This is a genomic window from Sphaerochaeta halotolerans (genome assembly GCF_003429665.1).
Lineage (GTDB): Bacteria > Spirochaetota > Spirochaetia > Sphaerochaetales > Sphaerochaetaceae > Sphaerochaeta > Sphaerochaeta halotolerans.
The window spans coordinates 1-57,671 of sequence record NZ_QUWK01000010.1 but is presented as its reverse complement, the minus strand read 5'-3'; the positions used below and the strand labels follow the sequence as shown (position 1 = coordinate 57,671).

General features: G+C 45.2%; 53 protein-coding genes and 1 pseudogene (1 of these 54 running past the window's edge). 33 read left to right on the top strand and 21 right to left on the bottom strand.

The window, feature by feature from the left end; genetic code table 11:
- The 7 genes from DYP60_RS10180 to DYP60_RS10150 form a co-directional block, all read left to right on the top strand.
- Nucleotides 1-537 carry the 3' end of a BMP family lipoprotein gene (locus tag DYP60_RS10180; RefSeq protein WP_117330904.1) on the top strand. Its footprint begins 585 nt before the window's first position, so the window shows 537 of its 1,122 coding nt (coding positions 586-1,122); its start codon lies beyond the left edge, outside the window; the stop codon is at nt 535-537.
- 67 nt (nt 538-604) lie between these two features.
- Nucleotides 605-2,143 (top strand): ABC transporter ATP-binding protein, encoded by a 1,539-nt coding sequence (locus DYP60_RS10175; protein ID WP_117330903.1) that lies wholly within the window; start codon nt 605-607, stop codon nt 2,141-2,143.
- Nucleotides 2,127-3,257, top strand: coding sequence for an ABC transporter permease (locus DYP60_RS10170; RefSeq protein ID WP_117330902.1), 1,131 nt, complete (start codon nt 2,127-2,129; stop codon nt 3,255-3,257). Before DYP60_RS10175 ends, DYP60_RS10170 begins: the two co-directional genes overlap by 17 nt.
- 2 nt (nt 3,258-3,259) lie before the next feature.
- Entirely contained in the window at nt 3,260-4,207 is a 948-nt protein-coding gene (locus tag DYP60_RS10165) for an ABC transporter permease (RefSeq protein WP_117330901.1), read from the top strand.
- Between the two features lie 214 nt (nt 4,208-4,421).
- A complete protein-coding gene (locus tag DYP60_RS10160; protein ID WP_117330900.1) occupies nt 4,422-4,604 on the top strand; it encodes a hypothetical protein in 183 nt (60 codons plus the stop codon).
- Nucleotides 4,601-5,086: a hypothetical protein gene (locus tag DYP60_RS10155; protein WP_117330899.1), complete on the top strand. Its 486-nt coding sequence runs from the start codon at nt 4,601-4,603 to the stop codon at nt 5,084-5,086. The genes DYP60_RS10160 and DYP60_RS10155 overlap by 4 nt, the downstream gene beginning before the upstream one ends.
- Nucleotides 5,087-5,415: 329 nt before the next feature.
- Nucleotides 5,416-5,838 (top strand): hypothetical protein, encoded by a 423-nt coding sequence (locus DYP60_RS10150; protein ID WP_206363133.1) that lies wholly within the window; start codon nt 5,416-5,418, stop codon nt 5,836-5,838.
- Here DYP60_RS10150 and lipA read toward each other — a convergent pair.
- The 4 genes from lipA to DYP60_RS14295 all read right to left on the bottom strand — a co-directional run bounded on the left by lipA (nt 5,825) and on the right by DYP60_RS14295 (nt 10,100).
- Nucleotides 5,825-6,688 carry a lipoyl synthase gene (lipA, locus tag DYP60_RS10145; protein WP_117330897.1) on the bottom strand — a complete coding sequence of 288 codons (864 nt, stop codon included), beginning with the start codon at nt 6,686-6,688 and terminating at the stop codon, nt 5,825-5,827. The genes DYP60_RS10150 and lipA overlap by 14 nt on opposite strands.
- The gene (lipB, locus tag DYP60_RS10140; protein ID WP_165849555.1) at nt 6,685-7,347 is read right to left on the bottom strand and encodes a lipoyl(octanoyl) transferase LipB; all 663 of its coding nucleotides are present in this window, start codon (nt 7,345-7,347) and stop codon (nt 6,685-6,687) included. The genes lipA and lipB overlap by 4 nt, the downstream gene beginning before the upstream one ends.
- A gap of 376 nt (nt 7,348-7,723) precedes the next feature.
- Nucleotides 7,724-9,727, bottom strand: coding sequence for an FAD-dependent oxidoreductase (locus DYP60_RS10135; RefSeq protein ID WP_117330895.1), 2,004 nt, complete (start codon nt 9,725-9,727; stop codon nt 7,724-7,726).
- A 199-nt stretch (nt 9,728-9,926) separates the two neighbouring features.
- Nucleotides 9,927-10,100 (bottom strand): hypothetical protein, encoded by a 174-nt coding sequence (locus DYP60_RS14295; protein ID WP_160525593.1) that lies wholly within the window; start codon nt 10,098-10,100, stop codon nt 9,927-9,929.
- 109 nt (nt 10,101-10,209) lie between these two features.
- On the opposite strand from DYP60_RS14295, the gene DYP60_RS10130 reads away from it, so the two are divergent.
- Entirely contained in the window at nt 10,210-10,959 is a 750-nt protein-coding gene (locus DYP60_RS10130; protein WP_117330894.1) for a SatD family protein, read from the top strand.
- Complete coding sequence (locus DYP60_RS10125; RefSeq protein ID WP_117330893.1) at nt 10,956-11,678, top strand: DUF3307 domain-containing protein; 723 nt, start codon at nt 10,956-10,958, stop codon at nt 11,676-11,678. The genes DYP60_RS10130 and DYP60_RS10125 overlap by 4 nt, the downstream gene beginning before the upstream one ends.
- 18 nt (nt 11,679-11,696) lie before the next feature.
- On the opposite strand, the gene DYP60_RS10120 is transcribed toward DYP60_RS10125, so the two are convergent.
- The 3 genes from DYP60_RS10120 to DYP60_RS10110 are packed head-to-tail and all read right to left on the bottom strand — an operon-like array spanning nt 11,697 to nt 14,744.
- A complete protein-coding gene (locus DYP60_RS10120; protein WP_206363132.1) occupies nt 11,697-12,404 on the bottom strand; it encodes an ABC transporter permease in 708 nt (235 codons plus the stop codon).
- Between the two features lie 49 nt (nt 12,405-12,453).
- The gene (locus DYP60_RS10115) at nt 12,454-13,563 is read right to left on the bottom strand and encodes an ABC transporter ATP-binding protein (protein ID WP_117330891.1); all 1,110 of its coding nucleotides are present in this window, start codon (nt 13,561-13,563) and stop codon (nt 12,454-12,456) included.
- Complete coding sequence (locus DYP60_RS10110; RefSeq protein ID WP_117330890.1) at nt 13,563-14,744, bottom strand: ABC transporter permease; 1,182 nt, start codon at nt 14,742-14,744, stop codon at nt 13,563-13,565. The genes DYP60_RS10115 and DYP60_RS10110 overlap by 1 nt, the downstream gene beginning before the upstream one ends.
- Before the next feature lie 192 nt (nt 14,745-14,936).
- Between DYP60_RS10110 and DYP60_RS10105 the strand changes: the two genes are divergently transcribed.
- Nucleotides 14,937-16,292, top strand: a complete 1,356-nt coding sequence (locus DYP60_RS10105) for a mercuric reductase (RefSeq protein ID WP_165849553.1) — start codon at nt 14,937-14,939, stop codon at nt 16,290-16,292.
- 2 nt (nt 16,293-16,294) lie between these two features.
- On the top strand, nt 16,295-17,242 hold the full coding sequence (gene osmF / locus DYP60_RS10100) for a glycine betaine ABC transporter substrate-binding protein OsmF (RefSeq protein ID WP_117330888.1): 948 nt from the start codon (nt 16,295-16,297) through the stop codon (nt 17,240-17,242).
- Nucleotides 17,243-17,319: 77 nt separating this feature from the next.
- On the opposite strand, the gene selD is transcribed toward osmF, so the two are convergent.
- Together selD and DYP60_RS10090 are read right to left on the bottom strand one after the other, a co-directional pair.
- Nucleotides 17,320-18,348: a selenide, water dikinase SelD gene (gene selD, locus DYP60_RS10095; RefSeq protein WP_117330887.1), complete on the bottom strand. Its 1,029-nt coding sequence runs from the start codon at nt 18,346-18,348 to the stop codon at nt 17,320-17,322.
- Between the two features lie 27 nt (nt 18,349-18,375).
- Complete coding sequence (locus DYP60_RS10090; protein ID WP_165849552.1) at nt 18,376-19,551, bottom strand: aminotransferase class V-fold PLP-dependent enzyme; 1,176 nt, start codon at nt 19,549-19,551, stop codon at nt 18,376-18,378.
- Between the two features lie 85 nt (nt 19,552-19,636).
- On the opposite strand from DYP60_RS10090, the gene yedE reads away from it, so the two are divergent.
- From yedE to DYP60_RS10055, 7 genes are all read left to right on the top strand, one after another.
- Nucleotides 19,637-20,719, top strand: a complete 1,083-nt coding sequence (yedE, locus tag DYP60_RS10085) for a YedE family putative selenium transporter (RefSeq protein ID WP_117330944.1) — start codon at nt 19,637-19,639, stop codon at nt 20,717-20,719.
- The gene (locus tag DYP60_RS10080) at nt 20,709-20,912 is read left to right on the top strand and encodes a sulfurtransferase TusA family protein (protein WP_117330885.1); all 204 of its coding nucleotides are present in this window, start codon (nt 20,709-20,711) and stop codon (nt 20,910-20,912) included. Before yedE ends, DYP60_RS10080 begins: the two co-directional genes overlap by 11 nt.
- Nucleotides 20,912-21,160, top strand: a complete 249-nt coding sequence (locus tag DYP60_RS10075; protein ID WP_117330884.1) for a putative Se/S carrier protein — start codon at nt 20,912-20,914, stop codon at nt 21,158-21,160. The genes DYP60_RS10080 and DYP60_RS10075 overlap by 1 nt, the downstream gene beginning before the upstream one ends.
- Nucleotides 21,161-21,413: 253 nt before the next feature.
- Nucleotides 21,414-22,910: a sugar ABC transporter ATP-binding protein gene (locus tag DYP60_RS10070; RefSeq protein WP_117330943.1), complete on the top strand. Its 1,497-nt coding sequence runs from the start codon at nt 21,414-21,416 to the stop codon at nt 22,908-22,910.
- 12 nt (nt 22,911-22,922) lie between these two features.
- The gene (locus DYP60_RS10065) at nt 22,923-24,143 is read left to right on the top strand and encodes an ABC transporter permease subunit (protein WP_117330883.1); all 1,221 of its coding nucleotides are present in this window, start codon (nt 22,923-22,925) and stop codon (nt 24,141-24,143) included.
- Between the two features lie 65 nt (nt 24,144-24,208).
- Nucleotides 24,209-25,300, top strand: a complete 1,092-nt coding sequence (locus tag DYP60_RS10060; protein ID WP_117330882.1) for an ABC transporter substrate-binding protein — start codon at nt 24,209-24,211, stop codon at nt 25,298-25,300.
- 88 nt (nt 25,301-25,388) lie between these two features.
- Nucleotides 25,389-26,444: a LacI family DNA-binding transcriptional regulator gene (locus tag DYP60_RS10055; RefSeq protein ID WP_117330881.1), complete on the top strand. Its 1,056-nt coding sequence runs from the start codon at nt 25,389-25,391 to the stop codon at nt 26,442-26,444.
- A 608-nt stretch (nt 26,445-27,052) separates the two neighbouring features.
- On the opposite strand, the gene DYP60_RS10050 is transcribed toward DYP60_RS10055, so the two are convergent.
- A complete protein-coding gene (locus DYP60_RS10050; RefSeq protein WP_117330880.1) occupies nt 27,053-27,502 on the bottom strand; it encodes a GtrA family protein in 450 nt (149 codons plus the stop codon).
- 292 nt (nt 27,503-27,794) lie between these two features.
- Nucleotides 27,795-28,094 (bottom strand): FGGY family carbohydrate kinase, encoded by a 300-nt coding sequence (locus DYP60_RS10045; RefSeq protein ID WP_240622869.1) that lies wholly within the window; start codon nt 28,092-28,094, stop codon nt 27,795-27,797.
- A gap of 263 nt (nt 28,095-28,357) precedes the next feature.
- On the opposite strand from DYP60_RS10045, the gene DYP60_RS14290 reads away from it, so the two are divergent.
- The 3 genes from DYP60_RS14290 to DYP60_RS10030 all read left to right on the top strand — a co-directional run bounded on the left by DYP60_RS14290 (nt 28,358) and on the right by DYP60_RS10030 (nt 30,885).
- Nucleotides 28,358-28,522, top strand: coding sequence for a hypothetical protein (locus DYP60_RS14290; protein ID WP_160525613.1), 165 nt, complete (start codon nt 28,358-28,360; stop codon nt 28,520-28,522).
- Nucleotides 28,523-28,652: 130 nt separating this feature from the next.
- Nucleotides 28,653-29,084 (top strand): hypothetical protein, encoded by a 432-nt coding sequence (locus DYP60_RS10035; RefSeq protein ID WP_117330877.1) that lies wholly within the window; start codon nt 28,653-28,655, stop codon nt 29,082-29,084.
- A 652-nt stretch (nt 29,085-29,736) separates the two neighbouring features.
- Nucleotides 29,737-30,885 (top strand): baeRF3 domain-containing protein, encoded by a 1,149-nt coding sequence (locus DYP60_RS10030; protein ID WP_117330876.1) that lies wholly within the window; start codon nt 29,737-29,739, stop codon nt 30,883-30,885.
- A gap of 171 nt (nt 30,886-31,056) precedes the next feature.
- Here the strand turns inward: DYP60_RS10030 and DYP60_RS10025 are convergent, their stop codons facing one another.
- Together DYP60_RS10025 and DYP60_RS10020 are read right to left on the bottom strand one after the other, a co-directional pair.
- Complete coding sequence (locus tag DYP60_RS10025) at nt 31,057-31,776, bottom strand: CPBP family intramembrane glutamic endopeptidase (RefSeq protein WP_160525617.1); 720 nt, start codon at nt 31,774-31,776, stop codon at nt 31,057-31,059.
- On the bottom strand, nt 31,763-32,350 hold the full coding sequence (locus DYP60_RS10020; RefSeq protein WP_117330874.1) for a TetR/AcrR family transcriptional regulator: 588 nt from the start codon (nt 32,348-32,350) through the stop codon (nt 31,763-31,765). The genes DYP60_RS10025 and DYP60_RS10020 overlap by 14 nt, the downstream gene beginning before the upstream one ends.
- 164 nt (nt 32,351-32,514) lie before the next feature.
- On the opposite strand from DYP60_RS10020, the gene DYP60_RS14285 reads away from it, so the two are divergent.
- Nucleotides 32,515-32,691, top strand: coding sequence for a hypothetical protein (locus DYP60_RS14285; protein ID WP_160525619.1), 177 nt, complete (start codon nt 32,515-32,517; stop codon nt 32,689-32,691).
- 39 nt (nt 32,692-32,730) lie between these two features.
- Here the strand turns inward: DYP60_RS14285 and DYP60_RS10015 are convergent, their stop codons facing one another.
- The 6 genes from DYP60_RS10015 to DYP60_RS09990 all read right to left on the bottom strand — a co-directional run bounded on the left by DYP60_RS10015 (nt 32,731) and on the right by DYP60_RS09990 (nt 39,906).
- Nucleotides 32,731-33,333 (bottom strand): hypothetical protein, encoded by a 603-nt coding sequence (locus tag DYP60_RS10015; RefSeq protein WP_117330873.1) that lies wholly within the window; start codon nt 33,331-33,333, stop codon nt 32,731-32,733.
- Nucleotides 33,334-34,012: 679 nt separating this feature from the next.
- Complete coding sequence (locus tag DYP60_RS10010; RefSeq protein WP_117330872.1) at nt 34,013-34,900, bottom strand: fructose bisphosphate aldolase; 888 nt, start codon at nt 34,898-34,900, stop codon at nt 34,013-34,015.
- 636 nt (nt 34,901-35,536) lie between these two features.
- Entirely contained in the window at nt 35,537-36,535 is a 999-nt protein-coding gene (locus tag DYP60_RS10005; RefSeq protein ID WP_117330871.1) for a TRAP transporter substrate-binding protein, read from the bottom strand.
- 41 nt (nt 36,536-36,576) lie between these two features.
- Nucleotides 36,577-37,860, bottom strand: a complete 1,284-nt coding sequence (locus DYP60_RS10000) for a TRAP transporter large permease (RefSeq protein ID WP_117330870.1) — start codon at nt 37,858-37,860, stop codon at nt 36,577-36,579.
- On the bottom strand, nt 37,857-38,423 hold the full coding sequence (locus DYP60_RS09995; protein ID WP_117330869.1) for a TRAP transporter small permease: 567 nt from the start codon (nt 38,421-38,423) through the stop codon (nt 37,857-37,859). The genes DYP60_RS10000 and DYP60_RS09995 overlap by 4 nt, the downstream gene beginning before the upstream one ends.
- A 28-nt stretch (nt 38,424-38,451) precedes the next feature.
- On the bottom strand, nt 38,452-39,906 hold the full coding sequence (locus DYP60_RS09990) for an L-fucose/L-arabinose isomerase family protein (protein ID WP_202384372.1): 1,455 nt from the start codon (nt 39,904-39,906) through the stop codon (nt 38,452-38,454).
- 226 nt (nt 39,907-40,132) lie between these two features.
- On the opposite strand from DYP60_RS09990, the gene DYP60_RS09985 reads away from it, so the two are divergent.
- The 11 genes from DYP60_RS09985 to DYP60_RS09935 all read left to right on the top strand — a co-directional run bounded on the left by DYP60_RS09985 (nt 40,133) and on the right by DYP60_RS09935 (nt 56,151).
- Nucleotides 40,133-42,007, top strand: coding sequence for a DeoR family transcriptional regulator (locus DYP60_RS09985; protein ID WP_117330868.1), 1,875 nt, complete (start codon nt 40,133-40,135; stop codon nt 42,005-42,007).
- 594 nt (nt 42,008-42,601) lie between these two features.
- A complete protein-coding gene (gene aceE, locus DYP60_RS09980; RefSeq protein WP_117330867.1) occupies nt 42,602-45,268 on the top strand; it encodes a pyruvate dehydrogenase (acetyl-transferring), homodimeric type in 2,667 nt (888 codons plus the stop codon).
- A 13-nt stretch (nt 45,269-45,281) separates the two neighbouring features.
- Nucleotides 45,282-46,586 (top strand): 2-oxo acid dehydrogenase subunit E2, encoded by a 1,305-nt coding sequence (locus DYP60_RS09975; RefSeq protein ID WP_117330866.1) that lies wholly within the window; start codon nt 45,282-45,284, stop codon nt 46,584-46,586.
- A gap of 14 nt (nt 46,587-46,600) precedes the next feature.
- A complete protein-coding gene (gene lpdA / locus DYP60_RS09970) occupies nt 46,601-48,007 on the top strand; it encodes a dihydrolipoyl dehydrogenase (protein ID WP_117330865.1) in 1,407 nt (468 codons plus the stop codon).
- 286 nt (nt 48,008-48,293) lie between these two features.
- Nucleotides 48,294-48,758 (top strand): FKBP-type peptidyl-prolyl cis-trans isomerase, encoded by a 465-nt coding sequence (locus DYP60_RS09965; protein WP_117330864.1) that lies wholly within the window; start codon nt 48,294-48,296, stop codon nt 48,756-48,758.
- 282 nt (nt 48,759-49,040) lie between these two features.
- Nucleotides 49,041-49,694: a DUF4143 domain-containing protein gene (locus DYP60_RS14770; RefSeq protein ID WP_117330863.1), complete on the top strand. Its 654-nt coding sequence runs from the start codon at nt 49,041-49,043 to the stop codon at nt 49,692-49,694.
- Between the two features lie 50 nt (nt 49,695-49,744).
- Nucleotides 49,745-51,388 carry an AAA family ATPase gene (locus DYP60_RS09955; RefSeq protein ID WP_117330862.1) on the top strand — a complete coding sequence of 548 codons (1,644 nt, stop codon included), beginning with the start codon at nt 49,745-49,747 and terminating at the stop codon, nt 51,386-51,388.
- A gap of 223 nt (nt 51,389-51,611) precedes the next feature.
- Nucleotides 51,612-53,762, top strand: a complete 2,151-nt coding sequence (locus DYP60_RS09950) for a sodium-translocating pyrophosphatase (protein ID WP_117330861.1) — start codon at nt 51,612-51,614, stop codon at nt 53,760-53,762.
- 19 nt (nt 53,763-53,781) lie between these two features.
- The gene (locus tag DYP60_RS09945) at nt 53,782-54,552 is read left to right on the top strand and encodes a hypothetical protein (RefSeq protein ID WP_117330860.1); all 771 of its coding nucleotides are present in this window, start codon (nt 53,782-53,784) and stop codon (nt 54,550-54,552) included.
- Between the two features lie 92 nt (nt 54,553-54,644).
- Nucleotides 54,645-55,355 carry a hypothetical protein gene (locus tag DYP60_RS09940; RefSeq protein WP_117330859.1) on the top strand — a complete coding sequence of 237 codons (711 nt, stop codon included), beginning with the start codon at nt 54,645-54,647 and terminating at the stop codon, nt 55,353-55,355.
- A complete protein-coding gene (locus tag DYP60_RS09935) occupies nt 55,240-56,151 on the top strand; it encodes an IS3 family transposase (protein ID WP_117330858.1) in 912 nt (303 codons plus the stop codon). The genes DYP60_RS09940 and DYP60_RS09935 overlap by 116 nt, the downstream gene beginning before the upstream one ends.
- Before the next feature lie 261 nt (nt 56,152-56,412).
- Here DYP60_RS09935 and DYP60_RS09930 read toward each other — a convergent pair whose 3' ends face one another.
- On the bottom strand, nt 56,413-56,730 hold the full coding sequence (locus DYP60_RS09930) for a hypothetical protein (protein WP_117330857.1): 318 nt from the start codon (nt 56,728-56,730) through the stop codon (nt 56,413-56,415).
- A 209-nt stretch (nt 56,731-56,939) separates the two neighbouring features.
- Nucleotides 56,940-57,671: pseudogene (locus tag DYP60_RS14280) on the bottom strand (hypothetical protein); the annotation flags it as partial.

Here is a 57,671-nt window from a genome sequence, read left to right as displayed (position 1 = left end):
AATGCAAAACTCGTTGAACTTGCTTCACGGGCTGGAACTGATGTAACCGGTGCGAATGTAGGCGGCAACTATGTTGGCTCGTTCGCAGATGAAGCCACCGGCAAAGTCATCGGGCAACAACTACTCGACCAAGGCGTAGACACCATCTTTGTTGCAGCTGGAGCAAGCGGAAACGGGGTCTTCACTGCTGCAAAGGAGAGTAATGGAAAGCTCCACGTCATAGGTTGCGATGTCGACCAGTGGGATGACGGCCAGGTCGGAAACAATAATATCATTCTCACCAGTGTACTGAAGGTAATGAGTTTGAATGTGCATCGTGCCCTCTCCAGAATTCAGGATGGGACCTTTGAAGGAGCCAATGTATTGCTGAAGGCTGACACTGATTCTACGGGATTTGTAAAAGAAAGCGGTCGCCACCAGCTCAGCGCATCCACTATAGAGAAACTTGAGGAGGCTTATAAACTTGTCCAGGACGGAACAATCGTCCCTGCCTCTAACTTTGGCGGATTCACTCCTGAGGAATTCAAGGTAAACTGATTTTATGTTCAATAGGTACTGGTATCAAAACGATACCAGTGCCTTTTCTTAGAAGGGGCGAAACGACGTGGACACTTTGGTTGAATTCAGGCATATCACCAAACGATTTCCTGGTATTGTTGCGAACAATGACATCTCACTTTCTATCCAGAAAGGGGAAATCTTGGCTATTCTCGGCGAGAATGGTGCAGGTAAGTCGACATTGATGAGCATGCTCTTTGGCATGCAAATCCCTGATGAGGGGGACATACTCATACGAGGAAAGAAGGAGCATATCTCTAGTCCTCTTGTTGCGAATGACCTAAACATCGGAATGGTGCATCAGCATTTTATGTTGGTGGAGAACCAGAGCATTACAGAGAACATCATTATGGGAATCGAACCAAAGAAACGCTACTTTGGGCTCTTTCCCTATGTGGATATACAATCTTCAAAAGAGAAAGTACGGGAGCTCTCCAAACAGTATCAGTTGGAAGTGGACCCAGAGAGTATCATTGAGGATATCCCGGTCTCAACACGCCAACGTGTTGAAATTTTAAAAATGCTCTATCGGAATGCCGAGATACTTATTTTTGACGAACCCACTGCAGTATTGACCCCACAAGAAATTGAATCCCTGTTGGGTATCATCAAAAACCTTAGGGATAGCGGGAAAACCATCATCCTCATTACCCATAAATTGGATGAGATCAAGAAGATTGCTGACCGTTGTGCCATTCTCTGCAAAGGAAAAATGGTTGGGGTGTTTGATGTCGCTTCCACCACCACACAAGAAATGAGTGCATTGATGGTGGGAAGAGAAGTATCTCTCACCCTTTCATCAACAGAGCATAAGCGGGGTACAGAAGTACTGAGGGTAGAGGGGCTTTCTGTTGAGACAAATGAGCATATACGTAAGGTTGACAAGGTAAGTTTTACACTCCACAGAGGAGAGGTCCTCTCTATTGCAGGTGTTGCAGGCAATGGACAGGTTGAGATTGCCGATGCCATTGCAGGGTTGCTCCCGGTCAAGGAAGGAGCAATTTTTCTTGCAGGTAAAGACATCAGTGGCTGTACGGTACGTGAGCGTATTGAATCAGGGGTTGCCTACATACCGGAAGACAGGCAATCAGTGGGTTTAATACTCGATTTTCCGCTTCGTGAGAATCTATGTTTGAAGCAGTACTATCAGGATCCGTACAGTAATTCCCGTGGAGTTCTACAGAAGCAAGAGATGGAATCGCTCGCCAAGCAACTTATCTCCACCTACGATATTCGCAGCGGTTCAGGGGTAAACACACTTGCAAGAAGCATGAGCGGAGGTAACCAACAGAAGGCCATCATTGCACGTGAGATCAATCTTCAGGCAGACCTCCTGATCTTCGTGCAACCTACTCGAGGTTTGGATGTAGGGGCGATAGAAACAATCCATAAGAAGATTGATGAGCTTAGAGCGCAAGGAAAGGCAATCCTGCTCATATCTTTGGAATTGGATGAAATCATGGAGCTTGCAGACTCGATTCTGGTTCTCTACAACGGGAAAGTGCAGACTATCAAGCAGGCATCAGAGATGACAAAGCTCGAAGTTGGCGAGTATATGATGGGGGTTCATGTTGAAAAAGCCTAATCTTTTTAAACGCATATTCATGATCTGTTGTGGCCCAGGCAAGCACCAGCTACTGAGAGTAAGTCTATTCTGTATCTTTCTTAGTCTCCTAGCAGGCAGTGTATTGTTGTTATTATTGGGAAAGAATCCTTTTGAGGCGTACCGTAGTATACTACAAGGTGCTGGCATTCTTCCTAAAACACGATATGCAGGAAAGAAGAGTCAACTGACTGACTTCATGAGTCTGCTTAATTACACTACCCCAATGATATTTGCAGCGCTTTCTGTTGCAGTAGCCCTGAAAAGCGGTATTTTCAATATCTGCGTCTCAGGTATCATGGTCTTCTCGGGATTTATTGCAACGATCCTCGTAGGATACTCTTCCCTTGCTCCTATTATTGCTAAACCCTTGGTTGTCTTGATCGGGGTTGTCGCAGGAGGCTTGATCGGGGTATTGATCGGATATCTCAGACACCGCTTTAATATGAACGAGGTGGTGGTAGCGATTATGCTCAACTACATCATCAGTTATGTGGTCAGCTTCTTCATCCAAACCAGGTTTGTCGATCCCATCACCCGTCAGTCGGTCGAGGTAGGACAGAATGCCCGTTTGACATTGTTCGACTACCCCATCATGAATTTGAAGATGGAGATCAACTTGGTATTTCCGCTTGCCTTGATCACCGTTTTCCTGATTCGTTACTTCATAACCCGTACTCGGTTTGGGTTTGAACTGCAAGCAGTGGGACTGAATAGCAAGGCAAGCAACTATGCGGGCATCAATGTGGGAAAAACCGTGATTACCACGATGTTAATCAGTGGTTCGCTTGCTGGTTTGGCTGGCGTTTCCTACTACCTTGGCAGCAATGCATCGATTCAACCGAGAGTGCTTCCCGCTCTTGGATTTGACTCCATTGCGGTCGCGCTTCTCGGAAACACATCCGCCATCGGGAGCTTCTTTGCTTCTCTGCTTGTTATGATCTTCGACTCAGGTACAACCTATATGTCTTCAAGGATGCAGGTACTCCGTGAGATCGCTGCACTGATTACCAGTATTTTGTTGCTGTTCAGTGCAATCGGTATTTTCTTCAGGGCTCTTGCAAATCGATATGCCCGCGAAGTTGAGGAGGTCTAAGTATGGATAGCATTATCATCGAGGGAATTGCCTTTTCCATTCCACTCTTCATTATCGCAATCGGAGGCATCTACAGTGAGGGTAGCGGTGTCATCAACCTGGCCTTGGAAGGATTGCTTGGCTTTGGCGCATTTGCAGGGGGACTGAGTTATGCATTATTGAGCAGTGTGATTACGGGAAATCCTCTACTGCTTATTTATGCATCATTGGCATTTGCCATGGTCGGAGGAGCATTGCTTGCTTCACTGCATGCACTGATGTGCATAAAATTCAAGGCTAATCAGGTTATCAGCGGTGTGGTGATAAACATGCTCAGCGTTGCCTTGACGGCCTTTTTAGCAAACCAGATCAATGCATCAGTATTCGGGCAACCCTCGAACAAGTTCCTTCTGGAGATCTTTCCAAAGGTCACAGTTCCTCTGCTTTCCAAGATTCCTATCCTCGGTGCTTTGTTTACAGATTTGTACACCTTTGTCCCGATTATTGTTGTGATTGCCTTGATCATGGCATATATCCTCTACAAGACACCGTTTGGCATGCATATTCGTGCGTGCGGAGACAATCCCCATGCAGTCGCTGCCGCTGGCGGAAACGTAATGAAGATCCGATTCATATCGGTTCTTGTAAGTGGAGCGTTAGCTGGTCTTGGTGGTATGTGTTTTGCCTACTCTATTTCGACTACTTTCTCCCCAAATATCTACATGGGCTTTGGTTATCTTGCGATTGCTGCCTACATCTTCGGTTCCTGGAAGATCAGCAGGACATTCCTTGCTTGCATTCTTTTCGGGTTTGCACGTAGCGCTGGCTATGTTCTGGTACAGAAGTTGGAACTACCCTCTTCCTATGGTGACCTTGTACTTACACTCCCCTATATCGTTACCCTGGTCCTGCTGCTCTTTTTCTCTTCCAAGACAAAGGCACCAAGAGCCCTTGGGGATGTGTATGAATAGTATGAAGGGAGTCATTTGGCTCCCTATATTGCTTTCTGTATCCAGAATACCGTCTCTATGAGTCACATCATATGAACTTCCTGACTTTTTATTACTCAAGTGCAGTAACCGGCTCTCAGAGCTTCCCATTCTTGATGAATTTCAGCACATCTTCATCCTCCCCATTCGCTCAAGCTTGGTTTCCAAGCACCCCGTATAGGAAGAAGAAACAGGAATGAAAGACATCTGCAAACACTATCCAAATTCACAGGGATGTTCACTGGGTGGAGGCTTTACCCTAATCACTGTCGATGATACGCTGGATTATGCCCTGCAACGGGCAGATTCCCTGCTCTTCCAAGCCAAGGAAGCAGGACGTAACTGTATTATTGGCAACCTGGGAGGAGATTCAGAATGACAGATGACGATACACTTGCAATGTGTTACCAAGCCATAGGGGATACTGCGACCGAAATTTCACAAGCGTATTCAGATTTTGGAGATCTTGTAGGGTATTACATGGGCCAAACTTCAACTACATTACAGCTCAGACTTTTCAGGCCTTTGACTCTGGAGACCTCTCTCTATCTGCTTTCCTTACTCGATACTACCAGTGAAATCTATGCTGATATCTATCAGGAAACAAAAAAGCTTGCAAAAGAATTGGAGGTTTCTTCTCTTGAAGAATGTCTAACAGCATACAAACAGGAACCTGATAGGGTCGCCCACTTCGTCACCTCTTGCCAGCAGGTTGTAGGGAGTGATGCTCTCTGGCTCAGTATGAGGAGAAAGGACGCACCTCCCCAGGAGACCATCAGCGACAGGGGCTATGTGGTGATCAAGAGAGCGGCAGAGAAGATTGAAGAGGTGGTGGCGAACGTAACTGCTGCCGATTTGTGAATTCATATAAAACTGACAAATTACATTAGTCTGCTCTGTATCCTTGTAGGACCCATCGCAGGATTGGGTGCTGCTGGATTCAAGTATCTAATCGAGTTCTTCCATAATCTCTTTTTTCAGGACAACTTTCATTCCAACACAATCGATGCGGCAAGAACAGTTCCTGCTGATCGTTTGTCATTGTAGTTCCCGCCGTGACCTAGGATTCTGACGGCCTGCGGGAGCGTGCTAAAATCAGCATTCTTTGGCCATGCCTTCTCCGGCCTGCATGACACACACGATTTAGTACAACGCAAGAAATACGAAATTTCCTATTTTCCACTGAACAATTGACCCGCCCATTTTCAATGGGTGCGTCCAACTGGTTTTTTTCCAATACTGATAGCGGGGCAAAGGTTTCCAGTGTGATGCATACGCTTGCCCAGAACGCGAAGCTTACCAAGATTAATGAGATGGATTACCTTTGGGCTCTTCTGGACAGGGGCCCCTACTGCCCCACTGAAAAGGATTGTCAGAAACTTCTGCCCTGGAACATCGATCTTTCGGACAACTGCTTTGACCCGATTACTACCCAGATGGGAAGGAAGATGTTCCTAATCAGCTACATGCGCATCACATTGAACAGGTCTCTCTTGAATATTCTCGACGTCTTCCAAAAACCTTGCCCAATCGTGTGTCCTTTCATTCGCCTTCTGATCATAGGGGAAGCCAGATTTGAAATGGCCTCCTCCTTAGCGATTAAAAGTGACTAGGCTCCTCGGCATGATAACTGCTCCGAGCGAATGGTTCGGAAAGTATCCAATTGAACCCCATAGCCTTTGCCTCATCGCGCCACTTGGCGAAATCATCAGGATGGATGAATTTCTTGACTGGAAGGGAATGCTTAGTGGGTTTGAGGTATTGTCCCAAGCATAAGCGGTCGCACCCTATGGTTCGTAAATCAATGAGAACCTGTCTTACTTGGTCCTCAGTTTCTCCTAGGCCAAGCATCAAGGATGTTTTTATCGGAATTTCCGGCCAACGCTTTCTGGCCATGGAGAGCAACCGAAGCGACCTGGCATACTCCCCGCCGGGACGAGCCACAGCATATAACTCAGGTACCGTCTCCAAGTTGTGCCCGAAAATGAAAGGGCGTACCGGATCAAGGATTTCAAGGGCTTCTTCCTGAATATTCCTGAAGTCGGGTACCAACAGTTCAAAACGCATCGAGGGATTTGTCTTCCTGCAAGCAGCGACTACATCCCTGAACTGCGAAGCCCCTCCGTCGGGAAGATCGTCCCGGTCGACGCTGGTGATCACGAGATATTGCAATCCCAGTTCTCTTGACAATTCTGCGATTCTTCTCGGTTCATCGCTGTCAGGATGCTCAGGTATGCCATGGGAGACAGAACAGAAGGGGCAATTCCTGGTGCAAAGGGTGCCGAGAATCAAAACGGTAGCGGTTCCTTTTGTCCAGCACTCACTTTGGTTGGGACAATTGGCCTGCCTGCAGATGGTGTCAATTTCCATTCTCCCGAGAAGGTCCTCCGTTTTGTGATATTGCACCCCAGTGGACAAACCCTTTCTGATCCAGGGAGGGAAAGGAACATGATCGGATTTCATCGTATTGCCCCCAGTTTCGCACCATACTCAAAGAGAAGATCGATTCGTCTGGATTGAACCACATCCTTCAGGTGTTGCATCGGGACTTTGAGCCCTCCCTCCCTTTCAGAACTGGTCATCTCCACCCCAGCGATCCCACATGGCACAATGTGGTCAAAGATGCCAAGATCATTGTATAGATTGATTGCTATGCCGTGCATACTGGTCTTTTTGCTTATCTGGAGGCCGACCGAGGCGATTTTTCTCCCATGCACCCAGAGTCCGGGATATCGGTTTCTTCTCTCTGCTTGTATTCCAGTCTTGGCAAGGACGTCCATGGCGAGATGCTCCAAGTAGTGGACGAATGGTGCTACATGGAAACCAAATTTTTCAACATCCACTATCGGATACACTACCAATTGTCCTGGATTGTGAGCGGTGGTTCCACCACCTCTTCGTATCTGTACTACATCGATGCCCATGTCGGATACCTGTTTCTCCGTTCGGCGCAACTGATTGTGGTCTTTGTGTAAGCCAAGTGTGATGACCGGGGGATGTTCGACTAACAGTATCACCGATGGTAAAGCTCCTGATGATACTTTCTCATGAAGTTTGACCTGCAGGTCCAATGATTCGCGATACGGCATCAGGGCACAATCGATACACTGCAAAGGTTCCATCTGGTTTCTTGGTATTTCAAGATCATCTATTGGAAAACCATGGAAATGAATCATGATGTATGGTGTCAGATTGGACCGCTTTTGTCAATGAAATGACAGGGAAAACCACACTACCCGTGGAAGTAAACTACAAGTTTCTTGCCTCAATGAAATACGTATTTGGAGCATCAATGTGTAGTTGGATATCTTTTGGAAGCAAATGCACAATCCCGTCGTATGTCATGTTGAGAAAATTGCAATTGGAATCCCCTGTTGATCTCCTGGGTGATGTACGTAGTATAAGTTTTGTCTGTATGTAAGAATCAGTACCTAAGACACTATATAGTACACTTGATGGAATATACTTACATCAAGTGTACGATACAGTGAGAGCGTATTATCCCCTGGCCATCATGGTATGGAGGCCACCACCATTTTCCACGTTGGTGAATCCCATCTGGTTCAGAATACGCATGCCATAGCTGGAACGCGCTCCCGAGGCACAATAGATGATGATCTCACGATCCTTGTCTTCAATGCCTTCAGCCCACTCTTGCAGGGAATCGAGTCCAACATTGATTGCTCCTGGGTATGCTCCCATTTCAAACTCCATAGGAGTACGAACATCCAGGATGATGGGTCCATCTGAGTCAAGCGTTTCCGTTTCATCAGCTTTCTCTTCTGCCTTTGTCTGCTTTGAATCTTCTACTGACTTTTTTACGATCGGAAACTTTCCTACCTGAAGATACTGGAAGCCTATAGCACGTGCATGTCGCTCTAGGCTTATATAACCGCCACTCACGTAGAACACACGGTCAAAGCCCGCACCCTTGAGCATTCTGAGTACTACATGGCCTTTCTGTCCATCATCACTGATGAGAATGATAGGGTTCTCCCTGGGGATCTTGTCCAGATTCTCTCTGATCATATCCTGACTCAAGTTGTTCGTTCCACGCAAATTGGCTTTTCCATAGCTAATCGGATCACGCAAGTCGATGGCAATAGGCTGCATTTCCATGACAAAATGCTCAAAGTCCTGTGCTAACACTGATGGACTGAAACCACTGTCATGATTTATTGCAGTGAACGCTGCCATATTGACAGGACCGTTGGGAGAGTTGAACGGAGGAGCGTAGGCCAAGTCCAGTTCAGCGAGGTCTTCAAGCGTCAATTCTCCTGCAATTGCAGTGGCAATAACATCAATCCTCTTGTCAACACCAACACGACCAGCAACCTGGGCTCCAAGGACTTTCTTGCTCTTCTTGTCAAAGATCAACATCAAGCTTACTTTCTCAGAACCAGGGAAATATGCGGTATGGCTTGCTTTGTGTACGACAACTGCATCGGCGTCGATGCCTGCATCCCTACTCGCCTTCAGGCTCAAGCCGGTAGAACCTGCTACAGCTTCGAATACTTTAACCACGGATGTACCTGAAACACCTTTATAGGTACGGGATCCTCCAAGCGCATTCTCTCCAACAATTCTTCCTTGTCTGTTTGCCGGCCCTGCAAGTGGCATCCTTACGTTCTTGCCAAGTACGTTGTGAGAAATTTCTACCATATCCCCAGCAGCAAAGATGGAAGGATCACTGGTACACATCTGATCATTGACCTTGAGGCCACCGGAAGAGCCCATATCAAGGCCAGCATCTTTTGCAAGTTGTAGTGTTGGACGTACACCCACTGAGAGCAAGACAAAATCGGTATCAATAGTTGAACCGTCATTCAAGATTACCTTGGTATCTTCAATGACTTCAACTGATTTCCCGAGCTTGAGTTTCACTCCATAGTCAAGCAGTTCTTTCGTGATGAAACCGGCAAACTCCCCTTCCAGATTAGGCATCACCTGTGGTGCCATTTCTACGAGGGTGACTGCAATTCCACGCTTGGTAAGAGCCTCCACCATTTCTAGACCAATGAAACCACCACCAACTACTACTGCCTTCTTGGGTTCTTTTTCACTGATGTAGTGGTCGATCCTATCCATGTCTGCAAGGGTCCAGAGCTGGAACACATGTTCTTTGTTGACACCCGGCAATGGCGGTACAACCGGCTTGCCCCCCTGTGCAAGAATAAGCGAGTCATAGGGGAAAACAAACTCTTCTCCAGTACCTGTATTCAATGCCTTGACCTGCTTTTTTTCTCGATCAATAGCAATCGCTTCTGTATGGGTATGGACCTTTACACGATACTGTTCATGAAACGTCTCTTCACTTGCAAGAATCAAGGAAGAACGGTATTCAATATCTCGTCCAAGAAAGTAAGGAAGCCCACAGTTTGCAAATGAAACGTCTGCCCCTGCCTCCAAGAGTGTGATATTCACATCATTATCTAGTCTGCGTGCTCTTGCCGCTGCAGTTGCTCCAGCTGCAACACCACCTATGATCAATACATTCTTCATTAGCAACTCCTCAAGTAACGAACGATGAAAAAGTAATATTATTAGTTGCTAGTGTCAAGTATTAACACTAGCAATCGTTATTTTTTTCTTGATAGAGATATCATTTCACCTAATGGCATATATTCATTTCTATAGGTACATATTTTATACGTTGGAAGTGTTGTAGAAACACCTTCTATTGAATAAAAGTCTCGATCTATCAGCTTTGCACTGCAATATAGAAAGAATCATTTCCCAACGGAGTGAGAGGAAAGGAATCAGCATGATGGTTCCTCTTTCGAGCGAGTTCCTGGAAAGTAAAGTGAGACACCCCGTCCCTTGAGTGAAAAAGGAGGCAACGCCTCCTGAGTCCAAGGGTATTGATACCTTTCATTGACTTTATTTACTATATTTTGATATATAGTTAAATAATACTATAATTATCAATTATAGCTATATATATCAATATTGACAGATTATAGTATCAGATGTAATCTTGATCCATGGATAATAGACAACACTATGCCGCTATCATCGCTGATATCATTGGCTCACGTACACTCACAAACCGAAGACAAGTTCAGACAAAGCTGCAGATGGTCTTGCAGAATATTAACAACTATTCCTTTTTGGGTACCTATGAGCAACTTATTCAAACCGCACCCTTCTCCTACACGTTTCCTAAGCCCAAACAAAGCAATTTTATCAAGGATTCAATTGCATCATCATTCACGATTACGCTTGGAGATGAGTTCCAGGGTTTGCTGAGCGATTGTTCTCTTGCAGTTCCAATCGTTGATTACATAGAACACCATATGTGGCCGGTGCGCATCCGTTTTGGTATCGGTATTGGAGAAATTCACACTGAAATCATCAAGGATTCTCCTTTTGGCATGGATGGACCTGCATACCACATTGCCCGTGATATGCTCATGCAGCTCAAGCAAAGCGAGAAAAAACACAAAGAACCCTATACGACCATACGAATTGGTATTGCTGATAATGAGAAGCTTTCACTCATGCTCAATATGACCTTTTCTCTCCTCTCTACGTTGAAAGCAGGCTGGACAGACAAACAGCAGAAAACATTGCACACGTTCATGGAAGCAGGCCAATACAACCAAATGCAAACTGCTGCACTGCTCGGCATCACCCAACCAACGGTGAACAACGCATTGGCCTCAGCACAATTTTATACCTACCTGCATACATTAGCTGGAATCACGAGCATCCTCAGTGAGGAGTGTGTATGAATACCGTTGTTTTCCAATTGTATCTCCTGCTACATATATTGGGTGATTTCTACCTCCAAAGCGAAAAAATGGCAGGGTCTAAAAAAACAAAACACCGAGCTGTATTGCTTCATGGTTTTGTATATGCACTACCATTTTTGGTCTCCCTTGTGTTTATTCAGCCTTCCATGGCCTTGATCAATTCCCTCATTTTCCTCATCATTCTTCACATTTGTATCGACACGATCAAATTCCTTTTTTACAACCATGGAAAATACAAGGAATCTACACTGTATTTGGTGGATCAGGGTGTCCATCTCATCTCATTAGCAGCAGTGGCAATATTCATCAAACCAGTGCCATTACAACCGGCGTCATGGATTACCAAGTCTCTGGGACCAAGTACTTTCCCCTATGCTACCTTACTTGTTTGGACTCTCTGCATCCTGATTCTAGCCAAACCTTCCAATATAACCATTAGACACATTATATCAAGGCTAGGAAGCAAAGAGGAGACACCCCGTAATAACGCTGGGGCTATGATCGGAACCATTGAACGCTATATCATGATAATACTGTTGAGTCTTGGACAGTTTGGTGCCCTGGCTTTGGTGATGGCAGCCAAGTCTATTTCTCGCTATGAAATGCTTAAAGATAAGGACTTTGCAGAATATTACCTTCTGGGAACCCTCTTGAGCATTCTCATTGTTCTGATAGTCTGGCTACTCCTATTTCTCTAGCTACTACAAACTCCAGAATTAATCATGAATGTGAGTAGAACCATCATGGTTTGTTTGTTTCCAGGAGAGGAGTTGAAATAACTGCTCCCCAATGAAGGCAAGCATGCTGATCACGATGGTTCCAGAGAGCACAAGGGCGGAGTTACGCAGGGTAAGCCCACTTATGATGATTGTCCCGAGGCCTTCCCCTCCTATAACCGCCGCAATGGCAGCCGTACCCAGATTGAGGATGTAGCTGTGTCGAATTCCAGTAATAATCATAGGTAAAGCCTGGGGAAGCTCAGCAATATGCAGTTGTTGGAACCACGTCATTCCCATTCCCTTTGCAGCATCAATTGCTGCTGGACTCACTGAGTTGAACCCTATTACTGTATTCCCTAGAACAGGGAAAAGTGAGTAGAGAAACAAAGCCAGAAGCGCTGGCTTCCACCCAAATCCCAACACAGGAAAAGCCAAGATGATCACTGCAGACGGTGGGAATGTCTGGATGAATGCATTCAGTTTGAGTACCAGCTGTTGGAACTCCCTTCCAGCTTTTCTGGTGACCAAGATTCCAATAAAAATACCGAACACACTCGAAAGCAGCGTTGCTGCAATCGTCAACGTAATATGTGCTCCAGTCATCTGGAGAATTGTCTTTCTTGCATGCGTGAATTGTGTCTCATGGGGAAACACAAGAGAGAGAATTGCACTTTGCAACGTGGGAGAAGTGATATACAGAATCAAACCGATTGTTAGCAATAGAAGAGGAATCCATTGTGTTAGTACATGCCTACTAGGAGATGCTGATCGTTTGGATTGTCTCAAAACGCACCTCCCCAAACAAGCGACCTTCATCATCCACAACGGCAGCAGCAGGTAAACCGAGGCTCAAGATTGTTGCCATGCACTCCCTCAGGGATGAGTATGTTTGTACTGTGTGGCTTGCGCTATTCACCACACGGGAAACGAGACGGCCATTCACCCACATGAAACCTTTTATAGGATGCCCCATTGCATCTACTTGCCAATAACAACTTGTCGAATCTTCAGGTAATACTGATTTGGTTGGTTCTTCCAGCCCCGAAGGTACTTTCTGGATACAACAGTGGTCGGCGGTGAAGAGAGAGAGCCGTTTGAGAGATCTGTCAGGGCCGAGAAAACGCTCAACAAACTCATCTTTTGGGGAAGCGAGAATATTAGCTGGTGTATCAGCTTGCACTACCTCTCCTTCCCTCATGATCACCAGATAGTCAGCAAGGCGGATTGCCTCATCAATATCGTGAGTGACAAAAATAACCGTTTTCTTCAATTGTCGTTGAATGTGGATAAACTCATCCTGAAGCTGTTCACGAGTCAGGGGATCCACCGCCCCAAAGGGTTCATCCATCAGCAATACAGGAGGGTCTGCACCAAGGGCACGGGCAACCCCTACCCGTTGGGCTTCCCCACCCGAGAGTTCATGGGGATACTTATTTCTGTAGACCTCAGGGTTGAGTCTCACTAGGTTGAGTAATCGTTTTACCCGTTCAGCTCGTCCTGAACGTTCCCACCCGAGTAACCGAGGAACCAGATCGACATTTTCCTCCACACTAAGATGAGGCATCAATCCAACTGATTGAATGGCATACCCCATGGCTCTTCGCAGCTCCGTCTCATTCATGTTCTGAATGGATTCATCACCATAGGTAATAACGCCAGAAGAGAGTTTCACCAGTGCATTGATGCACCTGAGGGTTGTGGATTTCCCACACCCACTGGGACCGATCAACACTGTTACCCTATTGGTTGGTATTTGCAAGCTAACGTCTTTGAGTGCCCTGGTCTCTCCATACTGCACAGAAATACGTTCCGCTTGCAGAAAAATGGAGGTTTCAGAAAGGATAGGATGTGGAGGCAAATGCATCAGTGTTCCTCTCTTTTTAAAAATGTTGGAGAAAAGAAATTGATTAGGATCTGAAAAAGTTGGTCACAGACGACAGTAAGAATGATAATAAGCAACATGCCAAGCAAAACCATATCAACCGAAGCTTGCCCCAGCCCCTCAAAGACCAAGACACCGAGCCCATCCCCTCCGATCAACTTGGCGAGGGTGGCGTTCCCTATGGTCTGTACCAAGGCTACTCGCACTCCATGGAGAATCCCTACGGTTGCCAAAGGCAGACGTACAATCTTCCACAATTGGGATGAGTTCATACCCATTCCCTTTGCAGCTTGGATGACTTGTTCATCAATTCCATCAAGCGAGGTAAAGGTATACCTGATGATGGGATAGAGTGCATACATACTGAGCGCAATAATCGCTGGTGTATTGCCGATTCCTTGGATTCCCCACTCACGAAGAATGGGGAAAGCCCGGGAAAGCGCCGCAAGTGGAGCAATCAACAATCCAAAAAGCGCTATACCGGGGATGGTCTGCAACACATTGAGGATGGGAAACACGATGTTTCTAACCGTCCGATTCGAAAAGGCAAGGAAGGCAATGGGAATACCGATGACCATGCTGATAAGCAGGCTGATTCCAGTAATCCTGATATGTGCCAGGATTTCTCTCCCCAAGCGGGGTCCGAGGTTCTTTGCTTCAAGGAGAATACCGAACCGGTCAAACAGTCCGATAAAGCCCATGCCAATTACAAGCAATACCACCAAAAAGAGAGCAATCTTATCACTGGTTTGCAACTTTGGTTTCATCAAGTAGAGAATGGAAACAGCTGCCAGATACACATACATTCCTGAGGCTGGACTATATCGGGCAAACGCCCCAAGGTCTGCAACCAATGCATTCCCCACGATTGTCAATACCAAAAGTGGACTGAACACTCCCATAGCTGTAGCAACAGTGGCTATCAGTGAGGCATGCATCCTCTCTGTGATGCATGCACTTACCAGTACCATGAGTGGGGGAATGAGCAAAAGCAGGATAGGCCCAATACCGAGAGAGAACAGCCTTACCGTAAATTCTTCAGCAATTCTGTTTTCTCGTGATTGCAAAAAAGGAAGGGTCAAGCTCAAGAGAAAAAGAAACAGAGCAAATGCCACCTGTTTATCAAGGGCTTTCAACGTTAGTGTGTTCCGATTCAATGCCATTCCTTTGTTAGGCGTATCGCCTGTTTGGTCACTATCTACACCTCGCAACAAAGGCAAAAAAACCCTTGTTCGTTTGAGAATAACAGGAGAGGGATGAGGAATCAAGGTATCCAGAGGGGTTTTTCCTTGTGCAATGGTGCAATCACCTTTATAGTGCAGAGTATATCAACAACCTACCAGGAGGGAATCACGATGAAACGTTACGATGTAATCATCATTGGAACAGGGCAAGCAACCGGAACTATCCTTGGTAATCTCCTGGAAGAAAAGAAATCTGTAGCCATTGTTGAAGCGGATCGCGTAGGTGGAAGTTGTGTCAATTGGGGCTGTACCCCTACAAAAACACTTATTGCAAGTGCCCGAACAGCCCATATGATTAAACGAGGCAGTGATTTTGGGATTGAAGTAGATTCCTACCATACAAATTTTTCCAAGGTAATGGATCGGGTTAATGCTATCCGCAATGAATCCAACAAAGGCTTTACGGCATGGCTTGAAGAAACCGTTGACTTCTATCCTGGCTTTGGTACGTTTGTAGATGCCCATACGATAGCAATAGAAGGAACTCATATTTATGGTGGATTAATTGTCATACATACAGGAACCAGGGCAAGGGTTCCTAGTATACCGGGTATTGAATCTGTTCCTTGGTTGGACAACAAGGGAATCCTTGCTTTGAATGAGCTTCCCTCGCATCTTTTAATCATTGGAGGGTCCTACATTGGGTTGGAATTCGCGCAGGCTTTCAGACGACTCGGCTCAGAGGTAACACTCTTTGAATCGTCTCCTCAGATAATCTCTAAAGAGGATGAAGATATCAGTGAAATTGCCCGGTCCGTCCTGGAGGATGAAGGGATTGAGATCTTTACCTCTGCCTCAATCAGCTCAGTCTCCCAGAAAGCTGATCAGCAAATCTCAGTAGAATACCAGGGAGGCACCATAACCGGTAGTCATCTGCTTGTTGGTGCCGGTAGAATACCCAACAGTGATGGATTGAACCTGAGCAATGCCGGCGTCGAGATCGACGAGAGAGGGTTCATTATTGTTGACGATACATGCCGTACATCTGTGCCGCATATCTATGCCCTTGGGGATGTAAACGGGAGAGGTGCTTTCACACATACCTCTGTGCATGACGGGCAGGTGTTTCTCTCGGCACTCTCAGGTGGTTCCAAGAAAATCTCTGACCGAACTCTTACCTACTCGCTCTTCATCGATCCCCCACTGGCCAGGGTAGGCATGAATGAGAAACAAGCAAAGCAACATAATATTCCCTACTTGGTGGCTACCAAAGAGATGGCATCGGTAAGTCGTGCCAAGGAGAAGGATGAAACAAAAGGGCGTATAAAGATTTTGGTAAACAAGGACGATGATACAATCATTGGAGCCGCTGTATTCGGTGTGGGTGGGGATGAAGTAATCGGTATGATTGCACTCGCCATGCAGGCAGGACTTCGCTATCAGACATTCCAGGAAACCGTCATCCCCCATCCTACCGTTTCGGAATTGATCCCCTGGGTATTCTCATCTCTTCAATCGGAGGCATAATCATGAAACAATTCACGAAAAAGGTACTCTTTGCACTCTTGGCTCTTGCACTGCTAACCACTCCTGCTTTCACTACAGGGACAAAGGAAAGTACTGGCAAACCTACGATTACCGTTGGTTCAAAAATAGATACAGAAGGTGCCTTGCTAGGAAACATGATTGTACTGATGCTGGAAAACAATGGCTTCCGTGTGGTTGATAAAACTCAGACGGGGTCTACCCCCATCGTTCGTTCTGCTATCACCGCCGGGGAAATTGATATCTACCCAGAGTATACAGGCAATGCTTACTACTTCTTCTCTGGAGAGAGCGAAGCAGATCTTTGGAAGGATTTCCAAGCCGGCTACAAAAAGGCGGCTGAGCTTGACTTGAACGCTAACAATATTGTCTGGCTTACGCCTGCTCCAGCCAACAACACCTGGGCAATTGCAGTACGAGGGGACCTTGCTGAAAGGGAATCCTTGGAAACCCTGGAGGACCTTGCTGCCTATGTGAATGCAGGAGGCCATTTCAAGCTTGCGGCGAGCGAAGAGTTTGTTTCCAGTGAGGCTGCACTCCCCGCCTTTGAAAAAGGGTACGGATTCTCTCTGCGTGAGAACCAGCTTTTGGTTTTCGCTGGTGGAAACACCACCCTTACAGAACAAGCAGCAGCCTCTGGACAGGAACAGGTCAATGCAGCGATGGCTTACGGTACCGATGGACAGCTTGCTGCATTGGGCTTGCAGGTCCTCACTGACACGAAGAACATACAACCGGTCTATGCTCCCTCCCCAATCATCCGAAAGTCAGCACTCGAGCAGAGCCCTGAGATTGCCACGATTCTTGAACCGGTGTTCAAGAGTCTTGATCTTGAAACCCTGCAACTGCTGAATAGTAGGATTGCAGTTGAGGGCCAGTCTCCCCGAATGGTTGCTGAGAACTATCTGAAAGAGATTGGGGAAGTTCAGTAATCATCTTCCATTGCTGTAAAAGCAATGCGTAATCAAAGTCATATTGCCCTTCAGCAGTTACCTTGGATAGTTTGTCCTTATTGGTGAATGCTGATGGGCGTGTTTCCTTCAGGTCCAACTGAGCCAATAATTGGGTATCCAGTATTGCGACTGTAGGCAACAGCATCCTTCTCCTTCATGCTGAGCAAGAGTCCTCCCGAGGTCTGGGGATCATACAACACATCAAGCATTTCTTGTGCGAAGGAGTCCCGCAAAGAAACCTTCTGTTCCAGATATTCTCGATTTTTGTACATCCCTCCCGGGTTCAATCCCATCTGTGCATATACAAGTGCTTCTTGGAATAGGGGAACTTTGGATGCATATAAGGTAATGCCAACCTTTGAAGCGACAGCCATTTCAGTTGCATGTCCAATCAGGGAAAACCCTGTGATATCAGTCGCTGCGTGAACTGTGAAAGCAGAGGCTTCATCTCGTGCCTGCTTGTTCAACATGGTCATACTTTCGATTGCCTTTTTTGTTGCGACTTCACTGGCCTGACCAGCCTTGACAGCAGTATTGATGATTCCTACACCAAGCGGCTTGGTAAGTACCAGTAAATCACCCACTTCTGCCCCACTATTCGCCCAAATACTTTTCTTGGATGCAAATCCAGTTACGCACAACCCATATTTTGGGGTAGGATCACTGATGGTGTGTCCCCCGGCAATAACCGCACCTGCCTCTCCTACCTTGCTCTGACCTCCTAGGAGAATCTCTCGCAGAACCGAAAGATCAAGGCAGGAGGGAAAGCACACCAAATTCAAGGCAACCTTGGGTTCCCCTCCCATCGCATAGATATCGCTGAGCGCGTTTGCAGCTGCAACCTGCCCAAACAGGTAGGGATCATCCACCATAGGTGGGAAAAAATCTACTGTTTGGAGCATCACGGTATCATCCGCTGAAGGTAATGTATGGACAAAGGCATCATCACTCCCTTCATACCCTTCCAAAAGATCAGGGCTGTGCATCACCGGTAGGCTATCCAAGACTTGATGCAAGGTGCCTGGAGCTAACTTTGCTGCACAACCACTTGTCTCGACCATCTGCGTAAGTTTTACTTCTTGCATACGTTCATCCTTATAATTTAGTTAGTTTCATTCCGAAGCAATTGTATGGAATTGCTTGGAATGCATATCATCCAATACCTGGGAGCATGCTTCAATTGTCTTCTGGATCTCTTCCTCTGTCGTTGCATACCCGAGACTGAAACGTACGGTTCCGCTGGGAAACGTCCCTATGCTCCTATGGGCGATGGGGGCACAATGCAACCCTACCCTTGTCTCAATACCAGCGCGGAGAAACAGCATGTCTGCAACCTTTGCATTGTCCAGACCAGGAAAATCAACGCTGATAACGCTGGTACGATTACACATGTCCTTCGGGCCTATTACCCTGAGGCGATCATCTGTTAAAAATGCAGAGAGCAGAATCTCTGTGAGTTTCTGTTCATGTCCAATGATGTCTGTTTTGTTCTCATTAATGTAATCCAATGCAGCTGATAGCCCAATTATCCCAGGGAGATTCTGTGTTCCCGCTTCGAATTTATCGGGAAGAAAGTCCGGCATCTGCAGCAGGGCACTCTTGCTTCCGGTACCACCTGCGGCCCAAGGTTTGACAAGGTTTGCCAACTGATCGGATACAATTAATCCCCCGACGCCCTGTGGACCCAACAGACTTTTGTGTCCAGTAAAGGCAATAGCATCTATTCCATCAGCAATCAGGGAAAGGTTTGAAGAAAGAGGTAGCTGGGCAGCATCAATGAGAAGCATAAGACCATATGTTTTTGCGATGGCGGCAACGTCCCTGACAGGTTGGATGCTACCAGTGACATTTGATGCTTGCGTCATGATGATTGCTTTTGTGTGTTCTGTAACAAGTTGAGGTATTTGTTCAATTTGCAAAAAACCTTCAGCGTTGCAAGGAATGATGGAATAGGGGATTCCAAACTGCGACAATGGACGCATAACAGCATTGTGTTCCATTCCACTGACCAGCACATGGTCCTCAGCTGTAAAGAGTCCTGCAATCAATGTGTTCAGCGCATGGGTTACGTTGAGACTGAAGGTTACATTTCTGCTGTCGCTGGCTCCAAAGAATTTTCCCAGTTTGTCTCTGCATGCTTGTATTTCCAAAGCGGTTTCATAAGCCCGATTATAGCTGCCTCTCCCTATGTTCACCGCACGTTCACGTATGAACGAAGCAACTGCTGTTGCAACTGTGGGTGCTTTGGGCCAAGAGGTAGCACCATTATCGAGGTAGATGGTTTTCATGGAGCAAGCGTAGCATAATACACTAAAAATTACCATTGTTTTTTTATTAATATAAAGGTTACAATAGGGTTTATATGGAGGTAATATGGTTGTCTCAAGAGAAAAAAAATCGCTTATGGTTGCAGGAATAATCATAGGCATCATCTCTGTGGTGCTTGTACTGCTCGGCAATCCCAGAAACATGGGATTTTGTATTGCTTGTTTCTATCGCGACATTGCAGGTTCTTTGTCTTTGCATCAAGCCTCTGTAGCTCAGTATGCTCGGCCGGAGATCATAGGATTGCTCTTGGGCTCGATGCTTATCAGCATTTTCAAAAAAGAGTTCAAACCAAGAGGTGGCTCAAGCCCGGTATTTCGTTTCATCATCTCTTTTTTTGTTATGATTGGAGCATTGGTGTTCCTTGGATGTCCCTTCAGGATGATCCTAAGGCTGGCCGGAGGGGATTTAAACGCAGTGGTGGGGCTCTTTGGTTTCATTTCCGGAATTATTGCTGGTTCGGTGTTACTGAACAAAGGATTTACCCTTGGACGAAGTTACAGACAATCCAATGTGGAAGGTGGTGCCATTGGCGGTATTTTTGCATTCCTTCTTCTCATTCTTTTGTTTGTTCCATCACTTCTTTCATTCAGCACTTCAGGGCCAGGTAGCTTGCATGCTCCCATCATTTTCTCCCTCCTAGGAGGGCTTGTTGTGGGGTCTCTGGCACAACGGAACCGGTTTTGCATGGCAGGAGGCATCCGGGATATTTTCCTTTTCAGAGATTTCACCTTGCTTTCAGGTTTGGTCATGGTATTCGTGGCAGCGTTAGGTATGAATTTGGTGACCGGAAACTTCATGCTTGGATTCGAAGGACAGAGCGTTGCACATACCAATGTGTTGTGGAACTTTCTGGGCATGGCTTTGGTCGGGTATGGTTCCGTGCTACTTGGAGGTTGTCCTCTCAGGCAGACCATCTTAGCAGGAGAAGGGAACAGTGATAGTGCAATCAGCGTGCTGGGCATGCTCGCAGGAGCTGCATTCGCCCACAACTTTTCCTTGGCTTCCTCTCCCCAGGGACCTACTGTTGGAGGCAAGGTTGCAACCATCCTTGGTTTTGTACTGCTCACAACGATTGCTCTGACGATTATCTATGGCAACAAGAAAAAGGAGGCTACAAATGGAAATTGATGCTCGCGGGCTGTCTTGCCCACAACCAGTAATTGAGACAAAGAAAGCAGTTGACAAAAAAATCATGCATCTTAAGGTGCTTGTTGACACCATAGCGGCAAAGGAAAATGTAAGTCGTTTTGCAAAGGTAATGAAATACCATGTAGATGTCGTTGAAACCGACTATGGATGGATGTTGGAATTGGAGAAATAATGAACCAATTCATCGCAACATTTCACAGCCAATATGGAGCGGTACAATTTCTCAAGCATGCAAGAGACTATCATATTGATTGCAGGCTGGCACCGGTACCAAGGATACTTTCATCTTCATGTGGAACCTGTGCCTATTATACGTATAAGGATTGGAATCCTGGATTCGTCATGAAGGATCTGGAATCAATTTACAAAGCATCTGATACTTCATATGAATTGGTATTCTCAAACGAAGACACACTCTAGTTGCATGGTACTTGCTCCTGTGCTCTTCTGTATTGTATGGGATATAAAGGTATCATCATCATTTCTAATACTGAGCATTGTTCTAGTAAATTCACACGCTACGAGTGCCAATCATTTTCATAAACTTTTATAGGTAACGCGCTAAGACCACTTTATTTTACTATGACTAATATTCTTGTAAACGTTTACAAATTTTCCCTTGACAGTTAGGAATAGTCATGTGAATAATACAATTGTACAAGGAGATGCGGCTGTGAGTAATGTAATCCTGTCGATGAAAGCTATTGACAAGCGATTTGCCGGCGTACATGCACTCAAGGGTGTAGACTTCGATTTGTATGAAGGCGAAATTCATGCAATTGTCGGTGAAAATGGGGCTGGCAAATCAACGCTGATGAAGGCCCTTACCGGTATATTTCCAAAAGACTCAGGCGAAATCTATTACATGGGAAAGTTGTTCAATCCTCAAGGTCCGAAGGAAGCATTGGATGCAGGAATTGCAATCGTGCACCAAGAGTTGAACATGATGGAACATCTTACTGTTGCCCAAAATCTATTCATAGGTCGCGAGTCTACTAAACTTGGTGGTTGGTTCTTGGATGAAAAAGAACAGAACAAGAAAGCTAGAGAATTGTTCGCCCGGTTGAATATGTCCATTGATCCAGAAGAAACGGTAAGTAATCTTACCGTTGGAAAACAACAGATGGTCGAGATAGCAAAAGCTGTCTCCCACAATCTTAAGGTTCTGATTCTTGATGAACCTACCGCTGCCTTGACGGATAGGGAGATTAACGACCTCTTCTCCATTATGAAAGATTTGGCAAAGAATGGGATTGGAATGATCTACATCAGCCACCGCCTGGATGAAATAGGTGTCATCACTGACCGAGTTACCGTCTTGAGGGACGGTGAATATGTAGGGACCAAGCTGACCAAGGAATTAAGCAAGGACGAGATGATCAACATGATGGTTGGTCGTGTTATCTATGAGCAGCCAAAATCCAAAAGCAACGTTCCAAAAGATGCACCGGTGGTCTTGAAAGTGGAGAACCTTAATGCAGGTAAACTCGTACAAAACATCTCATTTGAATTGCATAAAGGAGAAATCCTTGGGTTCTCAGGGCTCATGGGCGCAGGCAGGACTGAGACGATGAGGGCTCTTTTTGGCGCCGATAAAGCCTCTGGGACTATATATGTCAATGGGGAAAGAACAATCATTGAAAGCCCCAAGGATGCAGTGCTCAACGGTATTGGGTATCTTTCAGAGGATCGAAAACGCTTTGGTTTGGCGATTAGACTGTCAGTGGAGGCAAATGCCGTCATGGCATCCTATGAAGATCTCTGTCCAACACTCTTCCTTCCCCGCTCGAAGCTTCATCAGGTTGCTGCAGAAAATATAGAGAAACTGAATGTAAAGACACCCTCACTCGATCAGTTTGTACAAAATCTATCGGGGGGCAACCAGCAGAAAGTGGTTATTGCAAAGTGGTTGATCAAAAATTGTTCCGTACTCATTTTTGATGAACCGACACGAGGAATTGATGTAGGTGCCAAGAGTGAAATCTATCACTTGATGAATGAACTGGCCAAAGAAGGAAAGTCTATCATCATGATCAGCAGTGAACTGAATGAAATACTGAGGATGAGTGACCGTATTGCTGTAATGTGTGAGGGAAAACTCACTGGATTCCTCAATATTGAAGAGGCAACCCAGGAAAAGATTATGGAACTGGCAACACAACATGGATAGGAGAAGCCATAGATGAAAACGGATGATACTATTGAGTTGAAAAAAAAGAAAGGATTGAGCCTTCAGAAAATGCTTGCCCCATTGGCTCTCGTCATTATCTATGCATTTTTTTCTTTGTTCGGTAGAAATTTCTTCTCTTATATAACGTTGGTAAACATTCTTGACTCTTCCTACTATATTGGATTCTTAGCTATCGGGGTGACATTCGTCATTATCACCGGTGGAATTGATCTCTCTTGTGGTACGGTGATGATGGCCGCCACAATCATCGGGGGAACTGCATATAAAACCTGGGGATGGCCTATGTGGCTTTCCTTGATTCTGATCATCATCGTCGCTACCTCCTTCGGTCTTTTTAACGGTATTCTGGTAAGTCGACTGAAGTTGCCTCCTTTTATCGCAACTCTTGGAACTATGATGATTAGCTTAGGAACTGGTTCCATTGTTTCGAATGTGCGCAGTGCTACGTTCCCTGCTCGTGGTTCTGCAGATAGCTGGTTCAAAGGAATCTTCAAATTCATCACAGAAGACAATACATCCTACCCTACTGGAGCAATTGTGCTCTTTGGTACAGCTTTTATTGCCTATATCATTCTTACGAGAACCAAGATGGGACGGTATATTTTCGCAGTTGGTTCAAACAAGGAAGCTGCACGTCTCAGTGGTATTGATGTTGCAAAATGGGAGATGATGGCTTACGTAATCAGTGGCTTCCTTGCTGGAATCGGTGGTATTGCTTTTGCTGCAGTCTACACTACGGTGATGCCTGCCCAAGGACAGGGTTTCGAACTCTATGCTATTGCAGGGGCTGTCATCGGAGGAACAAGCCTCAGCGGAGGAGCTGGTTCTGTCTTCGGTACCATGATTGGTGTGTATATCATGAGTGTGTTACGTGCTGGACTGCCATCGATGGATTTGCAGTCACAGTACCAGACATTTTTTACCGGAGTGGTTGTCCTTGGTGCAGTCATGCTCGATATCTATCGTACGAAGAAGTCATCAGAAGTTCGTATTCTCTCTGATTCGGACAAATACAAGGAAGAGATGCTTGCAAAGATATCCCAATTGAAAGCCAAGGAATCTGTTGCTGATATAGCTGACAAGAAAGCTCTACAGAGTGAACTGGCAGATTTGCGACGCGAGATGCGTACACAATATCGAACCTTGAGACGAGAAGAAAAAGCGCAAAGAGCCGCGCTCCGCAAGAAAGAGAAGGAGTTTTCAAAGAAATAACGGAATACATCCGTTTATATAGTCAATCCGGGTTATTGGACCCGGTAGAAAACAGGAGGATTGGTATGAAGAAGACCTTATTCGTTCTAATGGTTCTAATGTTACTTACTTCCACTATTTTGCTAGCGGAAGGCGTAAAGGAGCAAAAGCCCTATATTGCTGTTGTTTCCAAAGGAGAACAACACGATTTCTGGCAGCAAGTGAAACTTGGAGCCAATGCGGCAGCTACCGATTTTGGTGTTGATATCACGTTTGAAGGCCCTCCTTCTGAAAGCGATGTACAAATCCAGGTAGAAATGCTCAACAATGCTATGGCCAAGAATCCAGTAGCAATTGCTTTGGCTGCATTGAATACAAGTAGTGTACTCGATCAGCTCCAGCAAGCGAAAGAACGAGGAATTCCTGTAATTGGATTTGATTCAGGTGTACCCGAAGCTCCCGCTGGTTCTATCTGGGCAAATGCTTCCACCAACAACTATGCTGCAGCAGGCATGGCTGCTGAAAAGATGTTTGAAGTAATCAAGAGCAAAATTGAAGCAGCTACAGTTGCTAGACCTGTCAAGATTGTAGTCATGAATCAGGATGCTTCTGGAGAGTCCTTGCTGAGCCGTGGTAAAGGATTCAGAGATACCATGATTAAGTTGATTGATGAGCAGACCTCACTTAGCAAGAATGACATTGCAGTAATTGGAAACACAGCGTACATTGCTCCTGATAGCCCAACAAAGGGAAGAAAAGTTTTCATTGAGATGATTGTACCTGCCTCTGCTGCAATGACTGATGCTACCAATGCCTCACAGGCAATGCTGAACAAGGTGACCAGTGACAATATTCTTGGAATCTTCTGTTCCAACGAGGCTACGGTCAAGGGTCTCTTGGCGGCAACCAATGATGGCGCAACATTGAAGAGCAATCCTGCATTCAAGGATGTTGTGGTAATAGGATATGATGCTGGTGCAGCACAGAAGAATGCTGTCCGTAACCAGTACTTCCTCGGTTCAATCACCCAAGACCCCTATCAGATTGGATATAAAGCTGTCGAACTGGCCTACAAGGCTTACAAGGGTGAACCTGTTGCCGATGTCGATACCGGTGCAAAGTTTTATAACTATCAGAACATGGATGATCCAGATATCAAGGGTTTGATTTACGATTGATGAACCATTGATGAGAGATAGCATCTCATACGTTTGGGGGGGTCACCGGCACTTGTACCGGCTGACCCCTTTTTGCTAGGAGAATATCATGTCCTCACCAACAATCAAAGATGTTGCAAAATCGGCAAACGTTTCAATTGCCACTGTGTCTCGTGTCTTGAATCATAGTGAAACTGTTCACAAACATACTCAAGAAAGAGTATTGGAAGCCATGGACCTTCTTGGATACAATCGTAATGAAGTAGCACGTTCTCTTAAATTCCGCCATACCAAGACTATAGGCATTATTGCTCCAGAACTTTCCAATATATTTTTTATGGAAGTTGTAGAAGCTATTGAACGTTGTGTAGGTCCTTTTGGATATTCATTGCTTATCACTTCTTCTAATGATTCGATAGAAGAGGAGAAAAGAAAATTACAAATCTTCATTGAGCGTAATGTAGATGGAATTGTGGTAATGCCGGCAGGAGCAGAAGGTCAGCACTTTTTGACGAAAGCATTGGACAAGATTCCATTGGTTATGGTTGATCGTTGCATCGAGGGGATTAACGTTGATTTTGTGGAGACCGATAGCCGCTACGGTGTCCATCAGATGATTAAGGCACTGAGCCATGAAGGATATAAGCGAATTGGTTATATCGGTGGTGATCTCAGCATCCATACTGCGCATGAACGCTTGTTCGCTTATTTGGAGGCTATGGAAGAACTAGGGTTGAAAGTAGAAAATCGATTTGTCTATCATCAAGGCTCGATGACTCAAACCTCGGGCCGGTCTCTTATTAGGCAAGCACTTCTTGAGGTTGATTATCCTGAAGCATTTTTTATTGCCAATGATTCACTACATCTGGGTGCAACCATTCAAGCATTGGAGATGCTCTCCTCTTCTCAGCTTGACCAGCTTGTCTTTGCAAGTTTTGACTATCTTAGCTATGCTCCGCTGCTCAAGCTTTGTCATTATGCGGTAGCACAGCCTTGTGATAAAATTGGGGAAGAAGTTTCTACACTCCTCTTAAAACGATTGAGTGGAAATTGGGAGGATTATCCGAAGCATGTAATGTTGAAGCCGGAAATTAAGGTCTTACGAGCCAATGGAGGCATCCCCTACCCCTTGGGTAATTCAAAATCTGATATGCTTTCTTCTTGAATCATGGTAAGCCATCTCACTAACATTCCCTGCTGTCTTATCCTTAGCATCTGTTAGGTCAGTGTAAAGCAAGGGTGTATGATGGAGAAAGCTCAGCGACCGCTTGGAACCTGGGATACGCCAAGAACAAGACACTGATTTTACGTTGCCATGGTTCTCATGAAACCCATGTTTTTATATTCAAGTTTGGAGATAATGAATGCACCATAGCATTCAAGTCTGATCCTGTTGATAATTTAGGCTTTTTTCGTGCAACAAAGTGATTTGACTATACGTATCGTTTCAGTGCCAAGTTCAATCACCATATCCATTACAGATGAAGGGTTTGAACCAAGGACGGTATGCTCCTTCTGCTTTGTTTATCACCAATGGAAAAGAGTGATAAAAGACAAGGTTATATGTTATTGTACACCGCCAGGAATATAGTGCTTTGTTTCATGGGTCATGGCTTTTGAACGAGGGCATACTGCATCAAAATATTCTTTTGCATAGCGCGACAAGGCTTCTCTTTTAATGCAATAAATTTGGTTCTTGATTAGATTATTGCGTTGCTTTGAAATTGCTGTTGCATCAGGATAGGTTGAAATAGCAAATCCACACGATTCCTCCTAGATAGATGAAACATTTACAGGTTTGACTCGGGTATTCATGGAAGTCCTGTAAATGATGAATCTGTTAACACAGTACTCTGTGATTAGGTTGACCACCATGGTACCGCCCAAGACGATGTAGTCTGACATTCCAAGACCAACCAGTGCATCTCCCCACCAGGTTGAGAGCGGGGTAAATATGAGATAATAGATTCCCAGCTGGGTCATTGCCTTGGGGATATTGTTTACACTCTTGAACGTGAAACGCCGGTTCACAGTATAGTTGTATATGACACTGGCAATGAGTGCAATCAAATAACTCGGCCAATATTGAAGATGAAATAATTCCTCTAGAAGCATGAACACCAGCACTTGAATGACTCCTGCACTGATGGAAAAGAGCACGAACTTTCCTAATTGAATGAGATTCTGTTTTCCAGTCATCGGAACATTGTTGTTTTTATCCATGGATATTCCTTTTTACAGTCCGTTAAGGGAGGCAAAGTACTTCTTATTGGTTCAACAGAGCTATTATATACCTTGTGATTACGGTCATATACTTTTTTGTTATCTTGCCTTGGTTCATATATGATTCCCTTTGGAATCGCTTCAGTTGCTTCATTTTCTAGGAGAGTCTGTTACCGGTTTCTTTTCCAAGGAGAGGCGTAACTCATCAAGAGCCAGATGATCCTTAACCCATTCGAGATATTTTCCGTCAGTCTTCGGTTCAGAGAAATAGGTAAACCATTCGAAAGAGCACTTACGATTGCTGCAGTCTTCGTTGCAGGATCAACCACGCTTTTCTCAACTGCTTGGTTGCACGTTGATTGAGATAGCTGAATGCATTTCTGATCGTCCTTCCTTGCCTGACAACAAGTACCAATCCTTGCATCTGGGAACAGAAAGAAATACCTTTGATGTCAGTTGCGTCGACAGCAGATTGGGAGAGAATCTTCTCACTTGTGATGATCATTGTATTCCACCATTCTTCTGGATCCTGCCCGGATCCTCCTCCATCCAGGAGATACAGTGTATAAGTTCGCGAGTGCTGAAGCAACACGTTCCAAGTAACCACCAGCAGCAAACACACATGTTTTTATCCCTGTAGTACCAACATCATAGGAGAGTAGATATTTTGTATCTTCCTTCTTGCGTATACATATGCTGTAAGCACTGTAGTAGAAACCGTACCATCTGCTCAAGGATAAATGTGTCTCGATTATGTATATCGTCCCCCAAGAATATCGTAAAGCGTTGGAGATACTATTCACAGGAATATGAGTACTGAAGAGAAATGAAAGGTATCAATACCCCAGGCAAGCAATGGACTCAGGAGGCGTTGCCTCCTTTTCCGCCCCAAGGGACGGGGTATCTCACCTTGCTTTCCCGGCACTCTCTCGGGAGAGGAACTTTCCTGCTGATTCCTTTCCTCTCGCTCCGTTGGGAAATGAAGAAGCTAAAGAATATTTTTTATTGCAAGATAAATAATTACATATTTGTAAATAAGAACACAAAACCTATGTAATACGATAACCAGGGCCATTCCACCCTTTACTATTCACGAGTCGGAGTCTACACTTATCTACGATACATCGCAGAAATCATTAGGAGTCAGAATATGGCTAAAAATCCAAAGGAAGCCCTTGGGGTATTCGCATCTACAAAGATACAGCAACTGCTCATAGCCCTTTTGTTCATAGCAATGGGAATGATGGGTTTTGCATCTGCTTCAGGTGCTGGTAGTCAGCTTTCTCGTGAACTTTCCAATATGTTTGGTGGAGACCGGGAACTCCTACTCTACATTCTCTCAGCGTTGGAGTTGCTTTGTGGTATTCTCCTTGTTGCCCAATTCTTCATGAAGGGAATCCCAGAGAAGTCCGGCAAACTTGCACTCACCATTATTTTGATCTTCTGGCTTGCCCTGATTGTTATCCTCGATATTCTGACTATCGACTTTGGTGGGTTCAGTGGACATGACTGGTTCTCTTGGATAGAACAGGTTGTACTGCACCTAATCGTACTGACAAGCATTGTGCAACTGCAGAAGTAAATACAGCAGTAATGGAACCTAGCATATGCCCTGCTCTCTCTCATTCCTAGGACAGGATGAATGTCAGAGGCCACAGGGCGGTAATCTTTGCACATACCATAAAATCTTGGAACAAACGTCATTTTGGTGATCCATGAGTGACCACTCCTTGTCCTAAGACAAAAAACTCTGTGCACACTTCCAAAGAGTGAAGGAAGAAGCCCGAAGCCTATATGGTGGTGAGAATCCTTGGGTCCAATTCAACCTTTCTGGAGAACCTCTCAAATGACAATTCTGTTCTCTATCTCAATGTACCTTACCAGGGGATTACCTGGTAAGAAGGAAACTTTGCAACAGCTTTTGCTGTGCGGAGACTGTTCATATTGTATGAACTTTTCTTATTGCAACCTCCAATCACCATAACACTGGTTGCACGATAGGAAGTACTGAAGTCTATCACAAATGGCTTAATACGATGTTCATAATCCCTCAATTATAGTCGATGTATGAATAGTTTTGGAAATCACACTATCAGAAAGCGCTAAAAAGGGATGTTTTTCCTTGCTTCACAGACAATTGCACCACTGGTTTTCGATTCGTAAATTATGTTGTATATTATAGTTATAAGTATTGTCGGATGCGGCATAGTATGTATGAAAAAAAGGAGTATAGCATGGCATATGAGATTGCACAGCGTTTTCCAAATGAAATTTTGTATCAAGAGGAAGGACCCTTTGTTTCTCTCTATCAACCGACGCACAAGCGCTTCCCTGAAAACAAACAAGATCCTATTGTATTCAAAAATCTACTGAGAACGATCAAGAAGTCCCTAAGTCAGAAATATGAAAAGGATGTAATCAACGTAATCATGGAACCGTTCTATGAACTGGAGGAAGATGCACCGTTCTGGAACAATACATCACAAGGCATAGCCGTCCTGGCGAGTAAAAACAAGTGCATAGTGTATAATCTCCAGATTCCTGTGATGGAATTCGCTACTGTCGCAGATAGCTTTCATATCAAGCCTTTAATCAAGGCTTTCCAATCCACGGAAAGCTATCAGTTATTAGGGTTGAGTAGCAATAATTTTGCATTGTTTCAGGGTGACAGAAATGGTTTTTCAGAAATCACGCTACCCGCAGATACACCACGGACGTTAGAAGAGGTTTTGGGAGAGCAATTGACAGATTCGTATCTTTCCCATGGCTCGTATGGAGGTACAGGAAGTCATACCATGTACCATGGTCATGGAGATCCCAAACAAGAGAGAGATACTGACAGTGAAAAGTATTTTCGATATGTAGACCGCTTCGTGCTGGATCACTATTCAAAACCATCGAAATTACCGCTTATCGTTGTTTCACTTCCAGAGTTTTTTTCTCTTTTCAAGAGTATCAGCAATAATCCGTATGTATTGGACGATGGGATTGAAAACTCCTATGATTCCTTGGATAGGGATACGCTTAAGGCTAAAGCTTTGGAGATTATCAAACCAATCAATCTGAAAAAGATACAAGAGGTAATTGAATCCTATAAAATAGCTGAAGCAGACAATCTAGGCTCCTCTGATATAAAAGCGGTAGCCAATGCAGCGTCCAATAGTCGGATTGAAACATTACTCATTGAGGAAAGCAAAATAGTGCCAGGAAAGATCAATCATGCTACAGGTGAGGTAGAATATGGAGCCATTGGTGACCCTGAGCTTGATGATCTTCTGGATGACATAGCTGAATTAACCCTGATGCGAAAAGGTGAGGTTTTAATCGTTCCTCAAGATATGATGCCAAGTACCACAGGTGTTGCAGCAATATTCAGATACTGATGAGTATTTTTCTCAGCGCCAACAATCATTCGATACATCAATGGATTAATGGTGCCAATCCAATCTATCGGGAAGGCTGTTCATAGATTTACCAGCTTTCAAAGTTTGATTTGCAACGTTGTAATCATTTACACAGCTACCTGTTCTGAAAGGAACAGGTAGTTATTTCGCTCAGGCAACCTTCACCATTCGTTTGGGTGTCGTACGAATAATGACAAAACTATAGGCAACAGAAATGATAAGAATGGCAAGCAGCAGCATTGCCTGCAATTCTGTAGCTTGATTGGTGACCGTTCCACTGAAATTGAACAGAGCGTGAAATATTGCACCGGGAACAATGCTTCGTGTCATTGCCACTAAGAGTGATAGCATGATGCCTACGGCTATTGCTACTACTATTTGAGAAGAAAGTTCCACAGCACCATAGCCCCTAAGCAAGTTCACCACATGTCCAAAACCAAAGGTTATTCCACTTATGATGACTGCACGTTTGGTAGTTGAATTCTTTTCGATTGCCTGAAAAAGTAATCCACGGAAAAGCACTTCCTCAACAACCCCGACTGCCAGCATCAACAAAGCTGCAACCAAGATATCAGATAGGAGCAAGCTAGTTTCTAGTCCTGCAAACCATTGGATAAGAGCAAGCACCAAGAGTGGGATGTAAAACCATACACCTTTACATGCTTTTCGTTCTGGCAACTTCAGCAATAGGTCTTGCGCCCGATACGTTTTCAACAGTATTCCTGAAAAGCAGAGCAATACCAAAGCAGTCACCAGACTACCTAGCCCTGTCTGCCTCCCTATCTCATCCCCTATATTCACCAAGGCAATATAGACAAGAATCCAGAGAAGTGAGCGCCGTAAAATCTTTTTGTCATTAGTTGGGTTCATATACATTTCCTTCTTCACTATATTCATGTTTCAAAGCAGTAAATGTATGGATCAAGAGCTGGGAAATCTGTTCGTCTTCCAACGTGCACTCGTTAGTGGCCAACATCGAGGCGATTCCATGAACCAAGAGCCAAATCCCCAGGAATATCTGTTCTGATTGCTTCTCACTAAGTTGTGTCATTTGGGCAATGATGCTGATAATCGGCTTATTAGCATCATTCGAGACAAGGTCTATTACCTGTTTCCCTGCAAATTCATCTGACATGAACAATAATCGAAACAGGTTCTTCTCCCTTCTGGCAAAATCAATATAGGATAACCCTAGACCAAGAAAGGGGATGGCGTTTTGTTCCAATCCTTTGAGCAACTGTTCCTCAAAGAGGGTATCGACCTTTCGATACACTGCTTTCCTGAGATGTTCCATGGATGGAAAGTTATGGAAGATCGGCTGTACTGAACAGCCGAGAGCCTTTGCAACAGACCGAGCATGTAATGCTCCTTCCCCTTCTTCACGGATAATCTGGATTGCAGCATCCACAATAGCTTGTTCTGAAATTTTAACCTTCGGTGGCATACATGTTCCTTTTAATACCAATCGTTATATAACATTTGTTATGTTTTATGCAAGCTATGTGTTTATGTATTTATATTTCTTCTCATGGACAGGGAAAATTCTCGCTAATCTTTTTTAAATGCCCATATACATCTTCCGCTCTAGGTTCAGAATGACATATCCTAATGAAAGGTATCAATACCCTAGGGCAAGCCCTGGACTCAGGAGGCGTTGCCTCCTTTTCCGCCCCAAGGGACGGGGTATCTCACCTTGCTTTCCCGGCACTCGCTCGGGAGAGGAACCATCATGCTGATTCCTTTCCTCTCGCTCCGTTGGGGAATGAAAAAAGAGGGAACCTGTAACAGCTCCCCCTAAAAACATCGATTTTCTATTCAGCTACACTAGTACTGTAAGTTGAGACCAAGATACCCACCAACACTGAATCCATTATCGAAGGATATCGTGCTTGATGACGTGCCACTATCGGTTGTTTTCTGGTCTATGACATTGATAGGATACCCAAGTTTGACTCCGGTTCCCAGGAGCAACGTATCGGAAACTGCAAAGAGAACACCTACTTTTGTCTCAATTTTTGATACGTAGAAAATTTGTATATCCTCACTTGAATCGGTATCACCGGTTCCTGTTAATCCATACCCAAGACCCGTCTCCAAACTGAATGTTTCACTGAGCTTAAACTTGAGTTGTGCTAGGAGGCTCGCATTGAAAACCATTTCAGGTTCACCTTCGAATGTCCCCAAAGAAGTAACCAACGTAGGGGTAGATTGCCCCATACCAACGTGATATCCGAGTCCAAAGATTCCTTCTTCACTCAAATAGTGGGCTCCACCAATAGCAAACCCTACCTGATTGAAGACATAATCACCATAGTCGTATTCAAATGTATCTCTCTGGAGGATAGCACTTCCTCCAATATATCCAGATGAAAATACCATTCCCATTGCGCCTATCATGATTGCAGCTAAAAGTATCATTTTTTTCATAGAAACTCCTCGTAACCTTCCTGTCTTTGGTCTTACTGACCAATAATCACTGTATACTTTTTTATAATATAATGATATAGGTAGGTCCTACAGATCTTCTTCTGATCAGTTCCAAGTGAGAGCAAAGTGTAACCATAGTAGCAATAGTTTTACAGTATATTCAGGTGATTCATGCCTTAGAAGACTATTTTTAGTTTCTCTACTCTTGTGTATCTCTTCAATGCTCAAGAGAAGTAGCAAAAAGAAAACTCTGTACAGCTATTCTTCTGCTCTTCGTCATGCTCCCCCTATAGGTTTACCTGAGGATCAAAATCGGGTTACATGGTACAACAGGAAGTATTGAACAGTTTGAGCTGGAATTGTTCTGTAGCTCCCTGGTCGCACAAGCAGTTCTCTTGGGTTTTATTACTTCACGTTCAGAAAAGATTAGATTACACATTGTCCAATAGAGTTCAATCGTAGAAAAACCATAATCTCTGTAATAAATTACACTCAATGAAAGGCATGTATTGTATGGGAGATTCATCAACCATGAGGAATCGATACATGGCAATTTACATACTGTTCTATGAAATCAAGATTCGCCTATGAAGCCCAGTCTTTTGCTTCGTTCTCTTGGTCTTACCCGAGCGGTATGTGCTGTGTCTGCAATGCATGAATCTTTCTGTGCACTACTCTCCTAGGTTATAGAAGCTTCATAGATTGCCTTGATGGAATTTTCTAGCATCTTGTTGAATTCTTCGTCGCTCTGGTCTACATGCAGATCTTGCGTAAGTGCCCTTGAGAAGCTGGCAATGAGCCCATGGTTCTTTGCAAGGAGTTTGTTTGCTTTGTTCTGGGGATAGCCTCCTGAGAGAGCCACCACACGAATCATATGCTCTTCTTTCTGCAATTCAGCATAGAAGTTTGGTTCTGTAGGTATGGAGAGCTTCAGCATTACCCTGTCTTCATCATTGAGGAGAGCTAGGTGTTTAGCAATCTCAGTTTTCAGAATCTTCTCAGATGCTTGCTTGTCCATGCTGTGGATATCCACTTCAGGTTCGATGATTGGAACCAAACCGGCTTTCAATATGACCTTAGCAATTTCAAACTGCTGTTCAACAATCTTTTTGATACCCTTGGGATTAGCTTCCTTGATGACTGAACGCATTTTGGTGCCGAAGATTCCCTGCTCGACTGCTCTCTCAAGCAAGGGCTCAAGGTCGGGCATGGGTTTCATCAACTGCACTCCCTCAGCAAGGTCAGCAAGCCCTTTGTCCACCTTCAGGAATGGTACAATTCCCTTTTTCCCCCAGAGATATTCAGAGGTTGGAATTCCTTCAATGGTTCGGTCCATAGTGTCTTCAAACAGAATAGCTCCTAAAATATGGGCCTGGGTAAAAGCAGGACTCGTGATGATTCTCGTGCGCATTGCATGTACAAGATCGAACATTTCCTTATCAGTTGCATAAGAGTCCTCTGGTATTCCATATTGCAACAATGCTTTGGGTGTACTGCCGCCACTTTGATCCAATGCAGCGATAAAACCTTTTCCAGTTGCCATGCGAGTAAGTTGTTCTCTGTTCATACGTATCCTTCCTTGGTTACCAATATAAGTAGTTTATTGGTTACACTTTAAAGATACTCAAATGTAGGGAATCAAGCAAGTGAAGGGCTTAAGGCCTGGGGTCTATAATGAGTTTTCCATGTGACTTTTTGATAAATTATCGGACTCACTAAGCATGAGCCTTCAATGTGTGTTTCATGCTACTGACTGTACACCACTTATATCCCTCACCTAAATCGCAAGATGCTGTCGCGGGTTCCTATGGCCTCCATGATTTTGCCACGGATATATTTACTCTCCCATTATAGATGCTTTTATGAGAGATAAATGGTAATCAGGATTCCATACAGGGGGCATGATTGGAATAAACCTCTTTGCCTGTATCGTCAATCCGCTCAGATTGACCTATATAAAAAGATTGATACTCTGCTCAGCAGGGTTTTCAAACCCTCAATTTCGCTCAGTTATCGAAATAAATACTCAAATTAACACACCATTTGCAGTTGGGTACCAATACTGTGCTAAAGAGGGGTTTATTGTTAAAAAAACGGCCACCTATGCCAGTCGTAGGTAATCTAAAAGTCCACTTTCAGAGAACAAGTGGCTGCCGAAATGATTGAACCCTTCAGCAGCCAATTTGCTCTATGTAGTCAATGGTTATTCAATCGCTTGGATGGCATCCACCAGTCCTGCAGACCATTTTCCGGAGGCTTCTAGTTTCTTCACGGCGTTAATTGCCTGAACACGTAGCTTCTCACGGTCTGCAAATGTCGCACTGTAGATGGCACCTTCTGAAACCATCTGGTCAATCAGTTCCTGCTCCAATTCCTTGGTTTGTTCGAACGACCATACATTGGTTGTTTCAAGAGCATCCTGAACTCCTTTGCGTTGCGCATCGCTAAGTCCTTGCCAGAACGCCTCGTTCACGTACCAAGCATTTGCCGCATACATATCCTCTGTACGCGTGATATATGGTGCAGCAAGGTGCCACTTGTTCGCGATAACGTCTGCTACCGGGCCGTGGGCAGCCTCGACTAGTTTGGTCTTCAGTGCTAGGAAGATTTCGTTCCAAGCAACGGTTGTAGGACTTGCGCCGTATGCTTCATAGGACTTGACAAACATCTCAAGACCGGGTGCGCGAACCTTAAGACCCTTAAAATCATCAATGGTCTTCAAAGGCTTGACGGAGAAGAACATCCTTGAGGCCATCGGAACGGGGGCGAGGATACGTAGGTCGTTGTCCTTAGCCACCTTATCCGCCAGTTCCAGGAATAATTGACTCTTGAAATAAGCATTCATGTGATCGACATCACGAAACATGAACCCAAAGCTGATCGGCTGGAAATCAGGATCATAGGGGACAATCCACGCGATATCGTTGCCAAACAGGTGGACAGAGCCTTCTACAACTTGATCCATGATTTGGTTTGCGGTTCCTAACACTGCACCTTGGACGTGGTTCACCTCTAAGTTCAGCTCAGGATGTTTTTCAATTTCCTTTTTGAAATACTCGCCCGCAAGGTTCCTCATGGAACCGATTGCATCACCAGTAGCCAATGTAATGGTCTTTACCTGTTGCTGCTCTGTAGTACCCGCAGTAAATACGGTCGAGCATACGAACGAAAGCATGAGTACGATAACAATAATCCTTTTCATATTTTTTTCCTCCTTGGAAAATTAATGCAATATACACACGATTAAGCCCCGAACAGTCTTGGAACGAAAGTCGTGATTGAAGGGACGAACGTGATTAACACCAAGAACGCCAGGTAGGGAAAGTAGAAGGGAGCAACCGCCCGGAACATTTGCGAGAGAGTGAGCTTGGTCTGGTTCATCATCACAAAGAGCAAGGAACCAAATGGCGGTGTAAGCGTACCCATCAGCAGGTTGATCAACATTACTATCGCAAAATGGATTGGATCAATGCCGTAAATTGCTGCAATAGGGAACATGATTGGAGCAGCAATAAGTACTACAACAGTTGTTTCCATTAACATACCAGCCACTAAAAGCACCACGTTCGCCAATAGTAGAAACACAACAGGGTTGGTGGTCAGCCCCATCATGAAGTTCTGTAACTGAATACCGACATTCCCCACCCCCATCAACCAAGTAAAGGGGCTTGCTACCAAGAGCAGCATGCCTAATATCCCGGTGGTCTTCGCAGTCTCTATTGCACACTCGAGGAACGAATGCCACGTGAGATCCTTGTAAGCGATTCCCAGTATAATAGCAAATAGACAGGTAAGCGCACCCAACTCAGTCGGGGTCGCAACACCGGTTACCAACCCAATTATCAGGAAGATTGGGACTGCAAGTGCGGGAACTGCTTTGAAGAAGTTGGCGAGCCGTACAGAGAACGGTTCCTTAGGCATCACGTCGACTTTCACATGCCCGCTACGCACCATAAAGTAGATGGTAACCATCAGGAATACACCGAGCATCAGGCCAGGGACAAACCCTGCCAAAAACAGTTTGTCCAACGCGATGTTTGCCAACACTGCAATGATGACCATCTGCCCGCTAGGAGGAATGATAGGACCGATGGTTGCTGACGCAGCCGTAATTGCAGCACTAAAGGGTACCGGGTACCCGTGGCGTTGCATCTCCTCCATTTCAATCTTTCCAAGGCCCGCAGCGTCGGCCATAGCGACGCCGGACATGCCGGCGAACACGATTGAGGAGAGGACATTTACGTGACCTAACCCTCCTGGGATATGCCCGACCGCGCTGTTGGCGAAATTGAATATCCGTTTGGCAATCCCCGAGCCGCCTAGCAAATTTCCTGCAAACACAAACAGCGGCAATGCAAGAAGCGGAAAGCTGTCCAAGCCGGGGCCTAGGCGACCCGCTACAACTGTAATGGGATAAGTCTGCCCTACTAGCAAGTAGACGACCGTACCAGCTATGAATGAGAAGGCGACAGGAACTTCCAGGAAAACCGCGATGAAAATGAATATAATTAACCAAGAGAAATTCATACGTCCACCTCCCCGTTGACCTTGTGTGCTTTGAATATCGGACGCATTTGTAGCAGATAGTCCTCAGGGACTGCCTTACCGAGTAACATTTTCACCTCAAAGTATACATAATAAAACTGCGTTAAGAGCATAAGGATCACGGCGATGAGCAACGGGGTCGAATAATAATGACCCTTTGCAATATTGATCGGCATCGAGGATGTACGTGTCTTGTTCTGGATTTTTATTGAATCCGGAAGCGTCATCGCAAGGTAGATAAGTACACCGATGATTATCAAGCTGACCAACAACTGCAAGATTGTCTTCCATCTGTCACTGAAAAATTGGCTGAAAGTCGTGATTGTCACGTGTGTTTTCATCATCAAAGCGGCACTACCACCGAGCATGGTGATCCAGATAAACATCATAATAACAAACTCTTGCACCCATATAATCGGGTTGTTGAAGATATAGCGCATGATTACTTCCATGACCATGATAAAGACCATCACAATCACCAGAAAAGCACCAATCAGTACCTCGGCACTCATGATATTCTCCAATATGTTTTTTACTTTTTTCATTTAGCCCCTCCAAAAGGTCTCTTTTTCATTACGTTGTGCTGATGGTTACACATTCGATGTCGAACGCATTCGCAATCGAGGAAATCTCTTGCGCATGGTGGCCGACGCCCAACGCAAAGTGATGAGTCGGCCCTTCAGCCATCCAACGATGAAGGAATGTTTTCAGGTTGGGTTTGAAGTGCCCATGAGTATTTGTATTCCCGGTTGGCGGAATAGCGCCGGCCATCGATTCGCCTTCAGCTACGATGAACTTTAAGTTTCCTTGGCTGCTTACTGTAATTGCGAGCATCGTAATCGCCCCCTCTTTAATTTTGAACTCAACACCAGCACCGCTGCCAGGCTTGCCATGATACTTGCTCAGTGAGCGTAACACCGGCTCACGGTCGGCGATATTAATATGATGTGGTCCATCATGACCGACCAGAATCGAGTCGCGCTTGAAATCCATTGGATGGAACTCTGCAAAACTTCCCCCAATCTCAAGGCGATCCATAACCAGCATTGCCATCAGGGTTTTGAGGTCGTATTCGCCGCACATTGGGAATCCTGCGGAGGTGAGTAACGAATTTCCTACGATAAAATTGGTTACCAGCTTGCGCATTTCTGAGCCTTCTTCAGCTTCATAATAATACGCCAATCCGGTAAGTTTACGTTCATCAATCATCCGTTCAAGTGCGACCGCAACCTTCGCAGAAAGTGTCAAATCATCTTCTCGAAGCATGAATGTAATGGAATCAGAAGCGGGATCAGGTGTATCAAAAAACGAGTGGATACGACCCTTCATAGCATCAACCTCCTCGTCGGAAGTCTTGCGGTACTGGCGCATTACATCGTCCGGTTCCACGGGGACCACGTGGCACCCGAAAGTCTTAGTGATGAGTGCCGGATCCACATGCATGTCGTACATTGTTTCTAGCACATGGCCCATCAATCCGATGCGAGCATGCTTCAAGTCATGTATTGCGTGGGCAATTCTGCACCAAGAAGCAATTTCCGCATCAGCTTCAGGATCATCCTCGAGTGTTCCTATGATCACCGGGGGTGTCTTCTTGCCCATTCGGACTGCGACGTTGCAGAATTCGGGTACACTGCAGATATCATCATTGCACAATTGTAAAAAGGTGGTCCCGTTTGCATAATCCATCGCCTTCACTGGTTGTAGTACGACCAAGACTATCGGTATAGTCAAGGACTTGACCAATGGGGCAAAAGTTTCCGAGGTAGCATAGGTAAGCATGTCGATGAACAGAACATCCAAGTCGGCAGCATGTACCTTCAGCAGTACCTCGTATGCTTTTTCCGAGGAATCAACCAAACCAAAATCTATTACTGATACGCTATTATTCTCCAATTTTTTGCGGAGTTTGAGCTGTTTTTCGTGCATGACTTCTAATAGTCCGTCGAACTGATGCCAATATGTTGCATGCCCCACACCGAGTAGGCCTATATTTGCTACAAGGGGCCTTCGCCTTTCAATTCGCATTAATGATCCTCCACGCCATATTACTTTGTTGGTATCCATTTTCAATTTCATTATTGCGGTGATTTTCCTAATAAGTCAAACAAATAGCTTTCAATATATTTGCAAGCTTATTGCAAATTTATATCCTTTATTCATTATATATTATCAATTTATGTATTTATATTATCATTATATGTTTCGAATACTTATCCTTGTTTATCTCTGGGTACCATGTTAGAATCATCTCATGGAAGAATTGAGTCAGAGAAAGCTTATGCTACTCAAGAAGATTACCAGAAAAACGTATTGTACAATGGAGGAGTTGACTCAGCAGTTCAAACTGAGCAGGGAGACGATACGTAAGGAACTGTTGCCATTGGAGGCATCGGGGTTGATTATTCGTGAGCATGGAAAGATCCGATACAAGAATACTCGTGAAAACGCGGAAGTATTGGAATCATTGGGAGTCCTCTCAAAAGCACAACGCCACCACCGCATCCTTCAGCTCCTTGGAGAGAACAAGGAAATGCGTATCACTACATTGGCTGGTAAATTGAAGGTTTCGGTGATCACGTTACGTAACGACCTCGCTACACTTGAGTTGGAGGGGAAGGTCATCCGGAAACACGGATCCGCAGCCCTCTTTGTATCTTCTGTCGGTACCTTGGAGGGACCTGATAGGGAAATCCCTGCGCGCATCAAGATTCTCGGCCAACATACAATCATGCATATCAGTCCGGGAGAGCGAATATTCCTCGATTCGGGTGAGGTTTCTCAGTTTGTCGCATCTTCGGTTCCACCCTATTCCAATATTATGATACTTACCAATAGTATGCAGACGCTCGAGGTTTTGCAATCGCGCAATTATGCTTATCCGGTTATGACGACCGGATGTTCTGTCTCCATTCAAGAACGTCGTTTCCGTCTCGTTCAATCGAAAGAGTTGGACAAATCGGTCGAAATTGACAAGGCTTTCATCTGCTGCAGTTCCTATGCCGCCCATACGTTCTTTCTTGATAACGGGGATGATATCGCAACGATTGAGGCTGTGTGCCGACGTGCCAAGAGAATCTACATCATCCTCGATTCAAAGTTCCTCGACTTACAAGGGAACAATCCGTTCGACCATCGCAAGTTCCTTTCAAAGGTCCAGGAAGTGCTTATCGACGATGGCATAGGTAGTTTCCGTGCTAACATACTCTTTGCACGGCAAGACCCTCTTGTGATTTGCGGGCATGATTTCACCTATCGTAATGCAGGCCAGCAACAGCACCGAATTGGTTTCTTAGTGAACAAAGACCGAAACTACTTTGTCCAAGCGGTACACAACAGCCTCCTGGATGCAATCCGGGCGTGCAACTCCATCTCTTTGGTAATCCGCGAGTGCAATGGCGATTACACTTCAACCGTCGATAACTTCAATATCCTCCTCGACGAGCGAGTTGACCTGATTATTGACTATAGTCTCTGCATGGAGTCTCTTATGTACATAGGGGAGAAGTGTCTCGAACGGAATATCCGTCTTATCTCAGTAGACTACATGGCACCAGGAGCAATCTACTTTGGAGCGAACAATGCAACCGCTGGAAGAATTGCAGGTGAGCATGCGGCAGCGTACATTAAGGAACACTGGGATGGCAAGTTGGAACAGCTGTTGGTGCTGGGTAAATACGGACATGAACCAATCACAAAACTTAGGATTTCAAGCGCGCTTGAATTTATCGGTTCACAAATTGAGATGAACCACAATGCTTTACACATGATTGAGTGGGGACATCCCACAAACAATCCAACCCAGGAACTTGTAAAGCTACTAAAGGATATCCCTAAGGAAGATCACATGCTGATTATGGCATTCAACCTGCGACACCTGCTTGCTTCTTATGACATAATCCTGCAGTATCGCGAGGGCAAGAACACGATTATAGTCGGGCAGAACCACACCAGACAGATTGAAGAACTGATGAAATTGAGAGATTCACCAATCATTGGGTGCGTACACTACAATCCCGAAGGGTATGGTGAGCGAATCATGGACCTAGCTCTCCGTATGCTGAACAATGCTGATGTAAATCCTCTTAACTATACTAATTTAACGTGGCTCGAACGACAGCACGAGTAAAAGGCACGTACCTATTGTAGATTTCCCTATTCGTGGTTTAGTTTATTATCATCTGCAGGGTAAAGCTTGCTCATTAACTTATTTCTTACAAGAAATGTTTGGACCAGTCATCAATTACAAGTTTTCAGTAAGCGGACTCTATAACCATATCAAGTTCAATTCGGATTACTCGGAGCTACTGAATGTTCTCCCTTCCAGATGATGGGGGCACCTGGCTCTCCATCGTGGCCTAACGACTCTGTCATTTCTATCAGACGATACCGTCATAAATGAAGAAGACTTAATTATTGTTTTTTTGTATTTACTATTTGTTTGACATTTACATACCATTATTTCTAATCAGAGACCCCAAAAGAGATTCCAATACTGTAATCTGTTTCACTACTACCTACATTTGATTGCAAAAAACTCTATTTTATACAACATTTACACAAATCTATATCATAACTACACTTTTTTAATTCTAAACTTGCCTTTTTCCCTTTTTCCCAAACATTCTCATGTTGAATTTCTACTAATTCGATAGTATATTTAACAAACATTCAACTGTTGTTTTTGAATTGAATTGCATACACTCACTATCGGAGGAAATGTATGAGTAAACAGATTTTTCATGATCCAGACCCTGAAGAGACCAAAGATTGGCTGGATTCGCTGGAGGGTGTAATAAAAAATGAAGGCAACCAGAAAACTGATTATTTGCTTTCAGAACTTACCCAAACTGCCCGTAACAAAGGTGTTACCACCTCCCCCGGGGTCATTAGCCCCTATATTAATACAACTATAGTTGACACTAGTGCGGTAATTCCGCCGGAAGAGTCTCTTATTGCCCGAAATGTATCTGCGTTTGTCCGTTGGAACGCCATGGTAATGGTAGCCAAGGCTAACGCAGAGGGGAAAGGATTGGGCGGGCATATTGCTAGCTACTCATCCTCTTCTGCAATATATGAAGTAGGATTCAACTGGTTCTTCAAGGGACCAGAAGCCGAACACGGTGCGGACATGATCTACTTCCAAGGCCACTCATCCCCAGGCATGTATGCCCGGGCATTTACTGAAGGAAGGCTGAGTGAAGAACAACTGAATCATTTCAGACAGGAGACAGGGGGCAATGGCCTCTCTTCCTACCCTCACCCTTACCTGATGCCTGAATTCTGGCAGTTTCCGACTGTCTCAATGGGCCTTGGTCCCTCAATGGCAATTTATCAGGCACGCTTCATGAAATATTTGGATTCCAGGGGCCTGAAGAAAAATGGAGACAGAAAAGTCTGGGTTTTCATGGGTGATGGTGAATCTGATGAACCGGAGTCCCTGGCAGCGCTTTCGCTTGCCTCTAGGGAGAAACTGGATAACCTCATTTTTGTGGTTAACTGTAACCTGCAGCGTCTCGATGGGCCGGTTCGCGGCAATGGAAAGATTATTCAGGAACTTGAAGGAAAGTTCAGAGGCGCAGGATGGAATGTAATCAAGGTTATCTGGGGAACCGAGTGGGACTCCATCCTGGAAAAAGATACAAAGGGAATGCTCCTACAAAAACTTGCAAATATGGTTGATGGGGAGTTCCAGACCTTACAGGCTAGAGGGCCTGCATATCTGCGTGAAAAACTCTTTTCTGGAGATGCATACCTTGAATCCCTCATCGAGGGCAAGACGGATAAGGATCTCTGGCAGTTGAGCCGTGGAGGCCATGACCCCAGAAAGATTTATCAGGCATTCCATGCGGCATCAAACCAGAAGGGAGTGCCCACCGTCATTCTTTTCAATACCATTAAGGGCTTCGGTATGGGAAGCGGAGAGGGTGCAATGGGAGCTCATAACCTGAAGCATATGGAAGAGAAGGATCTTCTCGCCTTCAGGGACCATTTCCATGTACCCATCGATGACGAACAGGCAAAAAACATGGTTTTCATCAAGCCAGACCCTGAAAGCAAAGAAGGAAAATTCCTTGCAAGGCGACGTGAGATGATGGGAGGCCCTGTTCCGTACCGCTATAAGGATAGCGAAAAGCTGACCGTTCCTACAATGAAAAGCTTTGAAGATATGGTTGCCTCTACTGGGGAAAGAGAGCTTTCCACTACCATGGCATTTGTCCGTCTGCTTACCAAACTGGTAAAGGACAAGAATATTGGGGAAAGGGTTGTTCCCATCGTCTCCGATGAGGCTCGAACCTTTGGCATGGAGGGCTTATTCAGGCAGATTGGCATTTATGCCCCAGACGGACAGCTGTACGAACCAGTAGACAAGGAATCATTCCTTTGGTATCGCGAAGATAAGAAAGGACAGATTCTGGAAGAGGGAATTTCTGAGGCTGGTGCGATGTCCTCTTGGATTGCGGCCGCCACCAGCTATGCAAACCACCAGGTTTCCATGGTTCCGTTCTTCATTTTCTATTCCATTTTCGGTTTCCAGCGGGTCGGTGATTTCATCTGGGCCGCAGGAGACAGTCGGGCAAAGGGCTTTTTGATGGGAGCTACCGCAGGAAGGACCACCCTAAACGGGGAAGGTCTGCAGCATGAGGACGGGCATGGGCTGCTCTTGGCATCCACCCTCCCCACGTGTCAGGCATATGACCCCACATTCTCTTATGAGCTTGCTGTGATCATTCAGGATGGAATGAAGCGCATGTATGAAGATAATGAGAACATTTTCTACTACATTACGCTGATGAACGAGAACTACACCCATCCAGAGATGCCTAAGGGAGCTGAGGAAGGAATCAAGAAGGGTGCCTACCTTTTCAAGAAGGCAAAGAAAAACAAGAATCCTGTGGTACAGCTGATGGGAAGCGGGACAATTCTTAGAGAAGTCATAGCTGCAGCTGAACTCCTGTCAAAGGACTTTGGTGTGGAATCGGACATCTGGAGCATCCTTGGGGTCAATGAATTGCATCGTGACGGTGTTGAAGCTGAGCGTTACAACCTCACCCACCCGGAAGATGAAGCCAAGGTTCCCTATCTCACCAAGAGTATGGAGGGCCATGACGGGCCCGTTGTGATAAGCACCGACTATCTCAGGGCCTACCCTGAACAGATTAGGCGGCTCATCCCCAATGAGAAGGTGACAATTCTGGGTACTGATGGGTTTGGTAGATCGGATTTCAGGGAGGCACTCAGAAAATTCTTTGAGGTTGACAGGTACTACATTGCTGTTGCAGCACTCAAAGGCCTTGCAGACGAAGGCACGATTCCTGTCAAGAAAGTAAGTGAGGCGATTAAGAAATATGCTATTGACGTCGACAAGCCCAACCCATTGCTGAGTTAAGGAGAGATACACTATGGCTATAAAACAAATTCTAGTACCAGATATCGGGGATTTCTCTGATGTACCAATCATTGATGTCTATATCAAGATCGGTGATGTTCTTTCCGTTGAAGACTCAGTAGTAGCTCTTGAAAGTGAGAAGGCTGTCATTGACATCCCTTCTCCGTTTGCAGGGACCATCACCAAGGTTCTGGTCAAGGAGGGAGACCTTGTTTCCAAGGACTCCCCGATAGCGGAGATCGAGGTCGCAGCTGAAGGTGTGGAAGAGGAAGGGAAGCAAGGTTCTGATGAAGAGCCCGTAAAAGAGCAACCAGTAGTAAAAGTGGAAGAGGAAAAGCCAGAAGAGGTTGCTGAGGCAGTACAACCGACACCGGTTCAACAAGAAAACAAATCAGACCTTATCAATGAGCAGGCACCAGGTGCTGTCTACCACGCTACCCCTTCCCTACGCAAATATGCAAGGGAACTCGGAGTCGATTTGGCAAAGGTTAAAGGGAGCGGCCCGAGCGGGCGAATCCTTCATGAAGATGTGCAGGCTCTGGTGAAGAAGGCGCTCAGTGGCGGCGGAGCAGCAGCTTCCTTTGGCAAGATTGAGCTGGAGGACTTTTCAAAGTATGGGGAGATTGAACGCAAGAAGCTCTCCCGTATCCAGAAAATCTCTGGACCACATTTACAGAAGAGCTGGCAGATTATCCCTCATGTCACCCAGTATGATGAGGCTGATGTCACTGAACTTGAAGCCTTGAGGAAATCGATCAAGGAAGAGATGAAGAGAAGTGACGATCCTGTGAATATCAGCATTCTCCCTTTCATCGTCAAGGCTGTTGTCGCAGCATTGAAGAAATTCCCAGAGATGAATGCTTCCTTTGATGAGGACAGTGGTGAGTTGATTCTCAAGCATTACTATCATATTGGAATTGCTGTTGACACTCCCGAGGGCCTGATCGTACCGGTCCTCAAGGATGCAGATACGAAGAGCGTTACAGACATTGCGAGGGAGCTTGTGTCCACAAGCCAACGTGCCCGAGACAGAAAGCTGAAGCCGGAGGACCTCTCTGGAGGCTCTTTCAGCATCTCAAGCCTCGGAGGGATTGGTGGTACTGCGTTCACCCCTCTTATCAACCCACCGCAGGTTGCCATTCTTGGAGTCTCAAGGCTTTCGAAGAAGCCGGTATGGAATGGAAAGGAATTTGTACCCCGTGACATCCTCCCCTTCTCTGTTGCCTATGACCACAGGGTTATTGATGGTGCTGCTGGAGTTCGCTTTACCACGTATCTTGCCTCACTTTTAGGCGATTTGCGACGAGTACTACTCTAAGGAGGTGTGTACAGATGCAAGAAAAGAAAACAGATCTCGTGGTCCTCGGAGGAGGACCGGGAGGTTATAGCGCGGCTTTTCGGGCCGCAGATTTAGGGAGAAAGGTAACCATCATTGAAAAGAGTTCAGTATTGGGAGGCGTATGTCTGAATGTAGGCTGTATCCCTTCCAAGACCCTGCTGCACCTTGCTGAAGTGATTGAAGAGGCTGAGAAACTCGCACCTCTTGGGGTTTCCTTTGGTAAGCCTACCTTTGACCTGGAGAAGATCAGAGCCCATAGGGATTCGGTTATACATACCCTTACCTCTGGGCTGGACTCGCTCTACAAGGCTAGGAAGATCGAACGCATTGTAGGAGTTGGAACCTTTCTCTCTGATACTGAGCTAATGGTAGTGACCGACAAGGAAGAGCTGAAGCTTACCTTCGAAGACCTGATCATAGCTGTCGGGTCCAGGTCAGTACAGATACCAGGTATCCCCTACGAGGATGAACGCATCTGGGACTCTACAAAAGCCTTGGAGCTCACGCACATCCCTAAGCGGCTCGCGATCATAGGGGGAGGGATCATAGGGCTCGAGGTGGCTACCATGTACCACGCCCTGGGCTCAAAGATAACCATTGTCGAGATGATGGATTCCTTAATCCCTCCTGCAGACAGGGATCTCAAGCAGCCGTTGTTGAAGAAGCTCAAGAAGCAGTATGAAGCCATCTATACCTCCACGAAAGTGGAGAAGGTGGAAGCAAAGAAAGAATCTCTTACGCTCCATCTAAAGGGAGACAATGCGCCTGAAACCATCGAAGCTGATGCTGTGCTTGTAGCAGTGGGAAGGAAAGCCAATTCTGATGGCATTGCACTGGAGAACACGACTATCAAGACAAATGGCCGTGGATGGATTGAAGTGGACAAAAAGCTGAGGACCAATGTTTCCCATGTGTTTGCCATAGGAGACGTTGTAGGAGACCCGATGCTCGCCCATAAGAGCAGTCACCAAGGCAAGGTGGCCGCTGAGGTGGCATCTGGACAAGCTTCTGCCTTCACTCCCATGGGAATTCCCTCTGTTGCTTATACAAGCCCTGAGGTCGCCTGGGTTGGCCTGACCGAAACTGAGGCCAAGGAGAAGGGAATAGCCTTCAAGAAGGGTTCCTTCCCCTGGACGGCGAATGGTAGGGCATTGAGTGCTGTCGCAACAGACGGAGTCAGCAAGGCACTCTATGACGAAAAGACAGGACGCTTGCTGGGAGCTGGAATCTGCGGAAAGAATGCAGGGGAGCTTATCTCTGAGGCTGTAGTTGCGCTTGAAATGGGTGCTGTTTCCGAGGATATTGCCCTAAGCATTCATCCTCACCCTACCCTCAGTGAGACGTTTGCTATAGCTGCAGAACTTGCAGAAGGTACAGCCACTGATACATTGAACAGGTAAAGGCAAGAGAGCCCGTCCAATTACAAAGGACGGGCTTTCTGTTCTGTGACAGTTCTTTCTGGAAACGAATTGCTTCGTGGTAAAATATGCCCTTCCCCCTTCCCGTTTAGTGATTTTTTTAGTAGGTTTCTAAAACACAGTCTTTTATATCCACTATAAATCCATTCATTTTGAATTTTATAGAAGGTTGTTTATACGGGATCAAGTCATGAAGGTGAAAACACGGTCATGACCGATTTCTGTATTGGAATAATGGATTGTGATCTAAATTTTCGAGGTGGCTAATATGCAGATTTCTGACAAACATGTAGTAAGTATGAACTACACATTGAAAAACGACCAGGGAACAGTTCTCGATACTTCTGAAAACAGTGATGCGCTGCAGTTCATTGTCGGTACTGGAATGATCATCCCAGGGCTGGAAAAAGAGCTGTACGGGAAAGAAAAGGGAGACAAGGTATCAGTAACTGTGGAACCCAAGGATGGGTACGGCGAGTATGATGGAACCCAGATGGTAAAAGTTTCCAAAAGCCAGTTCTCTGAAGGAAGTGAAATCAAAGTGGGGATGACTGTTCAGGCCCAAAGCCAAGAAGGCCAAATCCAACTATTAACAATCAAAGAAGTTGAGGACGATACTGTTACTTTGGATGCCAATCACCCGCTTGCCGGACAGACGCTTCATTTCGATGTTGAGATTGAAGATGTACGAGATGCTACCGAGGAAGAGCTGGAACACGGCCACATACACTGATTCGCATCTTGATTAATTTTCTCGACACATTCATGTTCACAAGACCGTCGGTAATCAGGGAAATGCCCCTGGCTGACGGTCTTGTTTTGTAATCTGACATAACGTGGTATTAAGGGCGACAAGATTCAAAACAGAATGTTTCGGATTCAGTGGTAGTGCTGCATGGTGCCAACGAAACTGTTTCTGGATTCGTTAGAAAGAAACTCCTTAGGTTCGTAATAGAACAATTGCTTTTTACTAGTATTACGGAGATTTGGACCAACACTTGATATCTCCGTATGTATGAAAGTTGTCTTGGACCGCAATCAACAATTGGTCTCTGGATTCGTGCCTATCCGACAACTATTGGAGCTACCTTACCACTTACGTGGAGCGGGATGTTGCGTCGGTGGGAGGTGTGGCCAGTTGGTCAACAACTCGGCCTTGAGTGGCGTTGTCGGTGTCAGTAGCACGACAATAGGTTCCTGGCTTTCCATTCTTGAGGCATCGGATCTGGCATATATCCTCAGGCCCTGGTCCACCTCCCGCACAAGCCAAATCTTCAAGACCCCAAAGATCTATTTCTGTGATGTCGGGTTTGCTGCACATCTTCTCGGCATCAGCACTCCTGCCCAGATGAATCGGGACCCTCTCATGAGCAATCTTTTTGAGAATATGATTGTTATGGAGGCGGTTAAAGCGCGCTACAATGCAGACAAGAGCGACCAGCTGTACTTTTTCAGGAACTACAGGGGGTTCTTGAGGAAGTTTATCCCCTATGAGATTAAAAGTAGCAGTACCATGGATAGCAAGTACACGCTGAACTTGAAGAAATTCATTCCCCAACGGAGCGAGAGGAAAGGAATCAGCATGATGCTTCCTCTCTGGAGCGAGTGCCGGGAAAGCAAGGTGAGATACCCCGTCCCTTGGGGCGGAAAAGGAGACAACGCCTCCTGAGTCCAGGGCTTGCCCTGAGGTATTGATACCTTTCATTCCCCAGTATCCTGATGATATCGCAGAAATTGGTGGTATCACATATAGTGGGGAGTCCGTCAACAGGTTCAAGGGGTATATATACCGCAATTTCCATGACTGCACTCCGTTATTCGAGAATGACGATTCCCTCTTCACTGTGTCTTTCCAGGTATCTGAATCAGAACGTTATGACTGAAGAATCTTCTTCATTGCCTTTCCCTTCGCCAATTAGCTTCTCGAGGTATCGGATCTGGTTCCTAGTACTGATGGTGCTGCTTGAATTCAACTTCTTATTCCCTGCTGGATCGAAAGAGAATCTATCCAAGAAATATATAAACAGTTTTTATGTTTATCTTGACTATCAGGTAGTTTGGCGCGATACTGTGAACAAGCCCCTAAGGAGCGTAAGCATGTTATTATCTTTTCAAATAAAAAATAATAGATCGGTCCTCGACCTCACTCTCCCCATGACGTACGCGGAAAAAAAGGCCCCGAATGGATACAAGCAGATGGAACTGTTGCCATTCCTCGAGGAAGGTGCCGTCCGGGCCATCCCATGCCTGGCCATATACGGTGCGAACGCCTCGGGAAAATCCAACATTGTAAAAGCGTTCGCGTCGCTTATCAGGATCATCAAAGACCGTTACAACCCAAAGGATATTTCGCCCAACAAATTGCATCCCCACAATGACATCACCTCGTTCGCGCTCGAATTTCTCAAGAATGGCAGGAGGTTCCTGTATTCTCTGGAAGTCGACGGAATGGAAATCGTCGATGAAAGACTGGTGGAGAACAGCGAGATTGTCTTTTCCATTGCGAACAGGACCACGTCGTTCACAGCCTTGGCAACAGAAGTATATCCATCCAAGAAGCTGGACACCATATTTTCGGTTGAATGCCTTGATCAGCAGCGGCTGTTCAGGATTCCTTTCCTCTCTGTAGTCGGGAAGAACTATGCGGGTCTGAACGACTCCATGACAGTTGCATATGGATTCATCACCAATAACCTTGAGGTATATCCTAGCAACAACTTCCCATTTTCTTTTGGATTAGACAGATTGGCGAATACAAACTCTGATATAGATACACAAAGGGCCTTTGATGATATTGTCACAATCTTGCGGAAGTTGGATATCGATATCACTCGCATGGAGTACAAGAGAGACGAGCTGGGAAAGGAAGTCAAAGCCTTTCCGGGAAGCCAGTATGAAGTCAGCATCTCCAACAAAATGGTCACGGCAACTGAGATCAACTCATATCACGAAGATGTTCTTGGAAATGAGGTTCAGTTCAATTTTAGAGAAGAATCCTTAGGAACTCAGCGAGTTGCATGTTTGCTCGGAATTGTACTAACTGCGCTGAGAAAAGGAAACATACTTGTAATTGATGAGCTGGGGAACTCCCTCCACCCGTATCTGTTTGCTGAGATTGTAAGGATGTTTAAAGACAAGAGATACAACATATCAAATGCGCAGTTAATTTTCATCACACATAATACAGATATCATGGATCAGGACATGATGCGGGTATCAGAGATTGGAATCGTGAACAGGACATTGAAGAGAGGGACAGTTTTCAAGCGAGTATCTGACTTCGAAGGAGTAAGGAATGTGACGAACTTCAGGAAACAATATCTTGATGGAACCTTTTCTGGAATCCCCCATTCATATATTTAACCGGGAAGGCTCATTGATGTACGTAAGAAATCGAAACATAATCATTGTATGTGAAGGAGCATCCGAGAAGGCATATATCCAAGAGCTGAACCGATATCTGGAGGAGAAGGAAATTCACTGCATTTTATCCCCCGCTGCACGTGATTTTGGTTTATCATGTACGAGATATCTTCTTTGATATCTCATGCATTATAGTTTACACTCATGTATAAGAGGGAGTTATATGATAGGATTTATTGTCATTGTAGCTATTGCTGCTTTAGCCTTTGCCGTAATCAACTATTATGGAGTGAAAAGGAAGGATTCAGGAACACTAGAGATGCAACAAATTGCTGCTGCAATTCAGGAAGGAGCAAGAGCTTTCTTGGTTCTTGAGTATTCCCTTATTTTAAAAGTTGTGATTTTCATTGCGATACTACTTGGTATTGTTGTATCTCCCAGTAGTGCCATAGCTTTTGTATTTGGTGCGTTAATGAGTGCCAGTGCAGGTTGGATTGGAATGAATATTGCGACAATTAGTAACGTACGAGTCTCGAATGAAGCTCGCAATACTAAAAGTTTAGGAAAAACATTACGTGTGGCTTTTAAAGGGGGGTCTGTTATGGGTCTCTCTGTTGGGGGGTTTGCTCTTCTTGGACTTGCTCTTGTTTACCTGGTATTTGGGGTTCTCTTGAAACAGGTTGCTCCTGAAAATCTTAAATTTCATACCAACTGGCTTGGTATTAGTGATATTCCTTTTACTATGACAATAAGTGCCTATGCTTTAGGTTGTTCGATTATTGCTATGTTTAACCGTGTTGGAGGCGGAATCTATACCAAGGCTGCCGATATGGGGGCTGACTTAGTCGGAAAAACTGAAGCAGGAATACCTGAAGATGACCCAAGAAACCCAGCCACTATTGCTGATAACGTTGGAGATAACGTTGGAGATGTTGCTGGTCTTGGTTCCGACTTGCTAGAAAGTTATGTAGGAGCATTAGTGTCAGCTATGATTCTTGCAGCTTATATCTATTTTTCTCAGGGAGGAATAGAGGCGAGCCTTGTCTCTAAACTTATTTATGTTCCTCTTCTTGTTGCCGCTGTTGGCATTATCTCTTCAATGGTAGGAATTCTCTACTTACTCGTAAAGAAAGTGTCTTCCAACCCACATAAAGAACTTAATGCTGCGACATTTGTTGGCGCAGGATTAACCATTATTTCTACTGGGTTTATCTCATATTTCGTATTTAAAGGAGAAGCGCTAGATACTATAGGATTCGCACTTGGAGCATTTTCTCCTTGGGTTTGCGCTGTTCTTGGTATTGTAAGTGGTATTGTTATTGGACAAATGGCTGAATATTTTACAAGTTATGATTTTAAACCAACACAGAAAATTGCAGCGAGCAGTGTAGAAGGTGCGGCCATTACCATTACGGAAGGAATGAGTGTTGGGATGATTTCTGTGATTGGTCCGGTGATGGTCTTAGGGGTTGCTATTATTGCAGCAAATATTACAGCTGGCCTGTATGGTGTAGCTATGGCAGCTATCGGCATGCTTAGTTTTGTCACTGTTACCGTGTCTGTTGATACGTACGGACCGATTGCTGACAACGCTGGCGGTATTAGTGAGATGGCAAAACTTCATCCAGATGTTCGTGGTATTACTGATGAATTAGATGCTGTTGGAAATACAACGGCAGCTATTGGAAAAGGATTTGCTATTGGTTCTGCAACTCTTGCAGCTCTTTCTCTCTTTTCTTCTTATCTCTATGCACAAGCCGGTGAAAATGCTGTTCATGGTGCAGCCATGATTTTAAATATGGTAAATCCTCTTACTCTCGTTGGTGCTTTAGTAGGAGGAGCTCTTCCTTATTTGTTTAGCGGAATATTAATAAGAGCTGTTGCGAATGCTGCACGAAAAATGGTTCAAGAGGTAAGAAGACAGTTTAAAGCAGATCCTGGTATTATATTGGGAACAAGTCTTCCTGATTATAAAACGTGTATAAGTATAAGTAGTGCGGGAGCTCTATCTGAAATGAAGATTCCTGCTCTTATTGCCGTTCTAACTCCCCTTTTCACAGGTTTTCTCTTTGGCGCTGAATTTGTTGGTGGCTTATTAATTGGAACAACGATTTCTTCAGTTATGCTTGCTCTTTATACAGCTAATGCAGGTGGTGCATGGGATAATGGAAAGAAATATGTGGAGAATGGACACTTCGGCGGCAAAGGTTCTGATGCTCATAAAGCTGCTGTAGTAGGAGATACTGTAGGTGACCCTTTAAAGGATACAGTTGGCCCCTCTCTCGATATTCTCATTAAAATTATGGCAGTTGTTTCCTTAATAGCTGTATCTATTTTTAGTAAGTATAACTTGTTTTCACTTCTCATGAATTAAAAAAATAAGGAGTGTAGGTATGTATTATTACTACGTAGTTTTTTCACCTATTGAAGCTCTCATTTCTAGTCAGTTAGAGCCAAAAGCGTTCGGGGCTTACATGGCTAGAGGTTCAAAGAAAGGCTCTGCCGAACGCCTTATGTTCGCTGAGGTTGAGGGTGAATTTGGTGATTATTTCGATTGGGAATATGCAAAAGCAAAATGTGTGACGCATGCAAGCGGAGAGGTGAAACATTCGCTCTATTTATCGATATATCGAGTGATTGAGCATATTCCTCTTAAACAGTATAAGAATATCTACCTAGTAAATAAGGATGGTTCTACGCTTTGTCTGGAAGCGGCTCCTTATAAAACGCCTAGCAACTGGAGAGGATACGGACTTTATAAAGAACATTGTCCTGTTCATCCACTTGTTGTTAGTTCCTTGGAACCAGACATGTTAGCGGATTATATTATTAATGATACCACCAAGAAAATTACAGTTCCTGCAATCATATTCACCGATATACGTATTATCGATTTCAATGAGAAAGAAGATACTGGTAATATTGGGAGCATGTATGAGCGAGATCTTGATCACTTAAAAGATTGTATTGCCACTATACAGAGCAATAAGGATAAGATCACCAAGACTGTGGATCGTTCTTTTGATACTAAATTTTCATATCAAATTATTGATAATGGCTTCTACTTTGCTAGAGGAAATGGAATTATCTTCTATCCTATGCTCTCCTCTGAACAACTAAAAGAGGTTGATTATGATTGGGCAAGAAGTGCTAACTTCTTCTAGACTCCTTGTCGTAAAGACTAAAATTGATCTGAGTCCGGTTTGGTAGACACTTTTTGATCGACGGGCCGTTTCTGGAGACAGAAGGAGGCCCCATGGGTAACAGACGGTATACACTTGAACTGAAGATCAAGTTTCTCGACGCATTCGAGAAAATGGGATCAATTGCAGGAGCAGCAAGGGCTGTAGGCATCCCTCATGCTGATGCATGCCACTATTGGCTGAAACACAAGGATGAGCTAAGGGCAGATTATGCATTATCCCTCAAACCCACAGAACCGATAAAACAGGTTCAACGGAAACATCCTACGGTTCCACTGGAGGAGAAGATACGATGCATCATGGCCATAGACGCCGGGCTCAGTGTCCATCGTGCTTCCATAGAGTTCAACAGGAACTTGTCCACTGTCCAGAACTGGTATAAGGCCAAGGACAGCCTTATGGTGCTATACTACTCCCAGAAGGATATCAATGAGGCCGCCAAAACCCTTGAGGAGGGGCGCCACTCGTCGGATATCGCATGGGAGGCCCAGATGGTCGATGAGCAGCTAGACAAGGAACTTGCAAAGAAATGCAAGGCTCAGGCAAGGGAAATTGAATACCTTAAGGACAAGGTGGCCTTTCTTGAGAACTTGAACGGGATCCTCAAGGAGAGGACCAGGCCTGTAAAAAAAAGACTGTTTTGCCGCAATCGAGCGAAGCATCGGGGGAGGAAGAAGGAACGTAAGGCGCCTTTGTGCTATTGCAGGAGTCTCCCGGTGCGGTTATTACAAGTATCTGAGCCAGGATTCACCAAAGCAGATTGAAGACAGGTGCATAGTAGAAGCGATCCGAAAGATCCAGAGAGACTGTCACGACAGTATAGGATACCGCAAGATGGGTCCATTGCTTGAAAGCGAGATAGGCAAGAGGATAGGCTGGAAACGCCTCAGAAGGCTCATGAAGGAGAATGACCTGCAGTCCACAGTGAGACCGAAGAGGTATTCCGAAGAGGTCTATGCCAAAAGGAGAGAGATGAAGAAAGCTCTTCCCACGGATCTCATCCACAGGGACTTCTTCGCACTTGAGCCTTTCAAGCGTCTTATGGAGGATATTACGTATCTGCCGTGCCTGGAGCAGACGATATACCTGAATACCATAGCGGATTATTTCAATGCAGAGGTCCATGCGTACAGGTTCTCGGAATTCGTGGATGCAAGGCTCTGTACCGATACCCTTAGGGACCTGGGGGATGTGCTTGAGGCAACAGAAGGGGTGATCCTGCACTCTGACTGCGGTACGACCTATACTGCATACATCTATAAGGACCTGATAAATGAGCTTGGCATGCTCATGAGCATGGGACGTACGGGAATCTGCTACGACAACTCTCCGATGGAGTCCCTGAATGGAGTGATCAAGACAGAGTGCCTGTATTGCAGATTTGGAAAGAGCAACGTCGAGAACCGGAGAATCCCGAAAAAGGATGTGATGGCTGCCGTGATTGAATTCATCGAGTTCTACAACAAGAAACGGCCCAAAGAGAAACTGGGCTTCCAGTCCCCTCTTCAGTTCAGGCTCCAGAATCCCAAGGGCACCTATCCTGTCCCAATCTCTAAATAATAAGGAGGCAAGTATTGACGGAGAAGAAATGAGGGTTGAAGATGTACAGGAGCAGAAGTGAAAACTCTTCTGGTAGCAGTCCTTTGAATTGTGTCTCCTTAAGGAGACTGAGATACTGAGAAAGTGTCTTCTAAACGGCTACCTGTCATTTGAAAAGTGTAAACCTAGAAGGCATCATATCAAATATTCCTTACCACAAGGGCCTAAAAACTGCTTACCGAAAATATGGTAAAGTTCTTACCGTGGGAAGGTAAAAACACCTTACCGTTTCCAACCTGTCATGGTTTTCATCCACCGCTTGGATGTTGATCTTGTAGGCGTCGTACTTGATCCTGTCCAGAGTAGCTTCTTGTTCACTCCGTTCCGAAGCAGCTCCTTGCGGATGTATTCATAGTCCGGCATTCTCTTGGCGGAGACAGCCCGTTCCTTTGGAAACAATCTCTGCTCCAGGATTCTATCCGTAGCTGAATCATCCAGCGACCAATTCATGCCAAGCTTCGAAGCTTGCTTCTGAACCTTGACAACCGTTTTCTGTGAGACGCTTGCACTTGCACATATCTCACGCTGTGAACATCCCAAAGCGGTAAGCCTAAGGATTCTCGATAGTGGGTCATGTTGACCTCCTCAAAATGAATTTGCACGTATGTGCATGCATTCATTCTAAGGCAGGTGATTTCCTTATTGGAACTGTGATTCCCGTCAAGCGGAAAGGTGATTTCCTAAGACCGGACTGGTGCTGTAAATACGCCCGGAATATTCAAACTTTGTTTTAGGCTCTATTTGACAATTCATGTTGAAATTGCATCTCCTGGCTTCGTATCAAGCACCTCATAGACAAATGGGGGATAGTCTTTAGCTCTCAGGTCCTTCCATCTTGCTACCTTGGAGACGTTTCTAAGTTTTTCAGTGAGCAGTGATGTTCTGGTAATGACCGTGATCCCAGGGGTTTCCTGCCTGAATATGGTCAGGTTGGCATAGTTTTCCAAGTATTTCGTGCTGACACCCTTGTAACCTCCCAGATCCTGCTTGAAGGAGGAGTGGAGATTGTTGACTTTCTGGAGGTTATGCTTGCCTTGTCTGGATTCCGTCTTGCTTTTCAGTTGGATGATAGGGATTTCCTTGTCTTCAGCATATTTTCTGGCTGCTGTTGAGGCATCGGTGACCAGTATGACTGATTCGCCAAGATGCCCAGCATATACCGAATCAAGGTCATCGGAACTTGGACCTCCCATATTTGAGGGCTTTCCCCAGCAAATGTCGTTTCCCCCTATGGCAAAAGGTGTGCATACAAGACCTTGGTTCAATCCCCTGGTGCTGCTGCACGATCCTCTTGCATGCTTGTGTCCGGATTTCCTGACTTTCTTGTAATCAGGCTCCCTGAAAACCGGCTCTCCCCGATGCAAGTTGTTGTAGGCATTATTGTTACCCTTGGTGCTCAATTGGGTGAAGGTTTCGTCTGCTTGCGTATGTTCCTCCAATACAGCATCGGATTTGCCATCCTTAAGGGCTGTGAGGATCTT

Excerpts from the sequence above, each read along its gene's own strand:
- DYP60_RS10060 (WP_117330882.1), top strand. The coding sequence starts at position 24,209 with ATGAAGAAGACCTTATTCGTTCTAATGGTTCTAATGTTACTTACTTCC.
- DYP60_RS10155 (WP_117330899.1), top strand. The coding sequence starts at position 4,601 with ATGACAGATGACGATACACTTGCAATGTGTTACCAAGCCATAGGGGAT.
- DYP60_RS10015 (WP_117330873.1), bottom strand. The coding sequence starts at position 33,333 with ATGAAAAAAATGATACTTTTAGCTGCAATCATGATAGGCGCAATGGGA.
- DYP60_RS10030 (WP_117330876.1), top strand. The coding sequence starts at position 29,737 with ATGGCATATGAGATTGCACAGCGTTTTCCAAATGAAATTTTGTATCAA.
- DYP60_RS10025 (WP_160525617.1), bottom strand. The coding sequence starts at position 31,776 with ATGAACCCAACTAATGACAAAAAGATTTTACGGCGCTCACTTCTCTGG.
- DYP60_RS10110 (WP_117330890.1), bottom strand. The coding sequence starts at position 14,744 with ATGGCATTGAATCGGAACACACTAACGTTGAAAGCCCTTGATAAACAG.
- DYP60_RS14295 (WP_160525593.1), bottom strand. The coding sequence starts at position 10,100 with ATGAAAGGTATCAATACCCTTGGACTCAGGAGGCGTTGCCTCCTTTTT.
- DYP60_RS10005 (WP_117330871.1), bottom strand. The coding sequence starts at position 36,535 with ATGAAAAGGATTATTGTTATCGTACTCATGCTTTCGTTCGTATGCTCG.
- DYP60_RS09965 (WP_117330864.1), top strand. The coding sequence starts at position 48,294 with ATGCAGATTTCTGACAAACATGTAGTAAGTATGAACTACACATTGAAA.
- DYP60_RS14285 (WP_160525619.1), top strand. The coding sequence starts at position 32,515 with ATGAAAGGTATCAATACCCTAGGGCAAGCCCTGGACTCAGGAGGCGTT.
- DYP60_RS09945 (WP_117330860.1), top strand. The coding sequence starts at position 53,782 with ATGTATTATTACTACGTAGTTTTTTCACCTATTGAAGCTCTCATTTCT.
- DYP60_RS09995 (WP_117330869.1), bottom strand. The coding sequence starts at position 38,423 with ATGAAAAAAGTAAAAAACATATTGGAGAATATCATGAGTGCCGAGGTA.
- DYP60_RS10135 (WP_117330895.1), bottom strand. The coding sequence starts at position 9,727 with ATGAAGAATGTATTGATCATAGGTGGTGTTGCAGCTGGAGCAACTGCA.
- DYP60_RS10055 (WP_117330881.1), top strand. The coding sequence starts at position 25,389 with ATGTCCTCACCAACAATCAAAGATGTTGCAAAATCGGCAAACGTTTCA.
- DYP60_RS10170 (WP_117330902.1), top strand. The coding sequence starts at position 2,127 with ATGTTGAAAAAGCCTAATCTTTTTAAACGCATATTCATGATCTGTTGT.
- yedE (WP_117330944.1), top strand. The coding sequence starts at position 19,637 with ATGGTTGTCTCAAGAGAAAAAAAATCGCTTATGGTTGCAGGAATAATC.
- aceE (WP_117330867.1), top strand. The coding sequence starts at position 42,602 with ATGAGTAAACAGATTTTTCATGATCCAGACCCTGAAGAGACCAAAGAT.
- DYP60_RS10165 (WP_117330901.1), top strand. The coding sequence starts at position 3,260 with ATGGATAGCATTATCATCGAGGGAATTGCCTTTTCCATTCCACTCTTC.
- DYP60_RS10050 (WP_117330880.1), bottom strand. The coding sequence starts at position 27,502 with ATGGATAAAAACAACAATGTTCCGATGACTGGAAAACAGAATCTCATT.
- DYP60_RS10080 (WP_117330885.1), top strand. The coding sequence starts at position 20,709 with ATGGAAATTGATGCTCGCGGGCTGTCTTGCCCACAACCAGTAATTGAG.
- DYP60_RS14770 (WP_117330863.1), top strand. The coding sequence starts at position 49,041 with ATGAAAGTTGTCTTGGACCGCAATCAACAATTGGTCTCTGGATTCGTG.
- DYP60_RS09955 (WP_117330862.1), top strand. The coding sequence starts at position 49,745 with ATGATATCGCAGAAATTGGTGGTATCACATATAGTGGGGAGTCCGTCA.
- DYP60_RS14290 (WP_160525613.1), top strand. The coding sequence starts at position 28,358 with ATGGACTCAGGAGGCGTTGCCTCCTTTTCCGCCCCAAGGGACGGGGTA.
- DYP60_RS10000 (WP_117330870.1), bottom strand. The coding sequence starts at position 37,860 with ATGAATTTCTCTTGGTTAATTATATTCATTTTCATCGCGGTTTTCCTG.
- osmF (WP_117330888.1), top strand. The coding sequence starts at position 16,295 with ATGAAACAATTCACGAAAAAGGTACTCTTTGCACTCTTGGCTCTTGCA.
- DYP60_RS10160 (WP_117330900.1), top strand. The coding sequence starts at position 4,422 with ATGAAAGACATCTGCAAACACTATCCAAATTCACAGGGATGTTCACTG.
- DYP60_RS10090 (WP_165849552.1), bottom strand. The coding sequence starts at position 19,551 with ATGAAAACCATCTACCTCGATAATGGTGCTACCTCTTGGCCCAAAGCA.
- DYP60_RS10020 (WP_117330874.1), bottom strand. The coding sequence starts at position 32,350 with ATGCCACCGAAGGTTAAAATTTCAGAACAAGCTATTGTGGATGCTGCA.
- DYP60_RS10125 (WP_117330893.1), top strand. The coding sequence starts at position 10,956 with ATGAATACCGTTGTTTTCCAATTGTATCTCCTGCTACATATATTGGGT.
- DYP60_RS10115 (WP_117330891.1), bottom strand. The coding sequence starts at position 13,563 with ATGCATTTGCCTCCACATCCTATCCTTTCTGAAACCTCCATTTTTCTG.
- lpdA (WP_117330865.1), top strand. The coding sequence starts at position 46,601 with ATGCAAGAAAAGAAAACAGATCTCGTGGTCCTCGGAGGAGGACCGGGA.
- DYP60_RS09990 (WP_202384372.1), bottom strand. The coding sequence starts at position 39,906 with ATGCGAATTGAAAGGCGAAGGCCCCTTGTAGCAAATATAGGCCTACTC.
- DYP60_RS09950 (WP_117330861.1), top strand. The coding sequence starts at position 51,612 with ATGATAGGATTTATTGTCATTGTAGCTATTGCTGCTTTAGCCTTTGCC.
- DYP60_RS10105 (WP_165849553.1), top strand. The coding sequence starts at position 14,937 with ATGAAACGTTACGATGTAATCATCATTGGAACAGGGCAAGCAACCGGA.
- DYP60_RS10010 (WP_117330872.1), bottom strand. The coding sequence starts at position 34,900 with ATGAACAGAGAACAACTTACTCGCATGGCAACTGGAAAAGGTTTTATC.
- lipA (WP_117330897.1), bottom strand. The coding sequence starts at position 6,688 with ATGAAATCCGATCATGTTCCTTTCCCTCCCTGGATCAGAAAGGGTTTG.
- DYP60_RS10130 (WP_117330894.1), top strand. The coding sequence starts at position 10,210 with ATGGATAATAGACAACACTATGCCGCTATCATCGCTGATATCATTGGC.
- DYP60_RS09985 (WP_117330868.1), top strand. The coding sequence starts at position 40,133 with ATGGAAGAATTGAGTCAGAGAAAGCTTATGCTACTCAAGAAGATTACC.
- lipB (WP_165849555.1), bottom strand. The coding sequence starts at position 7,347 with ATGGAACCTTTGCAGTGTATCGATTGTGCCCTGATGCCGTATCGCGAA.
- selD (WP_117330887.1), bottom strand. The coding sequence starts at position 18,348 with ATGCAAGAAGTAAAACTTACGCAGATGGTCGAGACAAGTGGTTGTGCA.
- DYP60_RS10065 (WP_117330883.1), top strand. The coding sequence starts at position 22,923 with ATGAAAACGGATGATACTATTGAGTTGAAAAAAAAGAAAGGATTGAGC.
- DYP60_RS10035 (WP_117330877.1), top strand. The coding sequence starts at position 28,653 with ATGGCTAAAAATCCAAAGGAAGCCCTTGGGGTATTCGCATCTACAAAG.
- DYP60_RS09975 (WP_117330866.1), top strand. The coding sequence starts at position 45,282 with ATGGCTATAAAACAAATTCTAGTACCAGATATCGGGGATTTCTCTGAT.
- DYP60_RS09940 (WP_117330859.1), top strand. The coding sequence starts at position 54,645 with ATGGGTAACAGACGGTATACACTTGAACTGAAGATCAAGTTTCTCGAC.
- DYP60_RS10075 (WP_117330884.1), top strand. The coding sequence starts at position 20,912 with ATGAACCAATTCATCGCAACATTTCACAGCCAATATGGAGCGGTACAA.